Raw genomic sequence first — 57,058 nt, forward strand, 5'->3', positions numbered from 1 at the left:
GATCGCGGTCATGGGGTCTCTCCTCCCGAAGGACGGCCGGATGTGGCCGGGGTCCGGTTCAAGAGCAAGTGTGCGTGCCGGGGAGAGGAGAGAGAGGCCGTTCGAGAGGGACGGGGGAGAGAGATGGGCTGTTTTTGCCGGCGAAGAGGAGAGAAAGTCTCCGGGGCGTGACGGGACGGAGGAAGAATGAAGGGAAACGGAGCGCCTGCGGCGCGCTGATATGCCGGATTTCGGATCGGCGCCCGGCTTCGCCTCACAAAATTCTTTCCGTCAGTCTCCGTCTCGCTCGCGCAGCAGGTCCGCCACCGGCAATGCCATTTCGTCCTTCACCGTCTTCGTCACGATGTAGGTGAAATAGCGATCGATGCCGATTTCGCGTTCCAGTAGCTGGTCGACAAGGCGCTGATAGGCATCGATATCGCGCGCGGTGACTTTCACCATGTAATCGATGCCGCCGCCCACCGACCAGCAGGCGACGATCTGCGGCACGTCGCGGATGACCCGTTCGAAGCGGTCGAAATCGGCCTGGCGGTGGTTGGCGAGCGTCACTTCCATCAAGACCGTGGCGAAGGGGGCGACGGACTTGAGATTGAGACGGGCATGGTAGCCGGCCACGATGCCGGATTTCTCCAGCCGGGCGAGCCGTGTCCAGGCGGGGGTCGGCGACAGACCGACCTTCTCGGCCAGCTTCAGCTTGGTGATGCGGCCGTCGCGCTGGATCTCGGCCAGGATCTTCAGATCGATGGCGTCCAGTTTCACCTGAGCGTCTTTTCGGGAAGGGCTGGCCATGTGGGTGTCCGTCGAAGAATGTTGATCATCAAATGACAATGCCAGAAAAATATTGTCAATTGACCTGATTTCACTCTCTTATAAGTCATGACAAATTGGCGACCAGATCCAACGCTTCTCCGCCGTCCCGCCTATCTCTCGCTGGCGGATCAGATAGCCCGGGCGATCCAGGAAGGCGCGTTGATCAACGGCACGCAGCTGCCGCCGCAACGCAGGATGGCGGATGAGCTGAAGCTTTCGGTGCAGACCGTCTCGCGCGCCTATGAGGAACTCGGCCGACGCGGGCTGATCGCGGGCGAGATCGGGCGGGGAAGCTTTGTTCGGATGCCCAGGCGCGAGATGCGCCCGCCCTACCTGCCGGACCGCCTCGGCGAGGTGATCGACCTGTCCATCCTGAAGCCCGTCTGCGAGCCGATGCACGTGGAAAAGCTGAAGGAGGCGCTCGGCTGGCTGTCGCAGAACCTGCCGGCGCGATCCGCCCTTTCGTTCCGCCCGAACGTGGTCTTTCCCGTTCATGCCGCCGCGGCGGTGGAGTGGCTGAGGATCTGCGGGGTCGATACCTCGGTCCAGAACGTCACCGTCACCAACGGCGCCACCGGCGCGATGACCGTGGCGCTGATGAGCGTGGCGCCGCCGGGCTCGACGGTCGCGTGCGAGGCGATCACCCACCACACGCTGGCGCCGCTGGCCGCCTATCACGGCTTTACGCTCGCCGGGCTCGCCGTTGACGAGGAGGGGCTGGTGCCGGAAGCGCTGGAGGACGCGTGCCGGCAGGGCGGTATCCGCGCGGTGTTCATCCAGCCGACGGTCGTCAACCCGGTCGCCGCGCTGATGGGCAAGACGCGGCGCGAGGCGATCGTGGAGATCGCGCGCCGATACGACATCGCGATCGTGGAAAGCGACGTGCTGGGTCCGCTCGTCACGCATCGTCCCAGGCCCTTCGCGGCGCTGGCGCCGGAGCGCACGCTCTACATCACCAGTTTCACCAAGGTGACGGTGCCGGGCCTCAGGATCGGTTATCTCGTCGCGCCCGACCGCTACGTGGCCGCCGTCTCCAACCGGCATCTCGTTTCCAACTGGATGGCGACGCCGATGGTGGCCGAGATCGCCACAAAGTGGGTGAATGACGGAACGGCGCTGGAACTGGTGCGCTGGCAGCGTGCGGCGCTCGCCAAGCGCCATGCCATCGCCGCGCAGATGCTGGCGGGCATTCCCTATACGAGCCATCCACAGGCCCTGCACCTGTGGATGGAGCTGAAGGAGGCGCGCACCGAGGAGGGCTTCGTGGCTCAGGCCCGGTTGTTGGGGGTGGCGATCGCGCCCGGGTCCGCCTTCTGTGTCAGTCGCGAGGCCTGGGCGCCGTCGGTGCGGATCTCCATCGGTTCGACCACCGAAGCGGAATTGCGCATCGGTTTGGGGGCAGTTGCCAAGTTATTGCACGGCGAACAGGAGGTGGTTCTGCCTGCAATCTGAACGAATTGCCTTGTATTGTCGCAATTGCCGAATGATTGTAATGATATTATTTTATTGATTGACATGATTTGAATGTGCTTTCATCGTCAGGTCAATCACTGACCCCGACCGCATGTCTTGCGAAAGGCCCAGATGAACGCGCCAGCACCCGAGCCCATCATCGAGATTGATTCCATCTCCAAGAGCTTCGGAGATTTCCAGGTGCTGGACGGGCTCTCCATGAACGTCATGCCCGGCGAGAAGCTGGCGCTGATCGGTCCGTCGGGTTCGGGCAAGACCACCATCCTGCGCATTCTGATGACGCTGGAAAGCATCGACAGCGGCCATATCCGCATCGACGGCGAAGAACTCTACCACATGCCGAAGAACGGCGGCGCGAAGGACGGGGGGCTCGTGCCGGCGAGCGAGGCGCACCTGCACCGCATGCGCCAGAAGATCGGCATGGTGTTCCAGCTCTTCAACCTGTTTCCGCACAAGTCGGTCATCGACAACATCACGCTGGCGCCGATGCTCACCAAGGGGGCATCCCGCGCCGAAGCGGAGACGCGCGCGATGGAACTGCTCGATATGGTGGGCATGGCCGACAAGGCCAGGGCGATGCCGGCGCAGCTTTCCGGCGGCCAGAAGCAGCGCATCGCGATCGCCCGCGCGCTGGCGCTTTCGCCAAAGATCATGCTGTTCGACGAAGTGACCTCCGCGCTCGATCCCGAGCTTGTGGAGGAAGTGCTGAACGTCATGCGCAAGCTGGCGCAAGAGACCGACACGACCATGCTGCTGGTCACCCACGAAATGGGCTTCGCGCACGACTTCGCCGACCGGGTGCTGTTTTTCGACGCGGGCAAGATCGTGGAAGAGGGGGCGCCGGAGGACATCTTCTCCAACCCCAGGGAAGAACGCACGCAGGGATTCCTGAAGAAGATCATCGCCGCGGGCCATCGCGTCTGAGCGCCTTGCGCCGGATGCGCCGTTCGCGGCCACCGCTTCACCAAAAGCAAGCCGCTTCACCAAGAGCAACAAGACACCGCATCACGAGAGGAGAAACGAGATGAAGACCATCGGATGGATCGCCGCAGCCGGTCTCGCGGCCGCCGCCCTCGTCCAGTCCGCCAATGCGGCGGATCTGGAACAGCTGAAGGAACAGGGCTTCGCCCGCGTGGCGATCGCCAACGAACCCCCCTACACGGCGGTGGGTGCCGACGGCAAGGTCTCGGGCGCCGCGCCCGATATCGCGCGCGAGGTCTTCAAGCGCCTCGGCGTGCCGGAAATCGTGGCCTCGGTTTCCGAATACGGGGCGATGATCCCGGGCCTGCAGGCACGCCGCTTCGATGCGGTCACGGCCGGCCTGTTCATGAAGCCGGAACGCTGCGCGGCGGTCTCCTATTCGGAGCCGATCCTGTGCGACGCGGAAGCCTTTCTCGTGAAGAAGGGCAATCCGATGGGCTTCAAGAGCTTCAAGGATATCGCCGACAACGCGGACGCCAAGATCGGCGCGCCGGGCGGCGGCACGGAAGAGAAGCTGGCGCTGGAAGCCGGCGTGCCACGCAACCGCGTCATCGTCGTGCCGGACGGTCAGTCGGGCCTGAAGATGCTGCAGGACGGGCGCATTGACGTCTATTCGCTTCCCGTGCTGTCGCTGAACGATCTGAAGAAGAAGTCGGGCGACGACGGCATCGAGGTGATGGCTCCGGTCGAGGGCGCGCCGGTCTATTGCGATGGAACGGCCTTCCGCAAGCAGGACACGGCGCTGCGTGACGCCTACGACAAGGTGCTGGCGGAGATGAAGGAATCGGGCGAGTTCGCCAAGATCATCGAGCCCTACGGCTTCTCGGCCGCCGCTGCGATGTCGACCTCGCGCGAAAAGCTCTGCAAAGGCTGAGGATGATTGGCGGGGCGGCCGCGCGGTCGCCTCGCCTGAGGTTTCGCGAGAGGGCGACCGGTGTGGCTTGCGCGTGTGGCCCATCCTTGGAGACGCCGTCTGACGACGGCTCCTCAGGATGACGTTGTCGTGGTGTTGGTCATCTCAAATCCATTGACGAACACAACGTCATCCTGAGGAGGTCCAAAGGGCCGTCTCGAAGGATGGATTCCCGCCGCGCTTCCGCACCCGTTCCCCCTTTCCGACGACTGCCGTCCCTAATTCCTGAACCGCCTAACGAGTGAACCGTCATGATCGACTGGTCCGGATATCTAGGCCTGATCCTCAAGGGCGCGCTGGTTACCGTGGAACTCACGCTGATGGGCTGCGCGCTGGCACTCGTGATGGCGTTCATCGCCGGGCTCGGGCGGCTGTCGCGCCACTTCGCGCTGCGTGCGCTGGCCACCGCCTATATCGAATTCTTCCGCGGTACCTCGATCTTCGTGCAGCTGTTCTGGGCCTATTTCGTGCTGCCGCTGTTCGGCTTCACGCTGACCCCGCTGCAGGCGGGCGTGCTGGCGCTGGGGCTCAATGTGGGGGCCTACGGGGCGGAGGTGGTGCGCGGGGCGGTGCTCTCCATCGGCAAGGCGCAGTACGAAGCCTGCGTGGCGCTGAACCTGACGCGCTACCAGCGCATGCGCCACATCATCCTGCCGCAGGCCTTCCTCATCATGCTGCCGACCTTCTGCAACAACGCCATCGAATTGCTGAAGGCGACCGCTGTCGTTTCGCTGATTTCGCTCTCCGACATGACGTTCGAGGCTCAGGTGGTGCGCGCCCAGACGGGCTCGACCCTCGTGCCCTTCGGCACCATTCTCATTCTCTATTTCCTGATGGCTTTGGCGATTTCCCGGTTCGTGCGCACGCTTGAAAAGCGGCTGGCGCGCGGCCTCGACGGGGTGAGGGTCTAGGCCATGGAGTGGGACTGGGATTTCGTCTGGAAGATCATGCCGACCCTCATCGAGGGCGTGAAGATCACCATCATCGCGACGCTGCTGGGCTCGGTGCTGTCCACCGTGGTCGGGCTCGCCATCGCGCTGCTGCGCCGTTCGCCGACGCGGCTGATCTCGATGCCGGTGAGCTTTGCGGCGGAATTCATCCGTGGAACGCCGCTTCTCGTGCAGCTCTATTTCATCTTCTACGTGCTGCCGGATTTCGGCATCCTGTTGCCGCCGCTGGTGGCCGGTGTCATCGGGCTGGGGCTGCACTACGGCACCTATACGGCCGAAGTCTACCGCGCGGGCATCGACAACGTGCCGCGCGGCCAGTGGGAGGCGGCCAAGGCCTGCAATCTCACCGGCGGCCAGACCTGGACCCACGTGATCCTGCCGCAGGCGATCCCGCCGATGATCCCGGCGCTCGCCAACTACTTCATCGCCATGTTCAAGGAGACGCCGCTTCTGTCGGTGATCACCGTTCTTGAACTGATGAACCAGGCAAAGAGCGTGGCCAATTCCTACTACCGCTATGTCGAGCCGATGACGCTCGTCGGCGCATTCTTCCTGACGATCAGCCTGTTGTCGGTCTTCGGGCTGCGCTGGCTGGAGAAGCGCTACGGACGCATCGAGAGATGACGACAATCACCAGGGGGCCGGAGATCGTGCGCGGCAAGACCATGCCGCACCTTGAAATGCGCGCGATCGAGAAGCGGGTCGGGCTCGTCGTGCTGGCGACAGATCACACCAGCGAAGCCGATTTCGCGCGCATGGTGGCGAGCGAACATGTCGGCGTCTTCGCCAGCCGCGTGCCCTACGCCAATCCGGTGACGGCGGAAAACCTGCGCGCCATGCAGCCGGACCTGACGGCGGCGGCGGGCCTCATCCTGCCGGAAGAGGATCTCGACGTCGTTTGCTATTCCTGCACGTCGGCCTCCGTGGCGATCGGCGATCCGGCGGTGATCGACGCGATCCGCGCCGCCAAGCCGGGCGTGCCCGTGGTCACCCCGCCGATGGCGGCGGTCGCCGGGCTGACGGTGCTGGGCGCGACCCGCATCGCCATGCTCACGCCCTACACGATCGCGACCAGCCGGTCGATGGCCGACTATTTCTCCGCCGCCGGTTTCGACGTGGCGAAGCTCACCTATCTCGATCTCGATGATGATCGTGAGATGGCGCGGATCTCGACGGCGTCGCTGATCGAGGCGGCCCGCGAGGCGATGGCGGAAGGGGCAGACGCGCTGTTCATTTCCTGCACGGCCTTGCGGACGGCCTCTGTGGCCGCCGAAATCGAGGCGGAAATCGGCTGTCCGGTCGTCACCTCCAACCAGGCGACGGCGTGGATGTGTCTCAGGCTTATCGGTGAGGACGCGGCGCGGCCGGAATTCGGCCGACTGATGACCCTGCCGCTCGATACAGGCAGCGGGAGCTGAGCAGGTGAGCCATGAGCACGGACCGCATACCGCTTGTCTCCATCCTTGAAGCACGCCGCCGCGTGGCGGGGCTGGTGGAGCGCACCGCCTGCGTGGTCTCGCCGACCTTGAGCGAACGTGCGCAGGCACCGGTTCATCTGAAAATGGAACACCGCCAGACGACCGGCAGCTTCAAGCTGCGTGGCGCGTCGAACGCGATCGCCTCGCTTTGCGGGGAGGAGCGCGCGCTGGGTGTCGTCACCGCCTCCACCGGCAACCATGGACGGGCGCTCGCCTTTGCGGCCGCGCGCGAGGGAATTCCCGCGATCATCTGCATGTCGGAGCTGGTGCCCGAGAACAAGGTGTCGGAGATTGGCCGGCTGGGCGCGGATATCCGTATTGTCGGGAAGAGCCAGGACGATGCGCAGAGGGAGGTTGACCGGCTGGTCGCGGACAAGGGCCTGACGATGGTGCCGCCCTTCGACGCCGAGGCCGTGATCGCGGGGCAGGGCACGCTCGGGCTGGAAATCATCGAGGATGTGCCGGACGCCGCCTGTGTGGTCGTGCCGCTGTCGGGCGGCGGGCTGATCGCGGGTATCGCCAGCGCGGTGAAGACCGTCAATCCGGACGTGCGTATCGTCGGCGTGTCGATGGAGCGCGGTCCGGCGATGAGGGCGAGCCTCGATGCGGGCCAACCGGTTCAGGTGGAGGAACAGTCCTCGCTGGCGGATTCTCTGGGTGGTGGTATCGGGCTCGACAACCGTTTCACATTCTCCATCTGCCGCGCGCTGGTCGACGAGGTGATCCTGCTCACCGAAGACGAAATAGCGGCGGGCATTCGGCATGCCTATGCCATTGAGCGCGAGGTTCTGGAGGGCGCGGGCGCGGTCGGCATTGGTGCGCTTCTTGCCGGAAAGCTGAGCGTCACCGGGCCGACGGTGCTGGTGCTGTCGGGCCGCAACATCGACATGGCTGCCCACCGCGCGATCATCTCCGCCGGGGAGGGCGAGGCATGAGCGCGATGTCGATCCTGACCGAGGCGGAGCTCAGAGCACTCGTCCCGCTCGATCACGATGCGGTCGCCTGCGTGGAGGAGGCTTTCCGCGCTCTTGCGACAAAGGCCGTCGCGATGCCGCCGATCCTGAGGCTCGATATCCCTCAATATCGCGGCGAGGTCGACGTGAAGACCGCCTATGTGCCGGGCATCGACAGTTTCGCGATCAAGATCTCTCCGGGCTTCTTCGATAATCCCGCACTTGGGCTGCCAAGCGTCAACGGGCTGATGGTGCTGCTGTCGTCGAAGACCGGTCTTGTCGAGGCGCTGCTTCTCGACAACGGATATCTGACGGACGTGCGAACGGCGGCGGCCGGAGCGGTCGCCGCGAAGCATCTGGCGCGCGCGGATGCGCGGGTCGCGGCGGTTTTCGGCGCGGGCGTTCAGGCGGGATTGCAGCTTGAGGCGCTGATGCTGGTCAGGCCCATTGAGGAAGCGCGGATATGGGCACGCGATTTCGCGCGTGCGGGCGCGAAGGCGGAGGAATTGAGCGCGCGGCTCGCCATTCCGGTGCGGGCTGTGGAAGCGCCGCGCGCGGCCATGGCCGGGGCCGACGTGGTCGTCACCACCACGCCGTCGGAGACGCCGCTGGTGATGGCCGACTGGCTGGAGCCGGGCCAGCACGTCACCGCCATGGGCTCGGACGCGGAGCACAAGAACGAGATCGAGCCGGCCGCGATCGCGCGCGCCGACATTTATGTGGCCGATGCGCTCTCGCAGACACGGCGGCTCGGCGAACTGCATCACGCGATCGCTGCCGGCCTTGTCGGCGCCGATCGGCACTTCCCGGAGCTGGGCGCGATCGTTGCGGGCACGGCTGCGGGCAGAGGGACGTCGTCGGCGATCACCATTGCGGATCTGACCGGCACGGGCGTTCAGGATACGGCCATTGCGACACTGGCCCGGAAGCGGGCGACCGCCGCCGGGGCGGGAACGGTATTTGAAACCTGACTTTGACTGTCGAGTTTGCGGCCGTTGGACCGCGCTTACCGAGGATCAGCCCATGACGGGTCCCAATCTGAAATTCACGCGCGCGGAGTATGCCGAGCGGCTCGCCAAGACGCGCCGGGCCATGGAGGCGAAGGGCATCGACACGCTCATCGTGTCTGATCCTTCCAACATGGCCTGGCTCACCGGCTATGACGGCTGGTCCTTCTATGTGCATCAGGCGGTGATCGTGCCTGGCGAGGGCGAGCCGATATGGTTCGGCCGGGGGCAGGATGCCAACGGCGCCCGCCGCACGAGCTATCTCGGCCACGACAACATCATCGGCTATGCCGACCACTACGTGCAATCGACCGAGCGCCACCCCAAGGACAGGCTCGCCGAGATCCTGAAGGAGCGGCGGCTCGACAGGGGTGTGATCGGCGTGGAACTGGACAATTACTGGTTCTCGGCCGCCGCCTATCTGGCGCTTCAGGGCGCTCTGTCGCAAGCGCGCCTTGCCGATGCGACCGCGCTCGTGAACTGGCTGAGGGCGGTCAAGAGCCCGACCGAGATCGAGTACATGCGCAAGGCGGGGCGGATCGTGGAGAAGATCCACGAACGCATTCTGGAAAAGGCCGAGCCGGGCATGCGCAAGTGCGATCTGGCCGCCGAGATCTACGACGCGGGCCTGCGCGGGGTGGACGGGCCGGACGGCTCCTTCGGCGGAGATTATCCGGCGATCGTTCCGCTGATGCCGTCGGGTGCGGATGCGTCCGCGCCGCATCTGACCTGGGACGACAAGCCGATGAAGGCGGGCGAGGGCACCTTCTTCGAGGTGGCGGGCTGTTACAACCGTTACCATTGCCCGCTGTCGCGCACGATCTTTCTCGGCAAGCCGGATGCCGCGTTCATCGAGGCGGAGAAGGCGACGCTGGAGGGCATGGAGGCCGGGCTTGAGGCGGCGAAGCCCGGCAATACCTGCGAGGACATCGCCAACGCCTTCTTCGCGGTGCTGGCGAAGTACGGTATCGTCAAGGATAACCGCACGGGCTATCCGATCGGGCTTTCCTATCCCCCCGACTGGGGCGAGCGGACCATGAGCCTCAGGCCCGGCGACAGGACGGAACTCCAGCCGGGCATGACCTTCCATTTCATGACCGGGCTGTGGCTGGAGACAATGGGGCTGGAGATCACCGAATCCATCCTCATCACCGAAACCGGCGTCGAATGCCTCGCCGATGTCCCCCGCAAGCTTTTCGTGAAGGAGTGAGCCATGTCGGTCAGCTATCAGGCCGCGCTGCTCAGGCCATCGCCGATTTCGCCAAGCGTCGATTTTGAAAGGGACGGCGTGCAGCACGGGCTGTTGCGTCTGCCCTATAGCCGCGACGACAGCGCCTGGGGTTCGGTGATGATCCCCATCTGTGTCGTGAAGAACGGAGAGGGGCCGGTGGCGCTGCTGTCCGGGGGCAATCACGGCGACGAATACGAAGGGCCGCTGGCGCTTTACGATCTCGCCAACAACCTGAAGGCGGAAGAGGTCACGGGCACTGTCATCATCGTGCCGGCGATGAATTTTCCCGCCTTCCAGCACGGCACGCGCACCTCGCCGGTGGATTTCGGCAACATGAACCGGCTTTTTCCCGGCAAGCCGGACGGCACGGTGACGGAGAAGATCGCCGACTATTTCCAGCGTCATCTGCTGCCGATGGCCGATATCGTGCTCGACTTCCATTCCGGCGGAAGGACGCTCGACTTTCTGCCGTTCTGTGCGGCGCATGTGCTCGATGACAAGGATCTGGAAGCGCGCGCGTTTGCCGCGGTGGAGGCGTTCGGTGCGCCCTATTCGGCGCGCATGCTGGAGATCGACGCGGTCGGCATGTATGACACGGCGGCGGAGGAGCTCGGCAAGGTGTTCGTCACGACGGAGCTCGGCGGCGGCGGATCGGCGCGTGCCTCAACGGTCCGGATCGCGCGCGCGGGTGTCGTCAACGTTCTGCGGCATGCGGGGATCCTGTCGAGCGAACTGGTGCGCCGGCCGACCCGCTGGCTCGACATGCCGTCGGTCGACTGCTTTTCGTTCGCCGAGGATGGCGGCCTCTACGAGACGATGGTTGATCTCGGCGAACGGGTGGAAAAGGGCGATGTGATCGCCCGGGTGCATGGCTACAACCGCACGGGCCGGGCACCGCAGGAACTCAGGGCAAAGCTCTCCGGCATCCTGGCGGCGCGGCACTATCCGGGCCTGATCAAGCCCGGCGACTGTGCCTCGGTGGTGGCCGTGCTGACGGATTGATGGGCAGAGGCAAGCATGGCGTAGCTGGTGTCGAACGAACCTCTCCCATGGGGAGAGGCCGGCGCGAAGCGTCGGGTTGGGGGGATGAGATCCATCCGTATCCATGAGAACCCTGATCCCCTCACCCTAACCCTCTCCCCATGGGAGAGGGGACTTGTTTGGTGCGAGCGGCTAGTTCGTGCCCAACATGCCGCGGCCGTGCGCGCCGTTTCCCTCCGAACCTGAATCGTCCTACAGAAGGGCCGGAGAGTTGAACCGGCATCGGATATACGGCGTGGACAGAAATCGGCTTATCATCGGCATTTCGGGCGCATCGGGAGCGATCTACGGCATCCGGGCGCTGGAACTTCTGAAGGGCGTGGGCGATGTGGAGACGCATCTCGTCCTCTCGCCGGCCGCGTCCTCCACGATAGAGGCCGAAACGGATTTTACCGGCGACGAGGTCGCGGCGCTGGCCGATGTCGTTCACGATTTCCGCGATGTCGGCGCCTCGATCGCGTCGGGCTCCTGTCGCGCGCTGGGCATGCTGGTGGCACCGTGCTCGATCAAGACATTGTCAGGCGTCGCCAATTCCTATTGCGACAGCCTGATGGTGCGTGCCGCGGACGTGTGCCTGAAGGAGCGCCGCCGGCTGGTGCTGATGGTGCGCGAGACGCCGCTTCATGCCGGCCATCTGGACCTGATGCAACGTGCCACGGGGGCCGGCGCGGTGATCCTGCCGCCAGTGCCGGCGTTCTACACGAAGCCGCAGAGCCTTGATGACGTGGTGACGCATTCGGTAGCGCGTGCGCTCGATCTCTTCGATATCGAGATCGACGGCGTGAAGCGGTGGAAGGACGGGTAGGGACAGGCGGACGAGAGCCGGGGCCGATCTTTCGCAGCTCGTCCTGGGGAAATCTCTCCAGCGACATCAACGCCGTTTTTCGGAAACGCGCAAAACCGGACACGCGCCCCGCTCCCTTCATCGTTATCACCCGGCGACGTCCGGGTGATCCAGCGCGCGCCGCGTATGCCGCACTCGCCAATGGATTGCCCGGACGTCGCCGGGCAATGACGGGGGAGGGGGATGAGCGGGAGGTACGGGCAAAGGCCCCTACCTCAGGCACTCCAGAAGATCGGACTGGCGGACGATGCCCAGCACCTCGTCTCCCTCGCGCACGATGACCGGCTCGTTGGCCTCAAGGCAAAGGTCGATCAGCTCGCGCACCGGCGTGCGGGCGCCGCAGGTGGGGCCGCCGTTGAGCTTCATGCCGGTGGCATCGGCCATCACGTCGCGGGCGCGCAGAACGTTGAGCGGGTTCATGTGGGCGACGAAATCGGCCACGTAATCGGTCGCGGGCTTTCTGACGATTTCCTGCGGCGTGCCGAGCTGGACGACGCGCGCGCTTTCCATGATGGCGATGCGCGAGCCGATCTTCACCGCTTCGTCCAGATCGTGGCTGACGAAGATGATGGTGCGGTTGAGCTTGGCCTGGAATTCCAGAAGCTCGTCCTGAAGACGCGAGCGGATGAGCGGGTCGAGCGCGGAGAACGGCTCGTCCATCAGGAGGATCGGCGCGTCTGTCGCAAAGGCGCGGGCGAGGCCGACGCGCTGCTGCATGCCGCCCGACAGCTCGTGGACGCGCTTGTCGGCCCATTCGGTGAGGCCGACGAGATCGAGTTGCGCGCGGGCGCGCTCCTCGCGTTCCTTCTTGTCGACGCCGGAAAGCTCCAGCGCGAAGCCGACATTCTCCAGAACGGTGCGCCATGGCAGCAGCGCGAACTGCTGGAAAACCATGGCCACGCGCGAGCGGCGCAGATGGCGCAGGCGTTGCGAGGAACAATCCGCCGGATCGATCTCCTCCTTGCCGTCACGCACCAGAACCCGGCCGCGGATGACGGGGTTGAGGCCGTTGACCGCCCTGAGCAAGGTCGACTTGCCCGAGCCCGAAAGCCCCATCAGCACCAGCACCTCGCCTTCGTACACGTCGAAGGTGGCGCCGGTGACGCCGACGATCTGGTCGGTTTCGGTCTGGATCTCGTCGCGGCTCCTGCCCTGGTCGATGAGCGGAAGCGCGGCTTTGGGATTGTCGCCGAAGACGATATCGACGCCCTCGAAGCTGACGATCGGTTTGTTCGTGGTTGTCATTTTGTGGTCGGGCATGTCCTCGCCGGGCATATCAGCGCCCTGCCTTTTCGTCGTCGATCTTGAGGAAGCGGTCGAGCATGATCGCGATCATGACGATGGCGAGGCCAACCTCGAAGCCCTTGGCGATATTGACCTGGTTCAGCGCGCGCAAGGTGGGGACGCCGAGCCCGTCGGCACCCACCAGGGCGGCGATCACCACCATGGAGAGCGAAAGCATGATGGTCTGGGTGAGGCCGGCCATGATGGAGGGCGTGGCGTAGGGCATCTCGATCTTCCACAGAAGCTGCCAGCGGGTGGCGCCGAAGGCCTGGCCCGCCTCGATCAGCGGCTTCGGCGTCGACGCGATGCCGAGACGGGTGAGCCGGATGGGGGCGGGGATGGCGAAGATCACGGTCGCGATCAGGCCGGGCACCATGCCGAGGCCGAACAGGATCAGCGCCGGGATCAGGTAGACGAAGGTCGGGATCGTCTGCATCAGGTCGAGGATCGGACGCAGGATCGCGTAGAAGGTGTCCGAGCGCGCGGCCAGAATGCCGATGGGAACACCGGCGACCATGCAGATGACGGAAGCGGAAATGACCAGCGACAGGGTCTCCATCGTCTCCTTCCAGTAGCCCTGGTTGATGACGAAGAGCAGGGCGATGGCGACGAAGACCGGGAAGCTCCAGTTGCGGCGCACGAGCCAGGCGAGCGCCACGGTGATCAGCACGACGACGAGCGGGGGTGGGGTCAGCAGAACCCACAGCAGGCTGTCGATAAGCTGGGAGAGAACCCAGGCGATCGTGTCGAAGACGCCGGCTGCGTTGTCCGTCAGCCAATCGACCAGCTGGCTCACCCAGCGTCCGATCTGGATTTTATGCTCGGCTATCCAGTTCATGCTTTCTCGTTCTTCGTCATGGTCTGAAGGTCACAATCGTGAAATGGCGCCCGGACCTTGCGCGCGTACCCGCAATGCGGGTGCAGGCGGAAGGTTCAAAGCCCGATGATGCGCGCAGTTGCGTGCGCGGTCGAGGGCAAGCTTCGCTCGCGCTTAAGGTGACGTGACGGGTGCGCGCGATTGCCGGTGGAAAAAAAACGGCGCCGGCGGAAGGCTGCCGGCGCTCGCCGAGTTCCGGGCCTTCTGCCTCAACGCCCGGGCAAGGGCGCGTTGGATCCCCCGGATGGTGCCGGGGGATGATGAGGAAAGGCGAGCGGCTCAGAGCCCGAGCGAGGCCTTGACCGCCGGAAGCGCGTCCTTGCCGTCGAAGGTCTTGACGCCGTCGAGCCAGCCATCCAGCACATCCGGGTTCTTCTTCAGCCAGGCCTTGGCGGCCGGCTGGGCGTCCATGCCGTCATCCAGGATCGCGCCCATGATCTCGTTTTCCATCGGCAGCGAGAATTCAAGGTTCTGAAGCAGCTTGCCGACGTTGGGGCAGGCGTCCATGTAGCCCTTGCGCACGTTGGTGTAGACCGTCGCGCCGCCATAGTTCGGGCCGAAGACGTCATCGCCGCCCGACAGGTACTCGATGTCGTAGTTGGAATTCATCGGATGCGGCGCCCAGCCGAGGAACACGATGTCCTTGTCGCGCCTGGTGGCCCGGCGGACCTGCGAGAGCATGCCCTGTTCCGAGGATTCCACCAGGTCCATCTTGCCCAGACCGAACTGATCGTTCTTGATCATGTCGAGGATCAGGCGGTTGCCGTCGTTGCCCGGTTCGATGCCGTAGATCTTGCCGTCGAGGTCGTTGGCGAACTTGGCGATATCCTGGAAGGACTTGAGGCCCTTGTCATAGGTGTATTTGGGCACGGCGAGCGTGTACTTGGCGCCTTCGAGATTGGCGCGCACGGTCTCCACCGAACCATCTTCGCGGTAGGGCTTGATGTCGGCTTCCATGGTCGGCATCCAGTTGCCGAGGAAGACGTCTATATCGTCGTTCTTGAGCGACGTGTAGGTGACGGGCACCGACAGCAGCTTCACGTCCGGCTCGTAGCCCATGCCCTTGAGGACGACGGCGGTCGCGGCCGTGGTGGCGGTGATGTCGGTCCAGCCGACGTCGGAGAAGCGGACCGCCTTGCAGGCGTCGTCCGCCGCCGTCGCCGATCCGGCGAGGCCCGCTGCGAACCCGACTGCGGCGGTCAGGGCGACGAACGTCCGTCCGATTGTCCGCCGGGTCGGGCGTTTTGCTGCTTGGCTCGTCTCGTTCGGCATCGATGACTTCTCCTCGTTTGTTTCAACTTCGCGCCGCTCATGCGGCGCCAAAGGAATGGGCGCGGGACGCCCGAAGCGGTGGCACGGCGCAAACGACTGCCATGCAAGGTCCTGCAACATCCCGGAGCATCGCACCGGGCGTGCGGTATGGTCGCACAACCTCCGGCCAGCGCCCGTTGAAATGGTCCGGTTTCAAGGACCTGTCGGGGCTTCGGCCACCGGCTGGCAAAGATTGCGCGCTCGCGCTTCCGCGCACAAGGCGTTGCGGGCTTTTCGCGGCGGGCGATCGGTTTCCCGACCGGGGTATCCACCGGAAATCGGGCGCGGTGCGCCGATCGTGCCGCAGCATGTCGCGTTTCGGGGCGGACAACCGGCGCGGCGGACAGACCGGTGCCACGGATCTGCGCCACTGATCGGCGAGCAAGATTCATGTCGCGGAAAAAGACGCGCCGCTTCCGGCTGATGCGTCTCGCCGTCCATACCCTCTCGCAGACAGAGCCGTCAGCCCCAGTCGCGCTTCCTGTGTCCCGCGAGCCTTTGCAACAAGGCAGCCTTGTCGGGTGCATGGAAGCACGAAGCTGCGACCATATAACCAGCATACGGCGGTAAAATCAAATTTTCATTGATTGAGTGTTCAATCAAAAATAAGTATGGCTGAGCTTCAGGAAATCGGACATGCCACGAATTGGAATGGAAGGCGCGCGCAGGCGCGCATTGATCTCGGCCACGGTGGAGGCAATCCATGAGCGCGGCTTCTGCGATGCGACGGTTGCCGACATCGCCCGGCGCGCGGGTGTCTCGGGCGGGTTGGCGCTGCATTATTTCGGCTCCAAGAAGGCGCTGCTGACGGAGACGATGCGCCATCTGCTGGCCGATCTCGCGCGCGAACTGAAAGAGGAACGCGCGAAGGCGCGCACGCCGCGCGAACGCATCTCGGCGGTGATCGCGGCGAGCTTCGCGCCCTCGCAGTTCCGGTCCTCGATCATTTCCGCCTGGCTGGCCTTCTATCTGCAGGCGGAGACGGATCCGGAGACGCAGCGACTGTTGCAGGTCTATCACCGCCGGCTCGTCTCAAATCTGACCCACGAGTTCCTTGCCGTGCTTGGTCGGCGCGGGCGGGCGCGCAGGGCGGCGGAAGGCACGGCGGCGCTGATCGACGGACTTTGGCTCCAGCGCGCGCTTGCCAAGGGCGAGCCGGATGCCCGTTCCGCCATCCGTCTGGTGGAGGACTACGTGGAACGACAGATCGAAAGCGAAGCGCCGGCCGGGGCATCCGGCGGGCAGGTCAACAGATAAGAGAGTGTCGCGTGAACCAGTACGATTACATCGTTGTGGGGGCGGGCTCCGCCGGGTGTGCGCTGGCCACACGGCTGAGCGAGGATCCGAAGAATGCCGTGCTGCTGCTGGAATATGGCGGGTCCGACTTCGGCCCGTTCATCCAGATGCCGGCGGCCCTTTCCTATCCGATGAGCATGAAGTGCTACGACTGGGGGTTTGAGAGCGAGCCGGAGCCGCATCTGGGCGGGCGGCGGCTGCAGACCCCGCGCGGCAAGGTGATCGGCGGGTCGTCCGCGATCAACGGCATGGTCTATGTGCGCGGTCATGCCGGCGATTTCGACACCTGGGCGGAGATGGGCGCCGCGGGCTGGGACTACGCGTCCGTTCTGCCCTACTTCAAGCGCATGGAGACGAGCCACGGTGCGCAAAGTGCCTGGCGGGGGACGCATGGCCCCGTGCATGTGACCCGCGGCGCGCGCAAGAACCCGCTTCATGACGCCTTCATCGAAGCGGGCGGACAGGCAGGCTATTCCAGAACCGCCGATTACAACGGCGAGCGGCAGGAAGGCTTCGGCGAGATGGAGATGACGGTGTGGCGCGGCAAGCGCTGGTCCGCCGCCGATGCCTATCTGAAGCCCGCCATGAAACGACCGAACCTGACGGTGGTGACCGGCGCGATGACCCGGCGCGTGCTGATGGAAAGTGTCCAGGCTGTCGGCGTCGAATACGAGGTGCGCGGCGCTATCCAGACCGCGCTGGCGGAGAAGGAAATTGTCCTCGCCGCCTCCGCCATCAATTCGCCGAAGCTGCTGATGGCATCAGGCATCGGCAATGCGGAGGAACTGAAGCGCGCGGGCATCGTGCCGCTGGTTCACCGGCCGGGCGTCGGGCTCAACCTGCAGGATCACCTGGAGGTCTATGTCCAGCAGGCCTGCACCCAGCCGATCACGCTCTACAAGTACTGGAACCTTTTCGGCAAGGCGCTGGTCGGCGCGCAGTGGTTCTTCACGCGCACCGGCATCGGTGCCTCCAACCAGTTCGAGAGCTGCGGCTTCATCCGCTCGCGCGCGGGCGTTTCCTATCCCGACATCCAGTTCCATTTCCTGCCGATGGCGGTGCGCTACGACGGGCAGACGGCCGCCGAAGGCCACGGCTATCAGGCCCATGTCGGGCCGATGCGGTCGGCCTCGCGCGGAACGGTGCAGCTTGCCGGGCCGGACCCGGCGCAAAAGCCGGTGATCCGTTTCAACTACATGAGCGAGCCGGAGGACTGGGCCGATTTCCGACAGGCGATCCGGCTGACGCGGGAGATCTTCGCTCAAGGTGCCTTCGCGCCTTTCCGGGGCAAGGAAATCCAGCCGGGAGAGGACGCGGTAAGCGATGCGGCGATCGACGACTTCGTGCGCGAACATGCCGAGAGCGCCTATCATCCGTGCGGCACCTGCCGGATGGGGGCGGCGGACGATCCGTTCGCGGTGGTGGATCCCGAATGCCGGGTGATCGGGGTCAAGGGATTGCGGGTCGCCGACAGCTCGATCTTTCCCCGCATCACCAACGGCAACCTCAACGCGCCGTCGATCATGGTGGGAGAGAAGGCGGCCGATCATATTCTCGGCAAGAGCCTGCCGCCCGCCACGAACGTTCCGGCGTGGTGGCATCCGGACTGGCGGAATTCGCAGAGGTAGAGGGCGAAGAAGAGGCGCTATTTTCCGAGGCGGCGCGGTACGCTCCCCTCTCCCCCGCAAGGGGGAGAGGGGAGCAAGCGGCTGGAAACGGGCGTTTTCCCGGCAACCCTTTCTTGACCTGTCCCGTGCTCCCATCCCGTTTCACCGAAATCCCGGCGCATGGCGGGAATGCGCATGCGACACTCGACATTCGGGGTCTTTCCGGGCTCCAATCGTGAAACTTCAGCTCAATAAGAACAGGAGGTCGCCCATGCGCGCCCAACCCGAAGCATCCCATTACATTCACGGTGCCTATGCGAACGAGGCCGAAGGGCCCGAATTCAACAGCGTCTATCCGGCGACCGGCGAGGTGATCGCCAGGGTCCGCTCGGCGCGTGGCGATACGGTGAATGCGGCGGTGGCCTCGGCGCGCGAGGGCTTTCAGGAATGGTCGGCCACCCCGGCGGTCGAGCGCGGACGGGTGTTGCGCCGGGCGGCCGAGATTCTGCGCGATCGCAACCGGGAACTATCCGAACTGGAAACGCTCGATACCGGCAAGGCGCTGCAGGAAACGCTGGTCTCCGATCCGGCCTCGGCGGCGGAATGCCTGGAGTATTTCGGATCTCTGATCCCGACGCTGACAAGCGAGCACATCGATCTGGGCGGGCCGTTCGCCTATACCCGACGCGAACCGCTGGGCGTGTGCGTCGGCATCGGCGCGTGGAACTATCCCATCCAGATCGCCGGCTGGAAGGCGGCACCGGCCTTGGCCTGCGGCAACGCGATGGTGTTCAAGCCGTCTGAAGTCACGCCGCTTTCCACGCTGAAGCTTGCCGAGATCCTGATCGAGGCTGGCCTGCCGAAGGGCGTCTTCAACGTGGTCCAGGGCGACGGCGAGACGGGGCGGCTGCTGGTTTCTCACCCGGAAGTCGCCAAGGTGTCGCTGACGGGCTCGGTGCCGACGGGCGAGAAGGTGGCCGCGCTGGCGGGTGCCGGGCTGAAGCAGACGACGCTGGAGCTCGGCGGCAAATCGCCGCTGATCGTCTTCGAGGACGCCGATCTCGACGAGGCGGTATCGGGCGCGATGCTGGCGAATTTCTATTCCACCGGACAGATCTGCTCCAACGGCACGCGGGTCTTCGTGCACCGCTCGATCCGCCCGCAGTTCATCGAGAAACTGGTGGAGCGCACGCGCAAGATCGTCATTGGCGATCCGATGGACGAGGCGAGCCAGATGGGGCCGCTCGTCTCCAAGGCGCAGTACGACAAGGTGCTCAACTACATGCGGCTTGGCCAGGCGGAGGGCGCGGAACTCGTCTATGGCGGCGAGGCGGCGGTGGTCGAGGGCTTTGCCGATGGCTGGTGGGTGCAGCCGACGATCTTCGCGGATGTCGCCGACCACATGCACATCGCGCGCGAGGAGATCTTCGGCCCCGTCATGTGCGTGCTCGATTTCGACAGCGAGGACGAGGTGATCGCGCGGGCCAATGCCACGCAGTTCGGCCTTGCCGCCGGTCTCTTCACCCGCGATATAGCCCGCGCCCACCGTGTGGTGGCGCAGCTTCATGCCGGCACCTGCTGGATCAACACCTACAACCTGACGCCGGTTGAAATGCCTTTTGGCGGCATGAAGAAATCCGGCATCGGCCGCGAGAACGGCAAGGCCGCGATCGAGCATTATTCCCAGGTCAAGGGCATCTATGTGGAGACGGGCAAGATCGACTGCCCCTATTGAGGGAGCGGTCGCCCTTCCGATCCGCTCTCTCCCTCGTCATCCCCCGGCTTTGTCCGGGGGATCCACCTTTTGCTCGTCGCACGCGGCGGCCGGCAATGGGTTGCCCGGACTTCGCCGGGCAATGACGGTGGAGAGGTTCGGGGCGGTGGCATGAGCCACGAGCCCGCTCTGGCCCCGAGGCGTCTCTGGCCAAGGCTCAGCCGGCAAGCGGGCCCGGCAGTTCGTGCAGGGTCGCGGTGGGGCATACCTTTTTCGCGATAGCGCACAGGTGCGGGTGGTGGGTGAGGTAGATGACCTGCCCCTTCTCGCCCATTTCCGCCAGAAGCCGGATGGTTTCGGCCGCGCGCTCGTCGTCGAAGGTTTCCAGAATGTCGTCGGCGATGAAGGGCAGGCTCGCGCGGCTTGCGACGAACTCATGGTAGCCGGCGATCCTGAGCGCCAGATAGAGCTGGAAGCAGGTGCCTTTGGACATTTCCCCCGCCCGCTTCGAGGCGTTGCGGTGGTCGATGCCGATCAGCTCTTCCCGTTCGCCGTTCGACTGGGTGACCAGGCCCTGAAAGGCGCCGCATGAGATTTTCCGGAATGCCGCGCTCGCGCGTTCCATCATCGAGGAACGGTGGTTGTCACGATAGGCGCGCAGCGCCTGTTCGGCCGCCAGAATGCCGGCCTTGAGGCGGAGCCAGCCCTTGGCGCTTTCCTCGATCTCCAGAAGCACGGTCTGGCGTTGCTCCTCAAGCCGGGCGACCGTATCGTCGCCGCCAACGGAGGCGACCGCCTCGGCCGCCTTCTCCCGCCCGGCGTAAAGCTCGCGCAGACGCGCGTCCTGATCCTCGATGCGCTGTTCGGTCTCCGCCCTTTCCGTCTCCAGCGCCTCGCGGTCGGCCGCCTCAAGCCGTGCCTCCGCTTGCGCCATGTCGGCAAGGCCGAGGCCCGTCAGGATCTCGCCCTCGAGCTCGGCGGCCTGTGAGCGCAGGCGCGCGCGCTCGCGAAGGGCGGCGAAGGCCTGTTGCACCTCGTCGAAGGTCGCAACCTCGAAATGCGCCGTCATTTCCGCCTTGCGATCGCGAAGCGCGGCGATGGCTTCGGCGGTCTCGCCGGCGCTGTTGCGGGCTTCGTTCAGGTTTTCGCGCAAGGCTTCGCGCCTCTCGTGCGCCTTGCGGGCGGCAGCGGCACGGGCGCTGAGGTCGCGGAAAAGATCCCGCGGATCGGCTGTCGCCGGCAGGCCGAGTTCGTCGCCAAGGCTCTCGCAGGCCTGACGGAAGGCCGTCGCGACAGCTTCCATCGCCTCGATGCGCCGGGCCACGCCGTCGCGGGCTTCGAGCGCGGGCGCGAGGTGGTTCAACTCGTCGACAAGCGCGCGGACGGTCTCGGGCGAGGGTGCCCCGACTTCGCCGAACCAGCAGCGCGAACAGGCGTCGCTCCAGTCCTTCTGCCAGCGTTCGGCTGCCTCTTCGGCCACTTGCAGCGCCGCCTCGCGGCGGCGGGTCTCGGATCGGCACTCCTCGAGCCGTTTGCGCGCGCCGGCCATCCGCGCTTCGCCGTCGACGAGGGTCTGCCCGCGTTCGAGAAGATCGGTCAGCGATGTGTCGCCCCCCACCGTCGCTCCGGCGTCCTCCAGCGCGCGCACGAGACGCTGGCGCACGTCCGCCTGCTCTTCGGCCGCAACCGTCAGATCGCGTTCGCTCTGGCGCAGGTCGGTGCGCAGTTCCAGAGCCTTGTCGCGCTCGCCAAGCCAGGCGCGCAGGGTCGCGGGGGTGAAGTCGGCGAGGGCCGGATCGCATTTGCGCAAGCTGGCGGCGATCTCGTCCTTCAAGGCCTCCGCCTCGGCCCGTGCGTCGTCGCGGATCTTTTGCGCAGCCGCGAGATCAGCGACGACCTCGGCGAGCTCCACGCTCATGCGCTTGTGGTCGGCCCTGTCGGCCGATTGGGCGAGCCGGGCGGCGGTCAGCGCGTCATCCTGCTCGAGAGCCTCGCGGAAGGCGGCGGCCGTCTCCGCATCGAGCCGGGCGGCATGGGCCGCCCATGCGGCTTCGCGCGCGGCGCGGACCCGGGTCGCGGCCGCCTCGTCCAACAGGCCTGCGGCCTGTTCGAGCGCCTCGCGTCCGGCCGTCAATCGGTCGCGCTTCTGGCTGAATTTCCCGATTTGTTCCTTCTGGAAGGACTGCGTGTCGCGCAAGTCCGCGCCCGCGTCTTCCCATGCCTGAAGGGCGGCGGGATCCGGCACCCTGAGACGGGCCAGCGCGTCGGCATCCCCCTGCCAGGGCAGAAGGCGCTCGAAGCACGCGTCGAGCCTTTCGCGAAGGCTCGCGATGGTGCGCTCCGCCTGACGACGTTCGGCCGCGATCCGCGCCGCCTCGGTCTGCAGGCCCGGGAGTTGGGCCTTGAGCGCGGCAAGCGCCGCGTGGTCGCCGGCATCCGCGCCTGCGTCTTCCGCTTCCGCGTCGGCCTTGCGTTCGGCCTCGCGCGCCGCGTCCAGCTCGTTTCGGGCGGCCAGCGTTTCGCGGATGACGGTGGCGTGCGCCTCGATCAGTTCGCGCAGGCGCGCCACGGTCGCCGCCGGCAGGACAAGGGTTTCCGGCGCGTCTTCGCCGTCGCGCTCCAGCTTGCGCAGGATATGCGCGATGCGCGCTTCTGCCTCGTCGTGGCGGGCGCGTTCTTCGGGCAGATCGGCAGCGGCGCTGGTATGGCGCGCCGCCAGGTTGGCGAGGTCGTCGATGCGAGGGGCAAGCGCGAGGGCGGCCTCGTCGATTTCGATTGCCTCGATATCGCGCTCCAGCGCCTCGATGCGCGCCTCACTTGCGCGGGCGCGCTCCTCCAGTTTCGGTTCCTCGCGGATGAGGTCGGGCAGGGCGTCGGCCCAGCCGGCCGGTGCCTCGCGCAGGCCTTGCAGCGGGGCGAGCGTGTCACGCAGACGGCGCAGGCTTGAAAGGCGGGGAAGGGCCTGAAGAAGACCGGCCACCACGCCGAGACGCTGCTTCAGGCGTGCGCTCTCGGAAAGCGCCGTGTCGTAGTCTGCGCCAGCCTGATCGCGATCCTTCACGAGCTTGGCGTAGGCGGAGGCTGCCGTGTCGAGCTCCTTGCGCCGGCCCGCCAGTTCATCGAGCGTGCGCTTCAACTCGCGCAGCTGCGTGGCGGTGCGGGCGCCGGGGCGGTGGATCTCGTCGGCCTGCTTGTGGAGGCCGGACAGCTGCTGCGAGAGCGCGGCAAGGCCGGAACTGGCGGAAAACAGCAACTGGCCGAGATCACCCTTGCTCTCAAGGATCGCCTCGCCGCCGGTTTCAAGCGTCTTGTCGTCGAGCGAGAACATGGTGCGGTAGGCGTCGCGGTCGACACCGGCTAGGGCGGCTTGCAGCAGCCCTTCGGGAAGCGGCAGGTCAGCCTCATCCAGCAGGCTGCCATTGCGCTTCTTGACGCGCGCAAGCGTCAGCGGGCGGTCGCCGAGATACAGCCGCGCACCGATGCGCATCGTGTCGTAGGCATGCAGGAAATTGAACTTGCTCTGGGGCTCAATCCCGAACAGCAGGTCGAGCCAGGCATTGAACAGCGTCGATTTGCCGGCCTCGTTCGGGCCGTAAACGATGTGGAAGTCCGGCGCGCCGGCCGCACCTTCGCCAAAATTCAGCGTGTGGCCGGTGAATTTGCCGTAGCGGATCAGGTCGAGCCGTTCGATGCGCATCAGGCGTCCCCGCTTTCAGGGGCTGCCTGGAGACGGGCGAGGATATCCCGCGCGCCTTCGCGGGCGAGATCGTCGAGGATCTTCGCGCGGCGTTCCGTGTCCTCGCCCAGCACATCGCGGATCTCTCCGGGAAGCTGGCTGGTGATGTCGTCGGCGAGTGCCTCGACCGCCTGCCGGTAACCCGGACTTTGCAGGATCTCGCCGTCGATCAGGGCGCCCAGCTCCTGCAAGGGGGGGCCGTCGCCGGACGCGGGCTCGGCCTCCGCATCGGCGGAAACGGTGGCGTTTGTGATCTTGTCGATCCATGTATCGCCGATGGCGAGCGCGATGGCTTCCGCCTCGCCGGCGAGCTTGTCCGCATCGCGGCGCAGGCGCCAGGAAAGCGGGGTCTGTCCGCTCAGCTCCAGCCGGGCGACGAGATGCCGGCAGTCGAGCGCCGCACGCGCCGTCCTGAGCGCGCTTTCGATCCGCGACACCATTTCCGACCAGTCCTCAACGCCGGCAAGATCGACGGCGACGCGTTCGAACCGGGCAAGCGCCACGGTGCGTTCCTCGATGGTGATGATGCGGTCGTCTGCCACCGTGACGAGGCTCACTGATTTGCCGCCGGCCTCGCCGATGTCGCGCCCCTGCGGAATGCCGGGCATGACGATTTTGGATGCGGCGCCCTGCACGCTGCGCTGATGGATATGGCCGAGCGCCCAGTAGTCGAAGCCCATGGCATCGAGTTCCGCCGGCTGGCAGGGGGCGTAAGGGTCATGGCCCGGCGCGCCGCCGAGGCTCGTGTGCAGCATGGCGATGTTGACGGCGCCGGCCACGGGCGGCTTGAACTTGTCGAGAAGGCTGTCGGGCGCCTGCGGCTGGCGGAAGCTGACGCCGTGGATGGCGACTTCGAAGGGGGCATCGGGGGTGAGCGTCACCGTCTCCGCCCGGGCGGTGAAGGTGGTGACGCTGGCAGGCAGGGTCAGTTCGTTGGTGATGCGCGAGGCGGCGTCGTGGTTGCCGCGAATGAGGAAGGTGCGGATGCCGGCATCATCAAGGCGCTGAAGCTCATGCGCGAGAAAGATCGCCGTCTTCATCGATGTCTGTGCGCCGTCATAGAGGTCGCCGGCGATCAGCACCGCGTCGACGGCTTCCTCGCAGGCAAGATCGACGATCTGCGAGAACGCGGCCCGGGTGGCCCCGCCGATCAGGCGGCCAAGCTCGGCATTGCGCAATGCCAGCGATTTCAGCGGCGAATCCAGATGGATGTCGGCGGTGTGGATGAAGCGGAACGGCAAAGCGGAGCGGGTCCCCCGGGCGAGCGTGCAAGGCATTGACGGAAAACGAAGCGAAGAAACACGGCGCAAGGTGCATTTCTAGCGGGAGTCGGGGATGGGGGAAAGGCGCGTGCGGGGGGCGTCGTTGATCCTTCTCAATTCTCTCCAGCGTCATCCCGGACGCGCCGCGGCACGCCAGTGCTGCGGTGCAGATCCGGGATCTCGACCGGCACACTCTGTGCCTCGGCCCCGGATCTGCGAAGCGGCATTTCATGCCGCATCGCGTGCGGGGTGACGCTGGAGAGGGAAATGTAAGCTGCCGGTGGGCCCGTTCCCTGTTGCACCTCGCCTTGACTGTTCCGCAACGTTTTCCCGACGTAACCGATGACATGTCGAATTTCCCCGGCTACAAATTGCCCTTAGGTAAAAGCGCGCAAAGCGCACCGAGCCGGGGAACAGGGATATGGCATCAAACAGGTTGGGAGGGGCGGCGCTTGCCGCCCTGTTGATGGCGGGCGCGACGGCGGTTTCGCCGGAGGCGGCGGCCGAGCCGGTCAAGGTCGGCATGATCACCACGCTTTCGGGCGGCGGCGCGAGCCTCGGTATCGATGCGCGCGACGGCTTTCTTCTGGCGATCAAGCAATCAGGCAGCAAGGACGTCACGGTCGTCATCGAGGATGACCAGAGGAAGCCCGATGTGGCGGTTCAGCTCGCCGACAAGATGATCCAGTCGGACAAGGTGGATGTGCTGACCGGCATCATCTGGTCGAACCTCGCCATGGCGGTGGTGCCGGCGGCGGTGAACCAGGGCAAGTTCTATCTCTCCGTCAATGCCGCGCCCTCGCAGCTCGCCGGGCGGGGCTGCAATCCGAACTATTTCTCCGTTTCCTACCAGAACGACAACCTGCATGAGGCGGCGGGTGCCTACGCCTCGAGCGCGGGCTACAAGAAGAGCTTCATCCTCGCGCCCAACTACCCGGCCGGCAAGGACTCGCTTACCGGCTACAAGCGCTTCTACAAGGGCGCGCTTGCCGGTGAGGTCTATACCAAGCTCGGCCAGACGGACTATGCCGCCGAGATCGCGCAGATCCGCGCCTCGGGCGCCGACAGCGTGTTCTTCTTCCTGCCGGGCGGCATGGGCATCGCCTTCATGAAGCAATACGCGCAGTCGGGGCTCGACGTGCCGCTGGTAGGCCCGGCCTTCTCGTTCGATCAGGCGATCCTTCAGGCCGTGGGCGATGCGGCGCTGGGCGTCAGGAACACCGCCAACTGGTCCAAGGACATCGACAACGCCGCGAACCGCAAGTTCGTCGACGGCTTCGTGGAGGGCTACGGCAGGCTGCCCTCCATCTATGCCGCCTATGGCTACGACACCGCGAACCTGCTGCTGTCGGCGATGGCCAAGGCCAGCGTCTCTGACACGGATGCCTTCCGCAAGGCGCTGGAGGCCGCCGATTTCGAGAGCGTGCGCGGCAAGTTCTCGTTCGCCGCGAACCACCATCCGATCCAGGACATCTATGTGCGCGAGGTGGTCAAGGAAGGTGACGTCTTCACCAACAAGATCATCGCCACCGCCATGACCGATCGCGACAACGCCTATGTGGCGGACTGCAAGATGTGAGAGGCAAGGGGCGGCTGACGTTTCGGGCCGGACATATTGACCGGACATATCGACCTGACAGGTCGGGCTCGTGGTTGGGGCTCGCGGTTCCGGGTGCCGGGCCGGATACGAATTTCCAGAGTTTGCGAACGGTCCTGCGATGCTATCCACATCCCTCGGTGTCATCCCCGCGAAAGCGGGGATCCAGCATTCCAGAGGCCTTTCGATGATGCGCCGAAACCCGATACGGTGGTCGCTGGATCCCCGCTTTCGCGGGGATGACAATCGCGGGTGGATTAGGCACAGGGGGCAGACCGGTTTTCCGGACTGGCCCCGGAACGGGTCTCTTCACCGGTTATCGCTCAGTTCGATGCGGTCAGCGGCCTATCCGCTTGTTCCCCTCTCCCCCCTTGTGGGGGAGATGTCGCGCCTTGGCGTGACAGAGGGGGGTAGAGCCGCTGGTTCCGAACCTGCCGCATACCCCCCTCTGTCGGCTACGCCGACATCTCCCCCGCAAGGGGGGAGAGAGGAGCGCGTGGCGTGGTCCCGGGATGCGGGTCGATTTCCCGCAACGCACGGGGCACGCCCGTGACCGTTTCGCTTCTCTTCGAACAGACCCTCAACGGGCTGCAGTTCGGCGTCATGCTGTTTCTGATGGCGGCGGGGCTGACGCTCGTCTTCGGGGTGATGGGGCTCATCAACCTGGCGCACGGCTCGCTCTACATGGCGGGCGCCTTCGCCTGCGCGGGCGTAGCGGCGGCGACGGGCTCCTACTGGCTGGGGCTTGTCGCCAGCCTTGTCGCGGCAGCCGCCGCCGGCGCCATCATCGAAGTGGTGGTGATCCGCCGGCTCTACGACCGCGACCATCTCGACCAGGTGCTGGCGACGTTTGCGCTCATCCTGATGTTTTCCGAAGGCACGCGCTGGCTGTTCGGCTCGTTCCCGCTCTATCTCGATCTGCCGGCGGCGCTGAAAGGCGCGGTGCGGCTGCCGGGCGGGATCGACTATCCGCGCTTCCGTCTCGCGCTGATCGCCATCGGGCTGGCGCTGGCGTTGGCGCTGATGTGGCTCATCAACCGCACAAGGCTCGGCATGCGAATCCGCGCGGGAGAGGCTGATCGGGAGATGATCGCAGCCCTCGGCGTCGATATCACGAGGCTCTACACCATCGTCTTCGCTCTGGGGGCGGGGCTTGCCGGGCTCGCCGGTGCGCTGGTCGGCACGGTGCAATCGGTGCAGGTGGGCATGGGCGAGCCGGTGCTGATCCTCGCCTTCGTCGTTGTCGTCATCGGCGGCATCGGCTCGATCAAGGGCGCGCTTCTTGGCGCGGTGCTGGTGGGGCTCACCGACACGCTCGGCCGTTTCCTGCTGCCGCAAGCCTTCGCTCTCTTCATGGACCCCTCGCGCGCGACCTCCATCGGTTCGGCGCTGGCCTCCATGTCGATTTACATCCTGATGGCCATGGTGCTGGTGTGGAAGCCCGGCGGGCTGTACGGCGGAGCGAACGGGTCATGACACGCGAAACCGCGCTCAACGCGCTCCTCGGCCTCGGACTTCTCGCCGTGGCGCTGACAGCCCATGCGGCCGGCTGGACGTTCACCGTGACGCTGGCGACCAAGGTCGCGATCCTGGCGCTTGCAGGCGCGGGCCTCAACATCGCGCTGGGGTTTGGCGGGCTCGTCTCCTTCGGCCATGCGGCGTTCTTCGGTATCGGCGGCTATGCGGCGGGGATCCTGGCGAGCCACGCGATGTTCTACGAGCCGCTGGTCACATGGCCGGTGGAGATCGAGGGCACGCGGGCGATGCCGGTCATCTGGCTAGTGGCGATGGCGGCGAGCGGGCTTGCCGCGCTTGCCATCGGCGCGCTGAGCCTGAGGACGCGCGGCGTGTTCTTCATCATGATCACGCTGGCGTTCGCGCAGATGATCTTCTATTTCGCGATTTCGTGGCCGGCCTATGGAGGCGAAGACGGGTTGTCGCTTGGGGTGCGCAACACCTTCGCGGGGCTCAACACGCTGGATCCGCTGAGTTTCTTCGCGATCTGCTATACGCTGCTGATGATCGTGCTGGGCCTCACGGCGCTGCTGCGGTGCTCCGCCTTCGGGCTGGCGCTCGATGGTGCGCGGCAAAACGCGGAACGGTTGAAGAGCCTCGGCATCGATCCGACCCGCGTGCTGCTGACGGCATTCTGCCTCTCCGGCATGGTGACGGGGCTTTCCGGCGCGCTCTATGCCGATCTCAACCGCTTCGTCTCGCCGGCGATGCTGTCGTGGCAGACATCGGGGGAGATCATGGTGTTCGTGATCCTCGGCGGTGTCGGCCGGCTGTTCGGCCCGCTTGCCGGCGCGGCGCTCTACATCGTTCTGGAGCACAATCTCGGCGGCGTGTCGGAGCACTGGCAGTTCCTGCTGGGGCTGTTGCTGCTGCTGGTCGTGCTTTTCGCGCGCGGCGGGCTGATCGGGCTTGTCGCGGGGGAGCGGCGGCATGGCTGAGCCGGTTCTTCAGATCCGCGGCCTTTGCAAGCACTTCGGTGCGCTGCGGGCGAGCGACAACGTCGATCTCGACCTGATGCCCGGCGAGATCCATGCGCTGATCGGGCCGAACGGGGCGGGCAAGTCGACGCTGATCAAGCAGATCGCCGGCGAGATCGCACCGGACGCGGGCACGATCCGGCTTGCGGGGCGCGATGTCACCGCATCCGGCGCGGTGGCGCGGGCGCGGCTGGGGTTGGCGCGCAGTTTTCAGGTCTCTTCGGTGGCCGGCGAATTCACCGTGTTGCAGAACGTCATGCTGGCCGTCGCGGGGCGGCTTCGCCGGACCTATCGTTTCCTGCGGCCCGCATTGGCGGATACGAAACTCACGGCACCCGCCCGCGAGGCGATCGCCCGGGTCGGGCTTGCCGATCGCGAAGGCATGCGCGCCGCCGACCTTTCCCACGGCGAACGGCGCACGCTGGAGATCGCCATCGCGCTCGCTCTGAAGCCGAAGGCCTTCCTGCTCGATGAACCGATGGCGGGGATGGGGCCGGAGGGCGCGCGCAGCCTCACCCACCTTCTCGACGGGCTGCGCCACGAGGCGCCCATCCTGCTCGTCGAACACGACATGGACGCGGTCTTCGCGCTTGCCGACCGGATTTCGGTGCTTGTCCACGGGCGGATCATCGCCAGTGGCACGGTGGCGGAAATCCAGGCGGACGCGGTGGTGCGCGCGGCCTATCTGGGCGAGGAGGACGCCTGATGACGCCGCTGCTGGAGGTCTCTGGTCTCACCGCCTTCTATGGTCCCTCGCAGGCGCTGTTCGGTGTCGATCTCCGCGTGGGGGCTGGCGAGGTGGTGGCGCTGATGGGGCGCAACGGCATGGGCAAGACGACGACGGTGCGGTGCATCTGCCGGATGATGCCGGCCGGTGGCGGTCGGATCGCGTTCGCGGGCCACGATCTCGGCGCTCTGGCGTCGCACGAGGCGGCCCGGCACGGCATCGGGCTGGTGCCGGAGGGCCGGCGCTGCTTCGGGCCCCTGAGCGTTGAGGAAAACCTCGTCTGTGCGGCCCGTCCGGGGGAATGGGATCTTGGCCGCGTCGGGGACCTGTTCCCGCGTCTGATCGAACGCCGCCCGCAATTGGCGCGCACGCTTTCGGGCGGAGAGCAGCAGATGCTGGCGATCGGCAGGGCCCTGATGACCAACCCGAAGCTTCTCGTTCTGGATGAAGCGACGGAAGGGCTGGCACCCGTGGTGCGTCAGGAAATCTGGCGGGCGATCCGGGCACTCAAGCGGGCCGGGCTTGCCATCCTCATCATCGACAAGTCGCTGAAGGATTTGAAAGCGCTCGCTGATCGCTGCGTGATCCTGGAACGCGGCGCCACCGTGTGGAGCGGCGCGCCCACGGCTTTGACCGACGATCTTTGTGTCCGTTATCTCGGTGTTTGACTCCGGACTTCGTCAATACTGACTAAGTAAAATAATCTTCCGTGTTTCTATAAGGATCTAACCTGTGGACGAATTCAGTTTATTAATTTACGTTAACCATAAATTTCGAACTAGCAGAGCATTTCCGTCTTTTTACTTTGTAAAAAGCAACGAGGGTGCCTCAACAGGCAGGAATACGGGAAATGAAGCGCATTCTCGTTATCGATGACGATGAGCTTATTCGCAGCGCGTTGCAGGCTGCGTTGGGTTTGCGTGGGTTCCGCGTACGGCTTGCCAAGGATGGGGCCGAAGGAATGCGGGAAATTTCTCGCCAGCCGGTCGACCTCATCTTTGTCGATGTCTTCATGCCGGCCATGGACGGCTTCGAATTCATCCGTGCCCTGCGCAAGGCGGATCACCAGACGCCGGTTATCGTCATGTCCGGCATGCGGGTTCAGCCGCCCTGGCTGTTCGGCGGCGTCGAGGTGCCGGATTATCTGCGCATGGCGAAGGCGTTGGGCGCTGTGCGGGCGCTGCAGAAGCCGTTCTCGCCCGAGGAGCTGACCGAGGCGCTGGACGCGAGCCTGGGGGCGTCGGGACGCGGCGATGTGGGGCGGGCCGGTGCGGCGGACCTTGGCGACGTGCCGTTGATGGTGGCCCGGCGTTAGGCAGGTCCGTCCTGACAGCGGATTACTGCCAGGGCTTCATTCAATATTCGACCAGAAAACGGCAGGGCATTTCATGAGGGGCGGCTGCTTCATGGACGAACGCGGGCCAGAGCACGACAGCGGCGGCGGCTGCCGCCAAGGCGACGATGTGGCGGAGCCGTTGGCGCTTCTGGCGCGCGGGCTTGCGCACGATTTCAACAACCTGTTGCTGGTGATGATGCTCTACGCCGATCTGATCGGCCGCAGGCAAGGTCACGGATGCGAGAATGGGGAAGCCTCCGTCGAGGTGCGGGAAGTCCGTCGTGCGGTGGAGCGCGGACGCAAGCTGACACGACAGCTTCAGACCTACGCCGGCAATGATCCGGTTCAGCCGGAACCGCTCGATTGCGGCGAGGTGCTAGGCGATCTGGCGCCTGAGCTGCAACAGGTCATGGGCGACGGCATCGTTCTCGACATACGGATGCCCCGGTCGAAGCTGCGTCCGGTCGTCGCCGACCGGGCCCGCCTTGAGGAGGCGATCCTGGTTCTGGCGGGGGAGGCGCGTTCGCGCATGCGTTCGGGCGGCATCTTCACCATCGAGGCGGAAAACGGCTCGGTGGCGGATGGCGGACCGGTGCCGCCCGGCAACTGCATCCTCTTTCATCTCGCCGACGATGGTGAGAACGTGCCGGATGAGCACCTGACGCGGATCTTCGAACCCTACTACGCGCTCAAGCAGCTCGGCAAAGGTTCCGGGCTCGGGCTGGCCGTGTGCCAATCGATCGCGCACCGCGCCGCTGGACATCTTGAGGCGCAAAGACGGACCGGGGGCGGCATGCGGTTCACGCTTTGCCTGCCGGCCGGGCCGGTTTGCTGAGCGGCGGAGCCGTCACAACGGAGACCGCGTTCGTCAGGCCGCCGTCTCGGCCCTTGCCGCACAGGCCGCCTTGCACCACGCGATGACCGCTTCGCGATCGCGCGGCAGGGTGGTTCCGAGGCCGCCGTGGAATTCGTTCCAGGCATCGCGGTAGTCGGAACGCACCGCAGTCAGTACCGGTACGCCGTCCAGCACCGCGCGTTCGAAAACCCGGCGCAGGCCGTAGCCTTCGGATTCGGAGCGGCCGAAGCGGTTGACGAACAGGATGTCGGCACCGGCCGCAAGCTCGGCCTCGAGACGTCCCGCGACCTCGGTGATCGCATGCGGGCTCAACCGGCAACCGCGCGCCTGTGCGCCGCGTTCCTCGAGAATGCGGATTTCCCAGCCATCGCGCAGACTTTTCAGCGCCATCGCCTTGACCTCGCACCCATCTTCGCGACCGCCGATCTGGACGACGCCGGCGATGTGGCAGCCGGAAAGTGCCGCAGCGGCTTCGCCAAGCAGGGTATCGACGTCCTCTCGCGGATCGAACGCGATGGCGGCAAGGGTGCGGGCGGGATCGGGGGCTTCAAAATCACTGGTCATCGGGGAGGGGCCGTTTTCACGTGTTCACTCAGGCACTCAATGGCTCGGGCGCTCAATGGCTCGGGCATTCTGTCATCCAGACACTCGGGGTCGCGGGCCGGGTTGCAGTCTGTCGTTCGCGCCGGTGCCGCATTCGCGCATCTGGCTGGGGTTACTCCATCACGATCCGTTCGGGGTGGGTATAGACATCGAAGGCGTCGTTGCGCGCGGTGGCGGCGAGTGTGATGCCGGCGCCGGCGGCGACGCGCACGGCAAGCGCTGTGGGCGCGGAAACCGCGACGATCACAGGCGCACCGAGAACGGCGGCCTTCTGTACCATTTCAACGGAAATGCGGCTGGTCAGCAGAAGGATGCCGGATCTGTCCTTCGGGCCGCTGGTGCTGGTGCGGCGGGCGAGCGCTCCGGTAAGCTTGTCGAGGGCGTTGTGCCGGCCGACATCCTCGCGCACGGCGACCAGTCCCTCCTCCGCCGTCCACCACGCTGCGGCATGGACGGCGCTGGTGATCGCGTGCAGCGTCTGGGCGTCGAACATCTGCGCCTGTGCCTTGAGAATTGCGCTTGCGCCAAAGCGTGTCTCATCTGCAACCGCGCGTGGCGCGGGCACGGCTTCCACCAGGCTTTCGATACCGCACAGGCCGCACCCCGTCGGACCAACGATGCGGCGGCGCCTGTCGCGGAAATTGTCGGCGGTCTCGGCATCCAGCCAGATGCGCACGTCGATGCCCGTCGCGAAGGCGGCGATATCGATGGAACGGATCTGCTCGGCCCGCTCGATTTGGCCTTCCGTCAGGCTGAAGCCGACGGCGTAGTCTTCCAGATCGGTGGGCGTCGCCATCATCACGGCGTGGGTGGTGCCGTTGTAGGTCAGTGCGACGGCAGTCTCTTCCGGCACCGCGCGAAGCCCCGAAGGCGTCGGCGGCCGGTTCCAGCTTACGGTATGGAATTCGCTGGCGGGCGCGGGGATCGGCTCCGGCTCCAGCGAACAACTTGTGTCTGCATTGCTCATGGCTCACGACTATAGCGTCATGAGCCCTTCGGCTTCGATCAAAAAATCCGGCTCGGCCAACGCTCTCACTTCATCGGTCCGATAAGGCGGGCATATTCGGCCTCGGGTTTGCCGTAGGCATCCCTTGCGAACTCCTCCAGACCGGCACGATCGCGGATGGTGAGATGGCCGCGCTGCGCGATGATCAGCCGCATGCCTTCCAGCTCATGCAGCGCCGTCGTCACGGACGGTCGACGCACCGCCAGCATCAACGAGAGGAAATCGTGGGTAATGGCCAGATCGTTGGTATCGCAGCGGTCGTGGCACATCAAAAGCCAGCGCGCCAGACGTTCGCTGATCGGGTGAATGGCATTGGTGAGTGCGGCGTAGGCGGTCTGGCTGGCAAGCGTGTGCAGGTAGCGCACCAGCAACAGGCGCAGCGTCGGGCTCGCCTCCACCAGTTCTCCCATCGTGTCGGAATCGATGCGATAACCGTCGCCCGGCTGCTGGATGAAGATGGTGTAGAGGCTTCGGTCGGAACCGGTCAGGTGCGAGGTCGGCGCGAAGCCGTCACGCCCGAAGACGCCGGTTTCCGCATGGCGGCCGGAAGGCGAGACGGCGACGATGGAGCCGATGCCGCTGTTTGGGAAATAGGCATGGGTGACTGGCTCGTCCGCCGTCGCCACGACGTATTTCGTGGGGAGATGAACAGGTTCGAGATAGGGGGCGAGACGTTCGAAGTCTTCATCCGGCATCAGGGCGAGAAGTCGATTGCGTGTGGAACCACGCAAATCAGTAGACATGAAAAATTCTCCTGTGACCCATGTAGCAGGATCTCTTCCCACGCCACGAACAGGGCCTGATTTTACGGTGTTCGAAGATGCGAACAGGTACCGTACGCTATTGGACGAAACCCGGACGGCACCTCCGGGTTTCCCCGGTTTCTGGCTGGTGCGGGTGTGGTCTCGCTTGTTCCCGGCGCAGTATCTGAACCCGGTGCCGGAACGCGGCGTTCCCGTATCCGGGTGGCGCACCGCAGTCGTTCCTTCGGGCGCGGGAGCGATGATCCGGGAGTCTATTCCCGGGGTCAGGTCCGCGTCCGGTTTTCATAACGCGTTACCGCCCGAGGCGTTCCGGGGTAATTTCGTGGCCAAGTCGCGGCGGCGATGTGACGGGGCGCAAGTGGGGTGACAACGAGGGAGGCCATTCATGGCGCACGATGAACGCGATTGGTCTGGCGATGTTACCGCCAGGAGCGATGCACTCGATCTGGAGGAGGGCGTCTTTGAAAAGGACGATCCGAAGGCAATCGCGGCCTCGCTGAAGGCGTCGGCCGAAGCGAGCGAGCGGCGCAAGGGAACGCCATACGGTTCGGCCATGTCGATGCTGACATTCTACATCAACCGGGCGGGCAGACATCTCTCGCGCGAGCGCAAGGCGGTGCTCGAAGACGCCAAGCATGAGCTGCGCAAGGCTTTCGGCCGCGAGGACTGAGCCGAGGCGGTCGCGTTTCTCGTGGCTTGTCGATTGAACCAAAGGGCGGCTCGTCCGTTTCCCTGATGCGGTACGGGGAAGTCATTTCCTTCGCAGCCTGATGCAGGGGGATGCCGATGGATGCGGTTTACGAAATTCGATCCACTGTCGCTTCGCGGTGCGAGGCGATTGCTGAATGGAACGTCTCGTTCGCGGTGCCGGAACGCGGTCTTGCCGGTGCGCCGCTGGATGGACGTGAGGGATGAGCGACGCGGATGGCGGTCTGGAACAGCGCGATGTGGTGATCGCCGGCGGCGGGCCCGTCGGCTTGGCGCTGGCGCTTGGCCTTGCGCGCGCCGGGCTCGACGTGTTGGTGCTCGAAAAGGCCGATGGTCCCTGCGCGCATTCGCGCGCGCCGACGATCTGGCCCGCAACGCAGCAGGTGTTTGCCGAACTGGGCCTTGTCGAGCGGTTGGAGGAACGCGGTGTCACTCTTTCCCACCCGCAGATCTGGGATGCCGATCGGGGTGTGTCCCTGTTGTCGCTTCCTATGGACGAACTCGCCGCCGAGACATCCTTTCCCAGGCTCTTGATCCTGCCGCAGTCCGAGACTGTGGCGATCCTCCACGAGGAGATCCGCAACACGGTGGGGGTAGAGATCCGCTTTTCCTGCAAGGTCAGCGGTTTCATTCAGGATTCCTTCGGCGTGGACGTGATCTGCCGCCGCTTCGGGCTCGAGGAACGTGTCCGGGCGAAATACGTCGCGGGTTGCGACGGGGAGGAAAGCACGGTGCGTGCGCATCTTGGCGGCAAGCTGGAGGGCAAGACCTATGCGACCCGCGCCGCACTTGCCGATATCCGGGTGTCGGGGGGAGAGGATCTCGCCTTTCCCCGGATCTCCACCGACCCGCGTCCCGTCATCGCATTGCGTCTGGGGGCGGACATATGGCGCCTCATCTTTCCCCACTCCCGTCGCCAGCCGGCAGATCCCGAACGCTGGATCTCGGACGCCTCGACACGGCTTTTCGGCAAAGTCCCGGAAGCTCTGATCTGGAGCGATACGTTTTCCCTGCATCGGCGGATTTCAAGCCATTGGGTAAAGGGGCGGATCGTGCTGGCGGGCGATGCGGCGCATCTGAACAGTCCTGTCGGTGGCGAGGGGCTCGATGCCGGCATGCAGGACGCGAAGCTGCTCAGCCGCGCGCTTGAGGCGGCGGTGGCGGTCGATCATCCGCAGCCGCTGGTGAATTACGTGGCGAACCGCCGCCGGGCGATGGAGCGCGGGACGGGTGCTTTCACGGACATCGCGTCGCGAAGCCTGCTGTTTGGAGGCGGGCGCATGATCCGTCCCACCTTCGCGATAGCGCGATTGCTCTTCGCGGTGCCGGGCTGGCGCAGGCGCATCCTTCGCCGGCTGGCGCTGATCGATCAGAAATAGGGGAGGTCGCGTGAACCGGGGCGAAGTGGCGATGACACGGTGAAGAGCCGCCCGAAGCGCCGCACAGAGCGGGCCTCGAGCCTGCCGCAACCGTTTGAAAAATCCGGTTTCCTGCGAGCTTGCGCCGCGTATCCGAACCGCGCAGCGGAAACCTGCCGATCTTATTTTGGGCACACCGCGAAAAACGGCACGTCGCACGCAGGCCCCCTCCTTGCGGGGGGGCGGATGCGGCGGGCCGCCTTGCCGGCCTACAGGTGCTGTTCCTCGTACTCGGCGCAGGAATAGCCGATGAGGGAGAGGCCCTCGCTCAGGTAATCGGCCAGAAGCGGCGTGCCGCACAGGTATTCGGCGGTATGCTCGTTGTGGGCATCGGCGGCTTCCTCGCGCAGGGACGGCCAGTCGGAGGCGGCATAGTCGCCACGGCCGAGCCACATCAGCGTCACCAGATCGATCTGCCCGTCGATCGTCAGCGCTTTGATGATCGAGGTGATTTCTTCCAAAGCGGGATCATCGCCGCCTTCGTCGAGAACCTCCATCTCGTTGTCGTCCGTCGGGTTGGAGCCGTCCTCGTTGTCGTCGGCATCCTCCTTGGCGTCCAGTTCGCGTGCCTTTATGGCGATGTAGCAGGCGGTTTCCAGCGGAACGGAAAGTTCCGGCCGGTCGGCTTCGGTCTGGGGGGAACGCTGGGTCATTGCGGGTAGCCTCCGTGACTGAATGATCTCATGTACCTGTCAACAGAACTGGGCCCTGTCCGGTTTCCTCCTGTCGTTCGCGCGGGCCGTGGCGAGGCTTCATTTCAGGAATGCCCTGAAGCGGTTCAGGGCGATGGAGAAGAATACCGCGCCGATGGCGACGAGCGCCAGCAGTTGCGGCCAGACGACGGCGAGACCTGCGCCGCGAAACAGCACAGACTGCGCCAGAATGACGAAATGCGTGTTGGGCGCGGCCAGCATGATCCACTGGATGATGTCCGGCATGCTCTCGCGCGGGGTCATGCCGCCGGACAGGATCTGCAACGGCAACAGCACCAGCACCATCAGCATGCCGAACTGGGGCATCGAGCCGGCGATGGTCGCAAGGAAGATGCCGAGCGCCGTGGTGGCGAAGACTTCCAGGGCGGTACCGGCGAGAAACAGCGCGAGCGACCCTTGCGTGGGTATGGAGAGCAGCCCTTGCACGACAAAGGTCAGCGACAGGCCCGAAGCCACCAGCACCACGAGGCCCATCGACCATACCTTCGAGACCATGATCTCGAACGGCGTGACGGGCATGACGAGAAGATGCTCCACGGTGCCGTGCTCGCGCTCGCGGATGAGGGCGGCGCCGGTCAGAATGATCGCCAGCATGGTCACGCTGTCGATGATCGATGTGACGGCGCCGAACCAGCCGGGATTGAGTTGCGGGTTGAAGCGGGCGCGCAGGGCAAGCTCCACGGGCATGTCGTTGGCGCCACGGTGGTGGGCGAGGAACGCGCTGACCTCGCTGGAAATGATGCTCTGGATATAGCCGGCGCCGGTGAAGGCCTGCGTCATGCGCGTGGCGTCGACATTGAGCTGGAGGGTGGGGTGTTTTCCCGCCAGGAGGTCGCGCTGGAAGTCGGGTGGAATGTCGAGAGCGAAGGTGTCGAGGCCCGCGTCCATGCGGGTGTCCATCTGCGATGTGGTGATCGTTTCAGGCGCCAGGAAGTAGGGGGGGTAGAACGCTGTGGTGATGCGCAGCGACAGTGGCGAGCGGTCCTCGTCGACGATCCCGATGGCGGCCTTCGACAGGGTTTCCGGCATGGCCTTGGAATGCGTGTAGACCGACAGCGAGAAGGCATAGACGATGAGGATGACAAGCGCCGGTTCCCGCAGGAAGCCGCGCAGTTCCTTGATGCCCAGATGCCCGATGTTGGCGATGCGCATGAGCTACCTCGCCTGTTTGCGCAGGAGGAGTGCGCCGGCGGTCACCAGCACGGGAACCGCGATGAGAAGCGGCCAGAAGGAGCTTGAGAGGCCGGCGAAATCGAGCCCCTTGGAGAAGGTTCCGCGCGAGATCGTCACGAAATAGGTGGTGGGGTAAATCTCGCCGATGAGGCGGCCGGCGCCTTGCAGCGAGGATACCGGATCGGTGATGCCGGCATATTGCGCGGCCGGAATGATCGTCAGCAGCGCGGTTGCGAACAGGGCGGCGATCTGGCTTTTGAAGAAGGACGAGATCACCAGCCCCATCGCGGTGGAGGTGATCACGTACAGCAGTCCTCCGGCGAGGAAGACGATGATGCTGCCGGTGAACGGCACCTGGAAAACGACCGTGGCGAAGATCAGCAGCAGCACGCAGTTCGCCATGCCGAGCACCACATAGGGCAGTTGCTTGCCGAGCAGGAATTCGAGCCGGGTGACAGGGGTCACGTAGAGGTTGACGATGGAGCCGAGCTCCTTTTCGCGCACCACCGAAAGCGCGGTGAGCATGGCCGGTATCAGCAGCAGCAACAGCGGAATGACGGCCGGCACCATGGCGACCAGGCTTTCGACGTTCGGGTTGTAGCGATAGCGCAGCGCGATATTGAAGTCGGAGACCGCCGCGGCCGGGCCGTAGATCTCGCCCGCCTTGCGCTTGAGCCAGGCGGCGAACATGCCCTGGACGTAGCCGCTCGCGGTTTCCGCCCGCATCGGCATGGCACCGTCGAGCCACGCCCCGATCTCCACGTCGCGCCCGCGCATGACGTCGCGCGCGAAGCCCGGCGGGATCTCGATTGCCAGGCTGAGCTCGCCCGAGCGCATGCGCCGGTCGAGATCGTCGTAGCTGGTCAGCGGCGCCTTCTCGATGAAATAGCGCGAGCCGGAAATGTCGAGCAGGAAGTCGCGACTGAGCGTGGTGTCGTCGCGATCTAGCGCGGCGAAGGAGAGGTTCTCGACGTCCATATTGATGCCGTAGCCGATGACGAACATCAAGATGACCGTACCGAGAATGGCGAGCGTCGCGCGGATGGGGTCGCGTCTGAGTTCCTGGCTCTCGCGGCGCGAATAGCTCAGCATGCGGCGCAGGTCGAAGCGGCGGGCGAGCGCCTTTTGCGCGTGATCGGCGGGCCGGGCTTCGACCGGTGCGGCACGGCGTTCGGGTTTCTCCACGATCTCATCGAGATAGGCGATGAACGCTTCTTCCAGATCCTGCGCCCCGCGACCTTCGACAATGGCCTGCGGACTGTCGCTCACCAGCACCTTGCCCGCGTGCATGAGGGAGATGCGGTCGCAGCGTTCGGCCTCGTTCATGAAGTGGGTGGAGATGAAGATGGTCACCCCGTCGCGGCGCGAGAGATCGACAAGGCTCTGCCAGAACGCGTCGCGGGCGATCGGATCGACGCCGGAGGTCGGCTCGTCCAGGATCAGGATATCGGGCGAATGGATCATCGCGACAGCGAGCGACAGGCGCTGGCGGATGCCCAGCGGCAAAGCATCCGGCAGGGCGTCGGCAACGTCCGTCAGGTCGAAGCGGGCCATCATCTGGGTGACGCGGGCCGCGATCTTCTCCGCCGGCATGGCAAAGAGGCGGGCGTGCAGTTCCAGGTTCTGGCGCACCGTCAGTTCGCTGTAGAGCGAGAATGCCTGCGACATGTAGCCGACACGGTGGCGGACCTCCATGTCGTCGGGATCGATCTCGTGGCCAAAAAGGCTGGCCGTTCCCTCGCTCGCCGCCAGAAGACCCGTCAGCATCTTCATGGTCGTGGTCTTGCCGCAGCCGTTGGAGCCGAGGAAACCGAAGATCTCTCCCTTGCGGATACGGAAGCTGACATCCTCGACGGCGGTGAAGGTGCCGAACCGCTTCGTCAGGTGACTGGCCTCGATGGCGATTTCGCCGTCATTGTCGTGCGGGGGAATGACGATTTCCACATGGCCGGCGCGTTCCTCCTCCGGCAGAAGTGCGATGAAGGCGGAATCGAGATCGGTTGTCTGCGTGCCTTGCTGCAGCTCGCGTGGCGTACCTGTCGCCAGCACGCGGCCCGCATTCATCGCGACCAGCCAGTCGAACCGCGCGGCCTCCTCCATGTAGGCGGTCGCGATGATCACGCTCATGCCGGGCCGGCCGGAGCGGATATCGTCGATCAGCTCCCAGAACTGCCGACGCGAGAGAGGATCGACACCCGTGGTCGGTTCGTCGAGGATCAGCAGGTCGGGGTCATGGATCAGCGCGCAGCACAGCCCGAGCTTCTGCTTCATGCCGCCGGAAAGCTTGCCCGCCGGGCGATCGGCAAACGGGGCCAGCCCTGTTGCTTCGAGCAGTTCGCCAATGCGCCGCTCGCGCTCGGCCCGGTCATGGCCGAACAGGCGGCCGAAGAAATCGACGTTCTCGAAGACCGACAGTGTCGCATAGAGGTTGCGGCCAAGCCCCTGAGGCATATAGGCGATGGCCGGGCACGTTGCGCGGCGGTGGCCGGTGTCGGACATGTCGCCGTCCAGCACGAAGACCGACCCCTTTTGCACGGCACGCGCACCGGCGACCAGCGACAGCAAGGTGGACTTGCCCACGCCATCGGGTCCGATCAGGCCGATCATCCGGCCGCGCGGAATGTCGAGATCGATCGCTTTCAGGGCCTGCGTGCCGCCATAGGCGTAATCGACGCCGGACAGGCGTACGACGCGATCCTGCTGCCCGGTCGGCGCGGTCTCGGCACTCTGCTTCCCGCCGTGTTCCGTCATGCTCATTTGACGAGTTTTTCGTCAAGCCAGGCGGGCCATGAAGCCTCTGGATCCGCCTTCACATAGGCCATGCCGGGAAGACCGGTCTTGACGACCCGGATGTAGCGCTTGAGCAGGTCCGGATCGATCCGCGCCTTGACGCGGAACATCAGCTTCTGGCGCTCCTCCGCGGTTTCGACCGATTTGGGCGTGAACTGGGCGACATCCGCCACATAAGTGATCCTGGCCGGGATGACATAGTCCGGCGCCGCATCGAGCACGATGCGCGCCTCGGAGCCGATCGCCAGACGTCCGGCCTCGGCTGTCGGCAGGAAAACGGTCATGTAGACGTCGGCCAGATCGACCAGGTTGAGAACGCGCCCGCCGCCGGAGACGATTTCGCCGGGCTGGGCGACCAGATACTGCACGCGGCCGGTGCGCGGCGCCTCCAGCGTGGAATCGGCGATCTGGGTTTCGATGTAGTCGAGAGCGGCTTTGGCCGCGTCTACGGCGGCACCTGCGTCCACAACCTGCGCCTTTGCGGCGCTGATGCCGGCTTGCGAAGCGGCCTGCGAGGCCTCGGCGGCGGCAAGCGTCGCGCGCGCCTGGCTCTCGCTCGCCTCGTCGTCGTCGAGAACCTGCTGGGAGACCGCGTCGGTGCGCACAAGATGTCTGGTGCGGGCGAGCTTCTTTTCCGCCGCATCCAGTTGGGAATGGCGCTGCGCGACCACGGCTTCGGCCGCGCGCCTTTCGGCCTCGCGCTGGGTCACGAGGCTGTTGGCGGTGTCGATGCCGATCTCGGCGCGGTGCAATTCGGCCTCCGCCTGCCGCTTCTGGGCGAGAAGCTGCTTGGTGTCCATCTTCACCAGCACCTGGCCCTCGTCGACGAATTCACCTTCGGAAACGAGGATCTCGGCGATCCGGCCGGCCGTCTTCGCGGCAATGTCGATTTCGGTCGCCTCTATGCGGCCGTTGCCGGAGGCTATTCCCTCGGGAAGTTTCTGTGCGGTGAGATCCTCCCAGATGGCATACCCCCCGGCGGCGAGGCCGGCGGCTATCAGGATCAAGAGCCATCCCTTTTTCGATATCTGCATCGAGAACGATCTCCGTTACTCAACGGGGCCGCACGGCGAAGCGAATGGGGTGCCGATGCGGGCCGGAGGGGTGGAAAGGGTGCTGCGGAACGAGCGCTGCGCAAGAGGGAGACGTTTATGCGAAATGGCATTCACGCGCTGTCGTTTCGATCTGTTCCCCCTATGGGAGTTAGCGGAATTCATAGCACTATCTCAGACATTTTTACGATATAAAACCTTACGGTAGAAAGCGCCTCAATGTTATGACGCCGGCCGGCGGATGGAATTGGCATCAATCAATGCGCCGTCACCATGCCGCATGCGATCGGGGCAGAATCGTGTGCCGGTCACGCTATCGTTCCGCCTGCGCGGGCGCGCTGTCTCGCAAGGCTGACGAAGGCGGATTTTGTTCGAGCTGAAATCCCCGGCCGTGCGAAACCGGCGATGCGAGCCTTGCCCGCGGTTCCCGTAACCGGCGCGACCGTGGGCGCCGATCGACGGGGCACGCGCGCGCGTGGTCATCTCCAGCGGGATCGATCAGGCATTTGTGCGGCACCTGTTCGCACGGGCGGTGATGTTCCTCAGTGTGCGAGGAACAGCGGGATGTCGCTCGTTTCCAGAATTTCGCGGGTAGTGCCGCCGAGGATGTTCTCGCGCAGGCGCGAATGGCCGTAGGCGCCCATGACGACGAGGTCGGCGTTCACCTCTGCGGCCTTGTCGAGAATGTCACGCGCGACCGACCGGCCGGTGTCTTCGACCGTGGCGACCGAGACACGCAGCCCGTGGCGGGCGAGAAGCAGGGCCACATCGGCCCCCGGTTCCTCGCCATGGGCATCGACCCCGGTTTTGGGGTCCACGAGAAACAGCGTCACGGTTTCCGCAGAGGCAATGAGCGGCATGGCGTCGGCAAGCGCACGCGCCGCCTCGCGCTGCGCGTTCCAGGCGACAAGTACGTGCCGACCGATGGGGCGGGACGACGCGGGATCGGGCATCACCAGAAGGGGGCGGCCGGAATCGAACAGCGCGCCGTCGATTGTCTGCTTCTCGACGGTGCCCAGTTCACCATTGCGCGGACGCAGCATCATCGTGAGATCGGCGTAAATGGCGTGGCGGGCGATGACCTCGTCCTCGCCGGCAACGGAGGTCAGGCGCGGGCGAACATCGAAGGAAATATCGCGGGTGGAGAGCATCGCCTCGATCCTCTCGCCGGCCGCCTTGAGGTTGCGGGCCCGCTGCTCGCTTTCCTCCACCCAGACCTGGGCGCCGCCGGCGCCGTAGCCATAGAACGGCAGGGGCGGCACCTCGCCGACGACAAGTATGGAGAGATGGGCGGAAAACCGCTGAGCGAGTGAGATGGCCGCTTCGAACTCCAGCGATCCGCTCTCACTGAATTCGGTCACGGTCAGAAGTGTCCTGTAGGCCATCGAACGCACCCCCTTTTTAACGGGCTCGGCCGACGCGCTGGCTTGCCCGACGCTTTCGAGTGACGCCGCTAGGCGCCACTGTCAAGCCGTCTTCTCACCGGGCCTGCCCCCGTTCGGCGCCGCAGGAGAGCCTGCCGGGTGGTGTCAGCAGGCTTCCATGCTGCGGCCATGCGGCTCGTGCAGCAATTCGTCCGCCAGCTTGCGCAAGGCGGGCGAGACGGTGATCGGGTAGGCGGGTGTGCCCTCCAGCCGCTTCAGCGGTTCCGGCAAGCGGGCGAGTTCGGCGGCTGCGTGGGTACGGATGGCGGCAAGGTCCGGCAGCGGCTCCACCAGGGCGCCATCGCGCAGGATCGGCTTCAGCAGCGCCTCGCCCGGTGCGGTCTCGTTGGCGCCGGTGATGCGGTCGCCGGCGATCCGGCCTTCCTCATCGAGGCTGCGCCAGACCTGCGTGGCACCCGGCCAGTAGGACTTTCCTTCGGCCAGCTTGCGCCGTGCCATGCCCTCGTAGGCCTTCAGCTTGTAGCCGCAATCGAGCGAGGGCAGGTCGTCGGAGGTGACCAGGCTGGTGCCGACGCCGTAAAGGTCGATCGGCGCCTTGCGGGCGGTGAGGTCGGCCAGTTCGTATTCGTCGAGGCCACCGCTGACGACGATCTGAAGATGGCCGAGGCCGCCGTCGTCGAGGATCTTGCGCACCTTGCGTGAATGGTCGGCGAGATCGCCGCTGTCGATGCGCACGCCCTTCAGCCGGATGCCCAGTTCGTGCAGCTTCGGCGCCAGCTCCACAAGTCGGTGGGCGGCGCGCTCGGTCTCGTAGGTATCGAGCAGGAACACCGTCTGTTCGGGCCGGGCCAGTGCGAAGGCGCGGAAGGCCTCGATCTCGTCGGTGAAGGTCTGAACGAAGGAATGCGCCATGGTGCCGTAGAGCGGGATGTCGAAATGACGCCCGGCGGGAACGCTCGCGGTGCCGTTGAAGCCGGCGAGATAGGCGGCGCGCGCGGCAAGCACGCCGCTTTCGCCCGAATGCGCGCGGCGCAGGCCGAAATCGACGATGCCCTTTCCGGGGGCGGCCAGCATCATGCGCGCGGCCTTGGTGGCCACCAGCGTCTGGAACTGCAGGAAGTTGATGAGCCGCGTCTCGATCAGCTGGGCCTCGGCCACCGGCGCGGTGATGCGCACGATCGGCTCGTCGGCGAAGATGATGGTGCCTTCCGGCACGGCGTCGACATCGCCGGTGAAGCGGAAGTCGGCGAGATAGTCGGCCAACTGGTCGGAGAAGGTGTCGGAGTTGCGGATCCAGTCGATCTCGGCCTGATCGACGCGGGCGCCGAGCAGGAAGCCGATGAGCTGTTCGAGGCCTGCGGCCATCAGGAAGCCGCGGTTCTTCGGCATGCGGCGCACGAAGAACTCGAAGACGGCGGTGCCTTCCATGCCGGCGGAGCGATAGGCCTCCAGCATGTTGAGCTGGTAGAGGTCGGTCACCAGAAGGCTGTGGCCGAAATCGGTCTGGGAAAGAGTGTCTGCCATGGGTCTCATGCCGCGATTGCGTTGGAGACGATGCGGGCAGCACCCGCGTCGTCCATCGCGGCCAGCGCCGCGTTCAGGGAGCCGTTCAGATCGATCGCCCGGCAGGCGTCCTCGATCAGCACGGCGTCGAAGCCCTCTTTCAGGGCGTCCTCCACAGACCAGCGCACGCAGAAGTCGGTGGCAAGGCCGCAGAAGAAAACACGCTTGAAGCCGCGTTCGCGCAGATATCCGGCAAGGCCGGTCGGCGTTGTGCGGTCGTTCTCGGTGAAGGCGGAATAGGAATCGATATCCGCGCGATATCCCTTGCGCAGGATGAGTTCGGCGCGATGGGCCCGGAAGCCGGGGTGGAACTGCGCGCCTTTCGTTCCCTGCACGCAATGGTCGGGCCACACGGTCTGCGGGCCGTAAGCGGCCTCGATCGTGTCATAGGCGGCCGCACCGGCTTGCGCGGAAGCGAAGGAGAAATGGCCGGCCGGGTGCCAGTCCTGCGAGGCAATGACGTGGGCGAACCGGTCGAGCAGCCGGTCGACAACCGGCACGATCGCATCGCCGTCGGGCACGGCCAGCGCGCCGCCCGGTACGAAGTCGTTCTGCAGGTCGATCACCACGAGGCAATCTCTTTCCGTGGGCCGGAATTCGGGCATGCGCTGTCCTTCGTCTTTTGCTCTGCCTGAGAATATAGGCAGGCGTCAGCGTTTTCGAGCCGCCGCACTCATCGCAAGGCAGAAGGCATTGGTCAATGCGGCGTTTGATAAAAGAACGTCGGGGAGGGACCGGGGCGCCGCACAGCGCGTGGGCGGGACGCGGCTTGTGCCGTGACCTGCCTTAGCCGCGTGTCAGAACGCGCTGGGCGGCGTTGCGGGCGTGATCGGCGACGTTCGGATCGCGGGTGATCAGGGCGGAGACGATCGCGCCGTCGATCAGCAGAGCCATTTCGTGGGCGAGACCTTCGGGGTCGTCGGGGCGGGCGGCACGGGCGAGCTCGCGGATCTTCTCCATGACCAGCCCCTTGTGCTTCAGCGCGATGGTGCGCATGCGGTCGTCGTCCTTGTCGCATTCGCCGACCGCGTTGATGAAGGGGCAGCCATAGAAATGCTCCTCCGCGAACCACTTCTTCAGCACGTCGAAAAGATGGACAAGCTTGGCAGACGCATCGCCTGGCAGCGCATCGACCTGTCCGATGAACCAGTCGCGCCAGGCGCGGCCCTCATGTTCCAGCACCGCCTCGATCAGCCCTTCCTTGGAGCCGAAGGCCTTGTAGAGGGTGGTCTTTGCCGTTCCGGCCGCGGCGACGATGGCATCCACCCCGGTGGCGTTGATGCCCTGGCGGCAGAACAGATCGGAGGCGGCAAGCAGAAGGCGTTCACGCGCGGCGCTGGTTTCGGTGGCTATCGCGTGATGCGGGCCCGTGGACGGGGCGGCGGAGCCGTTGAGGGAAGGCATGCGGACCTCCTTACTGTTCCATATGGGTGTACGGAACGATCTGTTTTCCGTGCGTAGCGCAGTTCGTGCGGGCGGGCAATGGGGGAGGGGAGAGAGAAGAAGGGATGTAGAGCGCCTGCGGCGCGCTTGTTGCGCTGGATTTCGGGTCTGGCCATGCGGCTGCGCCGCAGACCGCCCGAAATGAGGGAGGGGGTGGTGGGCTTGAAGCTACCCATAAACTCCCTCATTCCGGACAAGTGAGGCGAAGCCGAGCGCTGATCCGGAATCCAGCGCAACATGTGCGCCGCAGGCGCTCCTGTCCCCTTCATTTTGCCCTTCTGTCGGGAGTCGGGCTCCCGGTGCACTTCAAGTACGCACGTCCACAAAATAGGCGTTTTCCCTAGGCGTCCGGCACTCCTTTGCGCAGCGGCAGTTTCGGGCAAAACAGGCTGGGAAATGCGGCCGTGAAACGAATTCAATGAGATAGGCGCATTTTCCGACTTTGGCACGTCTCCTGCTTTATTGGAAACAGAACGGTTTGTTTCCTGCCTCCTCTTTCGGGGGCGATGTTGCGGGAGGTTGGCGATGAGGGGAGCGCATCTGGCGGTGGAGGGGATCACCCATCGCTATCGCCGGGCCGGCCAGCCGGCGGTCTGCGATATCAGTTTCGAGGTGAACCCTGGCGAGGCGCTGGCGCTGGTGGGGCGCTCGGGCTGCGGCAAGTCCACGCTTCTGCATATCATGGCGGGTCTGGTCCCTCCCACGCAAGGCACGGTCCGCATCGACGGGCTTTCCGTCGTCGAGCCGTCGCCCAGGTGGGTGGTGATGTTCCAGCAGCCCTCGCTCTATCCCTGGATGAGCGTGGCGCAGAACGTGGCACTGGGGCTGAAGTTCACCGGCCGCAAGCGCGAGATCGCGACGCGCGTGCCGGAAATGCTCAGGCTCGTGGAACTCTCCGACTATGCCGATCGCAACGTGCAGGATCTCTCCGGCGGCCAGCAGCAGCGCGTGGCGCTGGCCCGCTCGCTGGCGTCCTCGCCGGAAGTCCTGATGCTGGACGAGCCCTTCTCTGCGCTCGACGCGTTCACCCGTGGCACGCTGCAGCGCGACGTGCGCCGCATAGCCAAGGATCTCGGCATCACGCTGGTGCTGGTCACGCACGATCTGGCCGAAGCCGTGGTGATGGCCGACCGCGCGCTGGTGCTGGCCACCAACCCCGGCCGGATCTCCAAGGTCGTGCCGATCGATCTCGAAAATCGCGATGACCTGAGAACACCCGAATACGCCGAGGCGCGGGCCCGGCTTGCCGCGGCTTACGAAACCGCGGCCGGACGTGAACTGGAGTCCTCGGGGACAGGCGGGCCGTCCGCCACGCCCGATGACGATGGCCTGAACGCCGCGCGCCCGGCGGCGCGCTGATGACTTCCACCTCGACGTAGGACCGAGAAAAGGGAACCGAGATGAGCGATCGCAACAAGGATCAGGACCGGAACGGCGCCTGGGACGACGACTACTTCGCGACCGATTTTACCCGTCGCCAGACCCTCGACATGTTCGCAGCCGGCGGGCTGATGGCCGCTCTCGGGCCGCTGATCGGGGCGATGAGCTCGCCGGCCTTCGCTGCGGCGGACGACGAGGTCGTGCGCATCGGCTACCTGCCGATCACCGATGCTACCGCGCTGCTGGTTGCCCACGGCATGGGCTACTTCAAGGACGAGGGGCTGAAGGTCGAGCGGCCGACGCTGATCCGCGGCTGGTCGCCGCTCGTCGAAGGCTTCGTGGCGGGCAAGTTCAATCTCGTCCACTTCCTCAAGCCCATCCCGGTGTGGATGCGCTACAACAACAAGATCCCCGTCAAGCTGATGGCCTGGGCGCACACCAACGGCTCCGGCCTTGTCGTCGGCGGGAAGACCGGCATCACCAGTTTCAGCCAGCTCGGCGGCAAGCAGGTGGCCGTGCCGTTCTGGTACTCCATGCACAACATCGTGCTGCAGTACGCGCTGAGGCAGTCGGGCATCACGCCCGTGATCAAGTCGGCCTCCGAGCCGCTCGCCGCCAACGAATGCAACCTCCAGATCCTGCCGCCGCCGGAAATGCCGGCCGCGCTCGCGGTCGGAAAGATCGACGCCTACATCGTCGCCGAGCCGTTCAACGCCATGGGCGAGCTGAAGGCCGGCGCGAAGATGCTGCGCTTCACCGGCGACATCTGGAAGAACCATCCCTGCTGCGTGATCTGCATGCATGAGCAGGTGACGACCGAAAAGAAGGAGTGGACCCAGAAGGTCATGAACGCGGTCGTGCGGGCCCAGATCTATTCCTCGAAGAACAAGGCTGAAGTCGCGCGGCTGATGTCGAAGGACGGCGAGGGCTACCTGCCGATGCCGGCCACGGTCGTGGAGCGGGCGATGACGCTCTACACCCAGGACGAGGAATACATCGAGACCGGCGCCATCCAGCACGGTGCGGAATGGGGCAACGGCCGCATCGACTTCCAGCCCTGGCCCTATCCCTCCGCCACCAGGCTCATCGTGGAAGAGATGAACAAGACGGTGGTCGGCGGCGACCGCACCTTCCTCGACGGGCTTGATCCGCAGCATGTCGCGGACGATCTCGTCAACTACGAGTTCGTCAAGAACGCGCTCGACAAGTACCCGGAATGGAAGGACGACCCCTCGGTCAACGCAAGCGATCCGTTTGCCCGTGAGGAGGTGCTTGAGCTGTGAGCACCGACCTCGTGGCTGACGCGTTCATGGAAGGCGAGGTGTCGGCGCAGCGCCGGGCCGGCCAGTGGAAGGCGCTCAGAAGCCTCGGCTACGCGGTCGCCGGCATGGCGCTGCTGCTGGTTGCCTGGTGGATCGGCGGGCTCCTGGTGGAGAACGATCCCGCGCTGGTGGCCTTTGCCGATTTCGCGCCGGAACCGGCTCTGGCGCGGCTTGTCGAGATGATCGCCTCGGGCGAGGCCTGGGCGATGACGGTGCCAAGCCTTGGCCGGGTAATGGAGGGACTGGCGCTTGCGGTTGCCATCGGGGTGCCGGTCGGCATCGCGATCGGCCGGGTGCCGGTGATGCGCGAGATCACCAACATCCCGTTTCAGTTCCTGCGCATGATCTCGCCGCTTTCCTGGATGCCCATCGCGGTGATGGCCTTTGCGACGTGGGACGGTGCAATCGTCTTCCTGATCATGATCGCTGCCGTGTGGCCGGTGCTGTTTTCCACCGCCGCGGGGCTGAAGCGGGTCGATCCTGCCTGGTTCCGGGTGGCGCGCAATCTCGGCGCCCGGCCCTGGCACATGCTCTTCACCATCATCCTGCCGGCGATCTCGCAGGACATCCTCACCGGCATCCGCCTTGCGCTCGGCGTCGCCTGGATCGTGCTCGTGCCGGCCGAATATCTCGGCGTTACCTCCGGCCTTGGCTACGCCATCAACGATGCCCGCGACACGCTGGAATACGACCGTCTCGCCGCCACCGTCGTCATCATCGGCGTGATCGGCTTCGTCCTCGACTTCGCCTGCCAGCAGGCGATTTCCCGATTGAGCTGGCACCGGGACGACTGATCCCGGGCCTGCTTGATGTCCAACGCACTCAATCAAGGAGAGTGAAATGTCCAGCCAACCTGCAACGGCCCTCACGGGTTGCCTTGCCCCGATCGACAAGGGCGGGCTCAATGACCTGATCGAGAAGGGCAAGGCCGATCCCAAGGCCGTCAAGACGCTGAAGTGCAAGACGGTCGCCGAAGGGCGCTTCCGCCACGCCAACTACATCCGCGATCTCGATCCCTACATCGTCGACGAGCCGCCGGGACTGCTCGGCGACGACACCGCGCCGAACCCGTCGGAAGCCTCGCTCGCCGCACTCGGTTCCTGCATCGCGGTCGGCCTGCACGCCAACGCGATCCATCGCGGCATCACCATCAACTCGCTGGAGCTGGAGCTTGAGGGCGACCTCAACATCACGGCCGTGTGGGGAACGGGCGATGTCAGCGAAAAGCCGGTCGGCTTCACCGACGTGCGCATCATCGTCCACATGGACGCGGATGCGCCGCAGGAGACGATCGACGAGCTGATCAAGCATGTCAGCCAGTGGTCGCCGGTGTTCAACACCTTCTCGCGCCCCGTGAACATGGTTGCCCGGTCGGCCTGAGTGGGCCGCCTGATCCGGCTGCCTGATCTACCCTTGCCATCGACCGCGGGAGCGGGGGCGGGCCCCCTCCCGCGGCTCCCCATCACAAGGAAACGAGACCATGACGATAGAGACGAAGACCAGGACGCCGGAAGCGGCGACATTTGCACTCGAAGGTCCCGCCGCCATGCCCAGTGCGATGATCGAGGAAGTGGCGCGGATTTCGCGGACCGATCTGGCGCCGATTGTTCACGACATCGACCTCGACGGCGTGTATCCGGAAGTCGTGATGCGCGACTTCGGCAAGGCCGGTGCCTATGCCCATCACGCCCCGATGAACGGTGACGGATCGTACGACCTTGAGACCGCCATCAGGGCCATGTCGGCGGTGAGCGAGCATTGCCTTTCCACCGGCTTTTGCGTGTGGTGCCAGGACGCGCTCGCCTGGTATGTCGCCAATAGCGGGAACGAGACGCTGAAGACGACGCTGGGCCCCAGGTTGCTGAGCGGCGCGGCGCTGGGCGGCACCGGACTTTCCAACCCGATGAAGACGCTGTTCGGCATCGAGAAGCTTCGCCTGAGGGCTGAGCGGGTCGAGGGCGGCTATGTCGTCACGGGCATCCTGCCGTGGGTCTCAAACCTCGGCGAGGACCACTATTTCGGCGTGATCTTCTCGTTGCCAGACGGGCGCATGGTAATGGCGGTTGCCGATTGTGCGGCCGATGGCGTGAAGATCGTCGCCAGCGATGAGTTCGTCGCGCTCGACGGCACGCGGACTTTCGCGGTGCAGTTCCGCAAGGCCTTCATTCCCGACGAGATGATACTGGCCGACCCCATCGACGAGTACATCCCGCGCATTCGCGCCGGCTTCATCCTGCTGCAGGCGGGCATGGCCTTCGGTCTCATCCGCAACTGCATCGACCTGATGGAGCAGTCCGGCCAGTCGCTTTCGCATGTGAACTGTCACCTGCCGGACCAGCCGGACGACTTCCGCCAGCAGCTCTCCGCCTTCGAAGACGAGGTCTACGCGCTTTGCAAGACGCCGTTTGACACGTCGCAGGACTATTTCATCCGCGTGATCAGGGCGCGGCTTGCCGCCGGCGAGGCGACGGTGGCGGCCGCCCACAACGCCATGCTCCATTGCGGCGCGCGCGGTTACGTCAAGCGCGGCACGGCGCAACGGCGCCTGCGCGAGGCCTATTTCGTGGCGATCGTCACGCCCGCCACCAAGCAGCTCAGAAAGATGCTCGCCGATTTCGGCGCTGCCTGATCCGTTCCGGCGTGGCCTGACCGGGCGCGACGAACGACGCCGGCAGACACCGCCGTTTTGCCAGAGGGACCAGACATGGACCAGACATGGAAAGGACTGCAGCATGACGGACAAGAGCCTGTTGTCGCCTGAAGAGCTTGCCGAACTGATGAAAGGCGAGCCTTGCGTGATTATCGATACGCGCAATCCGGAGTCCTATGCGGCGGGTCATATTCCCGGCGCCGTCGACATGCACGACATCTTCACCTACCTCGCGACCTCGTCCGCCGACGGCATCGCGGAGCTTCGTCACAAGTTCGCCGAGGAATTCGGCGCGGCCGGACTTTCCGGCGAGGAGACCGCAGTCATCTACGAACAGTCGATGGCGACCGGTTTCGGCCAGTCCTGCCGCGGCTACTTCCTGCTGCAGTATCTGGGCTACCCGAAGGTGAAGGTGCTGCATGGCGGCTATCAGGCCTGGGAGGCGGCGGGGCTGCCGATCTCCACCGATGCGGTAACGCCCGTGCCGAAGACCTTTCCGGTATCGGAAGCCGGCGCCGAGTTGATGCTCGACGTTTCCGACATGATGGCGGCGATCGGGACGGACGACATCGTCAAGCTCGACGTGCGCGACATCGACGAGTGGATCGCGGAAAGCTCCTCGCCCTACGGCAAGGATTTCTGCCCGCGCAAGGGCCGGATTCCCGGCGCGAAATGGATCGAGTGGTATCGGATGATGAAGCCGACCGCGTCAGGGCCGATGATCAAGAACAAGAACGAGATCCTGGCCGAATGCGCGACCGTCGGCATCACGCCGGACACGCCGGTCTATCTCTACTGCTTCAAGGGGGCGCGGGCTTCCAACACCTATCTGGCGCTGAAAGAAGCGGGCGTGAAGGACGTGAAGATCTACTTCGGCTCGTGGAATGAATGGTCGCGCGACCCGGCGCTGCCGATCGAGGAAGGGCTGCCGTTCTAGAGCGGCGAACGGTATCCCCATCGACCATCCGGCCGGGACGGTTCCGTCCCGGCCGCCAACGACAAAAGGGCAGGACAATGAGCGATCCGATCATCATCGTGGGCGCCGGGCAGGCCGGGCAGAAGGCGGCGGAAACGTTGCGCCAGAAGGGCTATGAGGGCGGCCTGATCCTGATCGGGGACGAGCCGTTTTTCCCCTACCAGCGCCCGCCGCTTTCCAAGGCCTATCTCAAGGGCGAGATGGAGGAGGAACGGCTCTGCCTGCGCCCGCCTGCCTGGTTCGAGACCGCCGCCGTCGATTTTCGAAAAGGGGTGCACGTTGCATCGATCGATCCGGGGCCCCATGCGGTGCAACTGGAAGACGGCGAGCGGCTTGCCTATTCGAAGCTGCTGATCGCCACCGGGACGCGGGCCCGCGACCTGCCGATCGAAGGGGCTCACCTTCCTGGCGTCTTCACCTTGCGCACGATGGCCGACGTGGCCCCTATCCGAAAGGCGCTTGAGACGGTGGAGGATGTCGCCATCGTCGGTGGCGGCTATATCGGCATGGAGTTTGCCGCCGTCGCGGCGGGCTTCGGCAAGACCGTCACCGTCATCGAGGCGTGCTCCCGCATTCTGGAGCGCTCGGTGGCGCCGGAAATCTCGGGTTATCTTCAGGAGCTTCACCGCGCCCATGGCGTGCGGCTGCAACTCGGGACCGGCGTTGCCCGCATTGCAGGCGATACGGCGGCTGGCGGCGTTGTGCTTGCCTCTGGCGAGACCGTTCCCGCCGGGCTGGTGCTGATCGCGGTGGGGGCGGAGCCCGTCACCGAACTGGTGGAGGCCGCCGGGCTGAAGGTCGCGCGCGGCATCGTCGTCGATGAGGCTTGCCGTACGTCGGCGCCCGATATCCACGCTGTCGGCGACTGCACCGTTTTCCCCTCCGCCCGTTATGGCCGCATGATCCGGCTGGAAAGTGTGCAGAACGCCTGCGACCAGGCGAAAGCCGCGGCTGCCGCGATGCTGGGCGAGGACGTCTGCTACGATCCTGTGCCGTGGTTCTGGTCCGACCAGTACGACGTCAAGCTGCAGATCGTGGGGCTTTCGCAGGGCTACGACCGCACCGAGATCGAGGGATCGCCTGAGGAGGGCAGCTTCGCGCTTTCCTATTTCGCCGGCGACCGGTTGCTGGCCGTCGATACGGTCAACGCGCCGCGCCAGCACATGATGGCCCGGAAGATGCTTGCCGCAAGCGACAGCGAGACCACCCCGAAACCCGCACGCCAGGCCGTTGCCTGACGCGACCGCGAACCTTGAAGAGGAGAATGAACCATGTCGAACGTGACCAGTCTGAATGCCACGGATGCCGGCCCGGCGCCGCTGATGTCGAAGCTGGAAATGACCGAGCTGGTCATGGCCGCGAAGTTCACCAAGGGGCTTTCCTGGAAGGAAATCTCCGAGGCCGCCGGCATGTCCGACGTCTTCGTCGTTTCCGCCTGTCTCGGCCAGAACACGCTGCCGAAGGAAGCCGCGGCCAAGGTCGCGGCCGTTCTCGGGCTCGGCAACCGCACGAAGGACGTGGAGATCGCCCTGCAGCTTCCGCCCAAGAAGGGCCAGGAGGCGGAGACCGTATCCAAGGACCCGCTGATCTACCGCTTCTTCGAGATCACCTATGTCTACGGGGACACGATCAAGGAGCTGATTCACGAGGAATTCGGCGACGGCATCATGAGCGCCATCGACTTCGACCTTAAGGTGGAGCGTGTGGCGAACCCCAAGGGCGACCGCGTTCAGGTCACCATGTCCGGCAAGTTCCTGCCCTATAACCAGTGGTGAAAGCGTCGGGGCGCCTGCCGGTCGGCGGCGCCCCGACTCGTCGTCACCGAAGATCTCGTGCGGCGTAGAACGCGCGCAAAATCGACGATATTTCCACATGGCCCGCGGCGCGTGTCCAGAGCGCCGGCTTCCAGCTTTCCAAAGAGCAAGACCGCGCGATCTCGCCATCCGGCCCAGGCCGGCCGGTCAGGTCGCGGCCTCGGCATTGATTGTCTTCCGTTCCTGCCCCGGTTCTTGAGAACGGGCCTGGATTCGTGCCAGCGTCCATCGATGCGGAACGAGGCGAGATTTTTCGCTCCACCATTTCCGAGCCACACTTTGATGAAAACAAGTCGGACGTGTTGGCGCACGGGACAATATATCTCTGGCCGTCAGCGCGCGCGTCGGGGACAATCACCGTGCGCGCAACGAAAGACCGCAAATCGCTATCGTGCGCGAGCCGGAAAAATGCGCGGGATGAGAAGGTGGCGTTCTGCGAAGAACGACGCCGCCGCAATGCCGGAACCCCGCATGCCGTATCAACGCGCCGGCTGCTCTGCCAGAGGAATGCTCCAAATGTCTGAAATCTGCGAAGATGCCCCCTATACGGCTGGGCGGTCCGCCGATGAATCCGTTCCCGCATCCACTCCCGCCGTTCCCGACTACATGCGGGAGATCTACGACTGGGCCTACATCAATCCGCGTCTTGTTCCGCTGCTTGATCGCCAGATCGTCGTTCAGGCGATCCTGTGGGGCAACGCGAACAGGCTGGTGAAGACGGCGGTGGATGAATTTTCGCCCGGCCAGAGCATCCTGCAGCCGGCCCATGTCTACGGTCGCCTGTGTGCCGAACTCGCCAGCCGTGTGGGGCCGGCGGGCCGGCTCGAAGTTCGCGACGTCACGCCGATCCAGGTTGCCCGCGCCCGCGCGAAGCTCGCCGGTCACACCAATGCGATCGTGATCCACGCCGACTCGGCTCGTCCCTTCGACCGCAAGTATGACGGCGTCTGCTGTTTCTTTCTGCTTCATGAGGTGCCTGACGACTACAAGACAAAGATCGTCAACAACGTTCTCGACGCCACAGGCCCGGGAGGAAAGGCGGTTTTCGTCGATTACCACCAGTGGCGCTGGTTTCACCCGATGGGCCCGATCATGTGGTTCGTCTTCCGCTATCTGGAACCGCTGGCGCCATCGCTCTGCGCCTCCGAAATCAGAGAATTCGCCGGCGATGCGGATGGCTTCACCTGGACCAAGCAGACCTTCTTCGGGGGGCTTTACCAGAAAGTCGTGGCGGTCCGGAAATGAGCACGCGCATGTGCCCGGAAAGGGGCACATGCATCTTGCGCGATGGCCGCGATTGAGGCCGGTCCCGTCTCAGTTGCGGTGCCACACCTCTAGCGACGCTTCTTTTTCCTGAGATCGACCAGCGGCCACATGGCCCAGCCGCGTACGGCGAGCATCGGGTCCTCGGCCGTCGTCAACTCGATCACCGGGCGAATGCCGATCGCGGTTTTCACCCGTTCCGCCAGCCGGCGGGAAAGCGTCTCGTCGGGTTTCCCGTCCGGTGCGATCTTGATGCGCAGCCGGTCGCGGGAGAGCACGTCGCCCTCTTCTTCCTTTTCAACCACCGCCTGGAAGTCGGCGACCGCCGTTTCTCCCGCCAGCGCATCGCTGAGTACCTGCGGATCGATCAGCCGGCCGCGGATCTTGACGAAACCGCCGGTACGGCGCGGTGTTCCGATGATGCGCTCGGTCAAGGCGCCGCAATGGGGGCAGCGCTCGCGCGTCAGCCGCGCCACATCCCCCAGCGCATAGCGCAGCATCACGGTTCCGCGCCGGTCGAGATGCGTGAGAAGGATCAGCCCCTCCTCGCCGTCGGGCACCGGTTTGTGGGTGTCGGGATCGACCGCCTCGAAACAGAACTGGTCGGGGGCGGGGTTGTGGAACCCGGTTCCGGGCGCGCATTCCACCATGCCGCCCTGCATCTCGCTTGCTCCGTAGGATACGCTGATCTTCGGTTCTTTCGCCCCCAGCCGCTTCAACCGGTCGATCAGATCGCTGCGCGCCGCCGCTGCGAAGCCCTCGCCGGAAACGAAGACCAGACGCACATGGGGCAGCATCACGCCCAATTCCTCGGCCCGTGCGACCATCTTGCGGATGTAGGACGGCACACCCCACAGGATCGTTGCGCACGAACGTGCCGCAATCGCCACGACCTCGTCGAGCGGGTTGCCGATATCGGGCTGCCGCGCGTTGGAGGCGCCGGGCATCGCGGCGGTAACGGGAATGTTGTAGGCAGCCGCCGCATTCATCGCCCGGGCAAAGGCTCCGTGCGGGTGGCGCGTCAGCGGGAACAGATTGAGGATGCTGTCGCTCTGAAGCGTTCCGCGCAGCCGCAGCATGTTGCGGTTGAGCGCCAGGATGTTGAGGAAGTCGTAGGTCGTGGAGACGAAGGGCGCGGGAGGGCCGGAGGCCTGCATCGTATGCATCACATCCCACACGATGCTCTCTTCCGCCGAGGCCGCTTCCGGCCAGGCGAGCACGAAGCCGGCGGGATTGGCGAGATAGTCCTTGTGGGTCGT

At 65.2% G+C, this 57,058-nt stretch carries 50 protein-coding genes and 1 pseudogene (2 of these 51 only partly in view); 32 read left to right on the forward strand and 19 right to left on the reverse strand.

The features are described from left to right. Positions 1-12, reverse strand: partial view of an NAD-dependent succinate-semialdehyde dehydrogenase gene (locus C8N35_RS16030; protein WP_107990723.1) — the start only. It extends 1,482 nt beyond the left edge of the window; 12 of the gene's 1,494 nt are visible here — the first part of the coding sequence; it begins with the start codon at positions 10-12; the stop codon falls past the left edge of the window. 258 nt (positions 13-270) lie between these two features. Continuing rightward, a complete protein-coding gene (locus tag C8N35_RS16035) occupies positions 271-789 on the reverse strand; it encodes an Lrp/AsnC family transcriptional regulator (protein WP_107990724.1) in 519 nt (172 codons plus the stop codon). An 87-nt stretch (positions 790-876) separates the two neighbouring features. Here C8N35_RS16035 and ehuR point away from each other — a divergent pair, with 87 nt between their 5' ends. The 11 genes from ehuR (at position 877) to C8N35_RS16090 (ending at position 11,642) form a co-directional block, all read left to right on the forward strand. After that, complete coding sequence (ehuR, locus tag C8N35_RS16040; protein ID WP_107990725.1) at positions 877-2,262, forward strand: MocR-like ectoine utilization transcription factor EhuR; 1,386 nt, start codon at positions 877-879, stop codon at positions 2,260-2,262. Between the two features lie 132 nt (positions 2,263-2,394). Then, positions 2,395-3,207, forward strand: coding sequence for an ectoine/hydroxyectoine ABC transporter ATP-binding protein EhuA (ehuA, locus tag C8N35_RS16045; protein WP_107990726.1), 813 nt, complete (start codon positions 2,395-2,397; stop codon positions 3,205-3,207). A gap of 100 nt (positions 3,208-3,307) precedes the next feature. Continuing rightward, positions 3,308-4,138 carry an ectoine/hydroxyectoine ABC transporter substrate-binding protein EhuB gene (ehuB, locus tag C8N35_RS16050; RefSeq protein WP_107990727.1) on the forward strand — a complete coding sequence of 277 codons (831 nt, stop codon included), beginning with the start codon at positions 3,308-3,310 and terminating at the stop codon, positions 4,136-4,138. 290 nt (positions 4,139-4,428) lie between these two features. Beyond that, positions 4,429-5,088, forward strand: a complete 660-nt coding sequence (gene ehuC / locus C8N35_RS16055) for an ectoine/hydroxyectoine ABC transporter permease subunit EhuC (protein WP_107990728.1) — start codon at positions 4,429-4,431, stop codon at positions 5,086-5,088. A 3-nt stretch (positions 5,089-5,091) separates the two neighbouring features. Then, positions 5,092-5,751, forward strand: a complete 660-nt coding sequence (gene ehuD / locus C8N35_RS16060; protein ID WP_107990729.1) for an ectoine/hydroxyectoine ABC transporter permease subunit EhuD — start codon at positions 5,092-5,094, stop codon at positions 5,749-5,751. Further along, a complete protein-coding gene (gene eutA / locus C8N35_RS16065) occupies positions 5,748-6,545 on the forward strand; it encodes an ectoine utilization protein EutA (protein ID WP_107990730.1) in 798 nt (265 codons plus the stop codon). The genes ehuD and eutA overlap by 4 nt, the downstream gene beginning before the upstream one ends. Before the next feature lie 11 nt (positions 6,546-6,556). Beyond that, positions 6,557-7,540: a hydroxyectoine utilization dehydratase EutB gene (eutB, locus tag C8N35_RS16070; RefSeq protein WP_107990731.1), complete on the forward strand. Its 984-nt coding sequence runs from the start codon at positions 6,557-6,559 to the stop codon at positions 7,538-7,540. Then, complete coding sequence (gene eutC, locus C8N35_RS16075) at positions 7,537-8,529, forward strand: ectoine utilization protein EutC (protein ID WP_107990732.1); 993 nt, start codon at positions 7,537-7,539, stop codon at positions 8,527-8,529. Before eutB ends, eutC begins: the two co-directional genes overlap by 4 nt. 52 nt (positions 8,530-8,581) lie before the next feature. Continuing rightward, entirely contained in the window at positions 8,582-9,775 is a 1,194-nt protein-coding gene (gene doeA, locus C8N35_RS16080) for an ectoine hydrolase DoeA (protein ID WP_107990733.1), read from the forward strand. A gap of 3 nt (positions 9,776-9,778) precedes the next feature. Then, positions 9,779-10,798 (forward strand): N(2)-acetyl-L-2,4-diaminobutanoate deacetylase DoeB, encoded by a 1,020-nt coding sequence (gene doeB, locus C8N35_RS16085; protein ID WP_107990734.1) that lies wholly within the window; start codon positions 9,779-9,781, stop codon positions 10,796-10,798. Positions 10,799-11,072: 274 nt separating this feature from the next. Then, positions 11,073-11,642 carry a UbiX family flavin prenyltransferase gene (locus tag C8N35_RS16090; protein WP_245926821.1) on the forward strand — a complete coding sequence of 190 codons (570 nt, stop codon included), beginning with the start codon at positions 11,073-11,075 and terminating at the stop codon, positions 11,640-11,642. A gap of 249 nt (positions 11,643-11,891) precedes the next feature. Here the strand turns inward: C8N35_RS16090 and choV are convergent, their stop codons facing one another. The 3 genes from choV to C8N35_RS16105 all read right to left on the reverse strand — a co-directional run bounded on the left by choV (position 11,892) and on the right by C8N35_RS16105 (position 15,114). After that, on the reverse strand, positions 11,892-12,926 hold the full coding sequence (choV, locus tag C8N35_RS16095; protein WP_107990834.1) for a choline ABC transporter ATP-binding protein: 1,035 nt from the start codon (positions 12,924-12,926) through the stop codon (positions 11,892-11,894). Between the two features lie 31 nt (positions 12,927-12,957). Then, positions 12,958-13,803, reverse strand: coding sequence for a choline ABC transporter permease subunit (choW, locus tag C8N35_RS16100; RefSeq protein WP_107990735.1), 846 nt, complete (start codon positions 13,801-13,803; stop codon positions 12,958-12,960). Between the two features lie 318 nt (positions 13,804-14,121). Further along, positions 14,122-15,114 carry a choline ABC transporter substrate-binding protein gene (locus C8N35_RS16105; protein ID WP_107990736.1) on the reverse strand — a complete coding sequence of 331 codons (993 nt, stop codon included), beginning with the start codon at positions 15,112-15,114 and terminating at the stop codon, positions 14,122-14,124. A 675-nt stretch (positions 15,115-15,789) separates the two neighbouring features. Between C8N35_RS16105 and betI the strand changes: the two genes are divergently transcribed. The 3 genes from betI (at position 15,790) to betB (ending at position 19,791) form a co-directional block, all read left to right on the forward strand. Then, on the forward strand, positions 15,790-16,410 hold the full coding sequence (gene betI / locus C8N35_RS16110; protein WP_107990737.1) for a transcriptional regulator BetI: 621 nt from the start codon (positions 15,790-15,792) through the stop codon (positions 16,408-16,410). A gap of 11 nt (positions 16,411-16,421) precedes the next feature. Further along, positions 16,422-18,077, forward strand: coding sequence for a choline dehydrogenase (gene betA, locus C8N35_RS16115; protein WP_107990738.1), 1,656 nt, complete (start codon positions 16,422-16,424; stop codon positions 18,075-18,077). 250 nt (positions 18,078-18,327) lie between these two features. Further along, positions 18,328-19,791 carry a betaine-aldehyde dehydrogenase gene (gene betB, locus C8N35_RS16120; RefSeq protein WP_107990739.1) on the forward strand — a complete coding sequence of 488 codons (1,464 nt, stop codon included), beginning with the start codon at positions 18,328-18,330 and terminating at the stop codon, positions 19,789-19,791. 196 nt (positions 19,792-19,987) lie between these two features. On the opposite strand, the gene C8N35_RS16125 is transcribed toward betB, so the two are convergent. Then, on the reverse strand, positions 19,988-23,467 hold the full coding sequence (locus C8N35_RS16125; RefSeq protein ID WP_107990740.1) for an ATP-binding protein: 3,480 nt from the start codon (positions 23,465-23,467) through the stop codon (positions 19,988-19,990). After that, on the reverse strand, positions 23,467-24,747 hold the full coding sequence (locus tag C8N35_RS16130) for a metallophosphoesterase family protein (protein ID WP_107990741.1): 1,281 nt from the start codon (positions 24,745-24,747) through the stop codon (positions 23,467-23,469). Before C8N35_RS16130 ends, C8N35_RS16125 begins: the two co-directional genes overlap by 1 nt. Before the next feature lie 442 nt (positions 24,748-25,189). Here C8N35_RS16130 and C8N35_RS16135 point away from each other — a divergent pair, with 442 nt between their 5' ends. The 7 genes from C8N35_RS16135 to C8N35_RS16165 all read left to right on the forward strand — a co-directional run bounded on the left by C8N35_RS16135 (position 25,190) and on the right by C8N35_RS16165 (position 31,755). After that, a complete protein-coding gene (locus tag C8N35_RS16135) occupies positions 25,190-26,347 on the forward strand; it encodes an ABC transporter substrate-binding protein (protein ID WP_107990742.1) in 1,158 nt (385 codons plus the stop codon). Between the two features lie 567 nt (positions 26,348-26,914). Continuing rightward, on the forward strand, positions 26,915-27,841 hold the full coding sequence (locus tag C8N35_RS16140; RefSeq protein ID WP_107990835.1) for a branched-chain amino acid ABC transporter permease: 927 nt from the start codon (positions 26,915-26,917) through the stop codon (positions 27,839-27,841). Continuing rightward, positions 27,838-28,818 (forward strand): branched-chain amino acid ABC transporter permease, encoded by a 981-nt coding sequence (locus C8N35_RS16145; RefSeq protein WP_107990743.1) that lies wholly within the window; start codon positions 27,838-27,840, stop codon positions 28,816-28,818. Before C8N35_RS16140 ends, C8N35_RS16145 begins: the two co-directional genes overlap by 4 nt. Beyond that, positions 28,811-29,563: an ABC transporter ATP-binding protein gene (locus tag C8N35_RS16150; RefSeq protein ID WP_107990744.1), complete on the forward strand. Its 753-nt coding sequence runs from the start codon at positions 28,811-28,813 to the stop codon at positions 29,561-29,563. Before C8N35_RS16145 ends, C8N35_RS16150 begins: the two co-directional genes overlap by 8 nt. Next, the gene (locus C8N35_RS16155) at positions 29,563-30,252 is read left to right on the forward strand and encodes an ABC transporter ATP-binding protein (protein WP_107990745.1); all 690 of its coding nucleotides are present in this window, start codon (positions 29,563-29,565) and stop codon (positions 30,250-30,252) included. Before C8N35_RS16150 ends, C8N35_RS16155 begins: the two co-directional genes overlap by 1 nt. A gap of 182 nt (positions 30,253-30,434) precedes the next feature. Further along, entirely contained in the window at positions 30,435-30,899 is a 465-nt protein-coding gene (locus tag C8N35_RS16160) for a response regulator (protein WP_107990746.1), read from the forward strand. Positions 30,900-30,990: 91 nt separating this feature from the next. Beyond that, the gene (locus C8N35_RS16165; RefSeq protein ID WP_170122128.1) at positions 30,991-31,755 is read left to right on the forward strand and encodes a sensor histidine kinase; all 765 of its coding nucleotides are present in this window, start codon (positions 30,991-30,993) and stop codon (positions 31,753-31,755) included. 33 nt (positions 31,756-31,788) lie between these two features. Here C8N35_RS16165 and C8N35_RS16170 read toward each other — a convergent pair whose 3' ends face one another. From C8N35_RS16170 to C8N35_RS16180, 3 genes are all read right to left on the reverse strand, one after another. Continuing rightward, on the reverse strand, positions 31,789-32,340 hold the full coding sequence (locus C8N35_RS16170; protein ID WP_107990748.1) for a DUF2478 domain-containing protein: 552 nt from the start codon (positions 32,338-32,340) through the stop codon (positions 31,789-31,791). 151 nt (positions 32,341-32,491) lie between these two features. Next, positions 32,492-33,346 carry a formate dehydrogenase accessory sulfurtransferase FdhD gene (gene fdhD / locus C8N35_RS16175; protein ID WP_107990749.1) on the reverse strand — a complete coding sequence of 285 codons (855 nt, stop codon included), beginning with the start codon at positions 33,344-33,346 and terminating at the stop codon, positions 32,492-32,494. Between the two features lie 65 nt (positions 33,347-33,411). Continuing rightward, the gene (locus C8N35_RS16180; RefSeq protein ID WP_107990750.1) at positions 33,412-34,128 is read right to left on the reverse strand and encodes a Crp/Fnr family transcriptional regulator; all 717 of its coding nucleotides are present in this window, start codon (positions 34,126-34,128) and stop codon (positions 33,412-33,414) included. Positions 34,129-34,534: 406 nt separating this feature from the next. On the opposite strand from C8N35_RS16180, the gene C8N35_RS16185 reads away from it, so the two are divergent. Further along, entirely contained in the window at positions 34,535-34,819 is a 285-nt protein-coding gene (locus C8N35_RS16185) for a DUF3175 domain-containing protein (protein WP_107990751.1), read from the forward strand. Positions 34,820-35,060: 241 nt separating this feature from the next. Then, positions 35,061-36,236, forward strand: coding sequence for an FAD-dependent oxidoreductase (locus C8N35_RS16190; protein WP_107990752.1), 1,176 nt, complete (start codon positions 35,061-35,063; stop codon positions 36,234-36,236). Between the two features lie 248 nt (positions 36,237-36,484). On the opposite strand, the gene C8N35_RS16195 is transcribed toward C8N35_RS16190, so the two are convergent. The 8 genes from C8N35_RS16195 to C8N35_RS16230 all read right to left on the reverse strand — a co-directional run bounded on the left by C8N35_RS16195 (position 36,485) and on the right by C8N35_RS16230 (position 46,355). Further along, a complete protein-coding gene (locus tag C8N35_RS16195) occupies positions 36,485-36,928 on the reverse strand; it encodes a DUF3775 domain-containing protein (RefSeq protein ID WP_107990753.1) in 444 nt (147 codons plus the stop codon). 99 nt (positions 36,929-37,027) lie between these two features. Next, complete coding sequence (locus tag C8N35_RS16200; protein ID WP_107990754.1) at positions 37,028-38,140, reverse strand: ABC transporter permease; 1,113 nt, start codon at positions 38,138-38,140, stop codon at positions 37,028-37,030. Between the two features lie 3 nt (positions 38,141-38,143). Continuing rightward, complete coding sequence (rbbA, locus tag C8N35_RS16205; RefSeq protein ID WP_107990836.1) at positions 38,144-40,912, reverse strand: ribosome-associated ATPase/putative transporter RbbA; 2,769 nt, start codon at positions 40,910-40,912, stop codon at positions 38,144-38,146. Positions 40,913-40,914: 2 nt separating this feature from the next. Then, a complete protein-coding gene (locus tag C8N35_RS16210; RefSeq protein ID WP_107990755.1) occupies positions 40,915-41,985 on the reverse strand; it encodes an HlyD family secretion protein in 1,071 nt (356 codons plus the stop codon). Positions 41,986-42,545: 560 nt separating this feature from the next. After that, entirely contained in the window at positions 42,546-43,364 is an 819-nt protein-coding gene (locus C8N35_RS16215) for a universal stress protein (protein WP_210203556.1), read from the reverse strand. 168 nt (positions 43,365-43,532) lie between these two features. Continuing rightward, complete coding sequence (locus C8N35_RS16220) at positions 43,533-44,912, reverse strand: nicotinate phosphoribosyltransferase (RefSeq protein ID WP_107990757.1); 1,380 nt, start codon at positions 44,910-44,912, stop codon at positions 43,533-43,535. Positions 44,913-44,917: 5 nt separating this feature from the next. Beyond that, positions 44,918-45,556, reverse strand: a complete 639-nt coding sequence (gene pncA, locus C8N35_RS16225; RefSeq protein WP_107990758.1) for a bifunctional nicotinamidase/pyrazinamidase — start codon at positions 45,554-45,556, stop codon at positions 44,918-44,920. Between the two features lie 181 nt (positions 45,557-45,737). Next, positions 45,738-46,355: a TetR/AcrR family transcriptional regulator gene (locus C8N35_RS16230; RefSeq protein WP_107990759.1), complete on the reverse strand. Its 618-nt coding sequence runs from the start codon at positions 46,353-46,355 to the stop codon at positions 45,738-45,740. Between the two features lie 564 nt (positions 46,356-46,919). On the opposite strand from C8N35_RS16230, the pseudogene C8N35_RS24530 reads away from it, so the two are divergent. From C8N35_RS24530 to rquA, 9 genes and pseudogenes are all read left to right on the forward strand, one after another. Then, positions 46,920-47,415: pseudogene (locus tag C8N35_RS24530) on the forward strand (ABC transporter ATP-binding protein); the annotation flags it as partial. Between the two features lie 379 nt (positions 47,416-47,794). Beyond that, complete coding sequence (locus tag C8N35_RS16240; protein ID WP_107990761.1) at positions 47,795-49,057, forward strand: ABC transporter substrate-binding protein; 1,263 nt, start codon at positions 47,795-47,797, stop codon at positions 49,055-49,057. Further along, the gene (locus tag C8N35_RS16245) at positions 49,054-49,890 is read left to right on the forward strand and encodes an ABC transporter permease (RefSeq protein WP_428977117.1); all 837 of its coding nucleotides are present in this window, start codon (positions 49,054-49,056) and stop codon (positions 49,888-49,890) included. Before C8N35_RS16240 ends, C8N35_RS16245 begins: the two co-directional genes overlap by 4 nt. 46 nt (positions 49,891-49,936) lie before the next feature. Then, positions 49,937-50,476 (forward strand): OsmC family protein, encoded by a 540-nt coding sequence (locus C8N35_RS16250; protein ID WP_107990762.1) that lies wholly within the window; start codon positions 49,937-49,939, stop codon positions 50,474-50,476. A 100-nt stretch (positions 50,477-50,576) separates the two neighbouring features. Beyond that, on the forward strand, positions 50,577-51,725 hold the full coding sequence (locus tag C8N35_RS16255) for an acyl-CoA dehydrogenase family protein (RefSeq protein ID WP_107990763.1): 1,149 nt from the start codon (positions 50,577-50,579) through the stop codon (positions 51,723-51,725). Positions 51,726-51,828: 103 nt separating this feature from the next. Beyond that, positions 51,829-52,683 carry a sulfurtransferase gene (locus C8N35_RS16260; protein ID WP_107990764.1) on the forward strand — a complete coding sequence of 285 codons (855 nt, stop codon included), beginning with the start codon at positions 51,829-51,831 and terminating at the stop codon, positions 52,681-52,683. A 77-nt stretch (positions 52,684-52,760) separates the two neighbouring features. Further along, positions 52,761-53,960, forward strand: a complete 1,200-nt coding sequence (locus tag C8N35_RS16265; protein WP_107990765.1) for an NAD(P)/FAD-dependent oxidoreductase — start codon at positions 52,761-52,763, stop codon at positions 53,958-53,960. Positions 53,961-53,993: 33 nt separating this feature from the next. Then, on the forward strand, positions 53,994-54,497 hold the full coding sequence (gene cynS, locus C8N35_RS16270) for a cyanase (protein ID WP_245926822.1): 504 nt from the start codon (positions 53,994-53,996) through the stop codon (positions 54,495-54,497). Positions 54,498-55,052: 555 nt separating this feature from the next. Then, positions 55,053-55,781, forward strand: a complete 729-nt coding sequence (gene rquA, locus C8N35_RS16275) for a rhodoquinone biosynthesis methyltransferase RquA (protein WP_210203557.1) — start codon at positions 55,053-55,055, stop codon at positions 55,779-55,781. A gap of 89 nt (positions 55,782-55,870) precedes the next feature. Here the strand turns inward: rquA and C8N35_RS16280 are convergent, their stop codons facing one another. Beyond that, positions 55,871-57,058: the 3' portion of a phenylacetate--CoA ligase family protein gene (locus C8N35_RS16280; protein WP_170122129.1), read on the reverse strand. The gene runs 180 nt beyond the window's last position; only the last 1,188 of its 1,368 coding nucleotides appear in the window; its start codon lies off the right edge, out of view — the gene reads right to left on this strand; its stop codon occupies positions 55,871-55,873.

This window comes from Breoghania corrubedonensis (genome assembly GCF_003053845.1).
Classification (GTDB): domain Bacteria; phylum Pseudomonadota; class Alphaproteobacteria; order Rhizobiales; family Stappiaceae; genus Breoghania; species Breoghania corrubedonensis.

What these genes read in the sequence shown, in the direction of transcription:
- C8N35_RS16185 (WP_107990751.1), top strand. Translation starts at nt 34,535, where the DNA reads ATGGCGCACGATGAACGCGATTGGTCTGGCGATGTTACCGCCAGGAGC.
- C8N35_RS16135 (WP_107990742.1), top strand. Translation starts at nt 25,190, where the DNA reads ATGGCATCAAACAGGTTGGGAGGGGCGGCGCTTGCCGCCCTGTTGATG.
- C8N35_RS16260 (WP_107990764.1), top strand. Translation starts at nt 51,829, where the DNA reads ATGACGGACAAGAGCCTGTTGTCGCCTGAAGAGCTTGCCGAACTGATG.
- ehuA (WP_107990726.1), top strand. Translation starts at nt 2,395, where the DNA reads ATGAACGCGCCAGCACCCGAGCCCATCATCGAGATTGATTCCATCTCC.
- C8N35_RS16165 (WP_170122128.1), top strand. Translation starts at nt 30,991, where the DNA reads ATGGACGAACGCGGGCCAGAGCACGACAGCGGCGGCGGCTGCCGCCAA.
- C8N35_RS16190 (WP_107990752.1), top strand. Translation starts at nt 35,061, where the DNA reads ATGAGCGACGCGGATGGCGGTCTGGAACAGCGCGATGTGGTGATCGCC.
- doeA (WP_107990733.1), top strand. Translation starts at nt 8,582, where the DNA reads ATGACGGGTCCCAATCTGAAATTCACGCGCGCGGAGTATGCCGAGCGG.
- C8N35_RS16035 (WP_107990724.1), bottom strand. Translation starts at nt 789, where the DNA reads ATGGCCAGCCCTTCCCGAAAAGACGCTCAGGTGAAACTGGACGCCATC.
- C8N35_RS16255 (WP_107990763.1), top strand. Translation starts at nt 50,577, where the DNA reads ATGACGATAGAGACGAAGACCAGGACGCCGGAAGCGGCGACATTTGCA.
- rbbA (WP_107990836.1), bottom strand. Translation starts at nt 40,912, where the DNA reads ATGACGGAACACGGCGGGAAGCAGAGTGCCGAGACCGCGCCGACCGGG.
- eutC (WP_107990732.1), top strand. Translation starts at nt 7,537, where the DNA reads ATGAGCGCGATGTCGATCCTGACCGAGGCGGAGCTCAGAGCACTCGTC.
- betB (WP_107990739.1), top strand. Translation starts at nt 18,328, where the DNA reads ATGCGCGCCCAACCCGAAGCATCCCATTACATTCACGGTGCCTATGCG.
- C8N35_RS16105 (WP_107990736.1), bottom strand. Translation starts at nt 15,114, where the DNA reads ATGCCGAACGAGACGAGCCAAGCAGCAAAACGCCCGACCCGGCGGACA.
- C8N35_RS16230 (WP_107990759.1), bottom strand. Translation starts at nt 46,355, where the DNA reads ATGCCTTCCCTCAACGGCTCCGCCGCCCCGTCCACGGGCCCGCATCAC.
- C8N35_RS16180 (WP_107990750.1), bottom strand. Translation starts at nt 34,128, where the DNA reads ATGTCTACTGATTTGCGTGGTTCCACACGCAATCGACTTCTCGCCCTG.
- pncA (WP_107990758.1), bottom strand. Translation starts at nt 45,556, where the DNA reads ATGCCCGAATTCCGGCCCACGGAAAGAGATTGCCTCGTGGTGATCGAC.
- eutB (WP_107990731.1), top strand. Translation starts at nt 6,557, where the DNA reads ATGAGCACGGACCGCATACCGCTTGTCTCCATCCTTGAAGCACGCCGC.
- ehuD (WP_107990729.1), top strand. Translation starts at nt 5,092, where the DNA reads ATGGAGTGGGACTGGGATTTCGTCTGGAAGATCATGCCGACCCTCATC.
- ehuR (WP_107990725.1), top strand. Translation starts at nt 877, where the DNA reads ATGACAAATTGGCGACCAGATCCAACGCTTCTCCGCCGTCCCGCCTAT.
- C8N35_RS16150 (WP_107990744.1), top strand. Translation starts at nt 28,811, where the DNA reads ATGGCTGAGCCGGTTCTTCAGATCCGCGGCCTTTGCAAGCACTTCGGT.
- C8N35_RS16195 (WP_107990753.1), bottom strand. Translation starts at nt 36,928, where the DNA reads ATGACCCAGCGTTCCCCCCAGACCGAAGCCGACCGGCCGGAACTTTCC.
- C8N35_RS16250 (WP_107990762.1), top strand. Translation starts at nt 49,937, where the DNA reads ATGTCCAGCCAACCTGCAACGGCCCTCACGGGTTGCCTTGCCCCGATC.
- C8N35_RS16145 (WP_107990743.1), top strand. Translation starts at nt 27,838, where the DNA reads ATGACACGCGAAACCGCGCTCAACGCGCTCCTCGGCCTCGGACTTCTC.
- C8N35_RS16160 (WP_107990746.1), top strand. Translation starts at nt 30,435, where the DNA reads ATGAAGCGCATTCTCGTTATCGATGACGATGAGCTTATTCGCAGCGCG.
- fdhD (WP_107990749.1), bottom strand. Translation starts at nt 33,346, where the DNA reads ATGAGCAATGCAGACACAAGTTGTTCGCTGGAGCCGGAGCCGATCCCC.
- C8N35_RS16200 (WP_107990754.1), bottom strand. Translation starts at nt 38,140, where the DNA reads ATGCGCATCGCCAACATCGGGCATCTGGGCATCAAGGAACTGCGCGGC.
- cynS (WP_245926822.1), top strand. Translation starts at nt 53,994, where the DNA reads ATGTCGAACGTGACCAGTCTGAATGCCACGGATGCCGGCCCGGCGCCG.
- rquA (WP_210203557.1), top strand. Translation starts at nt 55,053, where the DNA reads ATGTCTGAAATCTGCGAAGATGCCCCCTATACGGCTGGGCGGTCCGCC.
- C8N35_RS16170 (WP_107990748.1), bottom strand. Translation starts at nt 32,340, where the DNA reads ATGACCAGTGATTTTGAAGCCCCCGATCCCGCCCGCACCCTTGCCGCC.
- betI (WP_107990737.1), top strand. Translation starts at nt 15,790, where the DNA reads ATGCCACGAATTGGAATGGAAGGCGCGCGCAGGCGCGCATTGATCTCG.
- choV (WP_107990834.1), bottom strand. Translation starts at nt 12,926, where the DNA reads ATGACAACCACGAACAAACCGATCGTCAGCTTCGAGGGCGTCGATATC.
- eutA (WP_107990730.1), top strand. Translation starts at nt 5,748, where the DNA reads ATGACGACAATCACCAGGGGGCCGGAGATCGTGCGCGGCAAGACCATG.
- ehuB (WP_107990727.1), top strand. Translation starts at nt 3,308, where the DNA reads ATGAAGACCATCGGATGGATCGCCGCAGCCGGTCTCGCGGCCGCCGCC.
- C8N35_RS16125 (WP_107990740.1), bottom strand. Translation starts at nt 23,467, where the DNA reads ATGCGCATCGAACGGCTCGACCTGATCCGCTACGGCAAATTCACCGGC.
- C8N35_RS16220 (WP_107990757.1), bottom strand. Translation starts at nt 44,912, where the DNA reads ATGGCAGACACTCTTTCCCAGACCGATTTCGGCCACAGCCTTCTGGTG.
- choW (WP_107990735.1), bottom strand. Translation starts at nt 13,803, where the DNA reads ATGAACTGGATAGCCGAGCATAAAATCCAGATCGGACGCTGGGTGAGC.
- C8N35_RS16155 (WP_107990745.1), top strand. Translation starts at nt 29,563, where the DNA reads ATGACGCCGCTGCTGGAGGTCTCTGGTCTCACCGCCTTCTATGGTCCC.
- ehuC (WP_107990728.1), top strand. Translation starts at nt 4,429, where the DNA reads ATGATCGACTGGTCCGGATATCTAGGCCTGATCCTCAAGGGCGCGCTG.
- C8N35_RS16210 (WP_107990755.1), bottom strand. Translation starts at nt 41,985, where the DNA reads ATGCAGATATCGAAAAAGGGATGGCTCTTGATCCTGATAGCCGCCGGC.
- doeB (WP_107990734.1), top strand. Translation starts at nt 9,779, where the DNA reads ATGTCGGTCAGCTATCAGGCCGCGCTGCTCAGGCCATCGCCGATTTCG.
- C8N35_RS16240 (WP_107990761.1), top strand. Translation starts at nt 47,795, where the DNA reads ATGAGCGATCGCAACAAGGATCAGGACCGGAACGGCGCCTGGGACGAC.
- C8N35_RS16265 (WP_107990765.1), top strand. Translation starts at nt 52,761, where the DNA reads ATGAGCGATCCGATCATCATCGTGGGCGCCGGGCAGGCCGGGCAGAAG.